This is a genomic window from Citrobacter telavivensis, assembly GCF_041807075.1.
GTDB classification, from domain to species: Bacteria; Pseudomonadota; Gammaproteobacteria; order Enterobacterales; family Enterobacteriaceae; genus Citrobacter_A; species Citrobacter_A telavivensis.
The window spans coordinates 57,672-114,343 of sequence record NZ_JBGUBF010000004.1; the positions used below are offsets into that span (position 1 = coordinate 57,672).

Sequence of the window (56,672 nt, forward strand, 5' to 3'; positions counted from 1 at the left end):
GATCGGCATGATTGCCGGGGGAATGAGCGGAACATGGGTCTTCAATCTGTTAGGTGGCGGCCTGGTGGCGGGTCCCAGTCCTGGATCGATTTTCGCTTACCTGGCATTGACGCCAAAAGGCGCTTTCCTTGCCACGATTGCGGGCGTCACGGCGGGAACGGTGGTGACCTTTGTCATTACTTCCTTCATTCTCAAAATGGAGAAAAATAGCGAAGTTGAAAGCAAAGATGCCTTCAGCGAGTCCGCTAATGCCGTCAAAGCCATGAAGCAGGAAGGCAACTTTTCATATCGCAATGTCAAACGTATCGCCTTTGTGTGTGATGCCGGCATGGGGTCCAGCGCGATGGGGGCAACGACGTTTCGTAAGCGTCTGGAAAAAGCCGGGTTGTCTATCGATGTCAAACATTACGCCATCGAAAATGTCCCTGATGATGCCGATATTATCGTGACGCACGCCAGCCTTGAGGGGCGCGTTAAGCGAGTCAGTAATAAGCCCTTAGTGTTGATAAAAAACTATATTGGCGACCCGCTCCTTGACGATTTATTTAATCACTTAACGTCGAATTAGCATTTCTGGTTCCTGGAGTAAATATGAAAACGAAAGTTGCTGCAATATATGGCAAACAGGATGTCCGTATCCGTGAGTTTGAATTACCTGAAATTACGGAAAATGAACTGTTAGTCAGCGTGATTTCTGACAGCGTATGTTTATCCACCTGGAAGGCCGCGACATTAGGCAGTGAACATAAGCGAGTTCCTGATGACCTGGAAAATCACCCGGTGATTACCGGTCATGAATGTGCCGGAATCATTGTCGATGTCGGAAAAAAACTGACCGGGAAATATAAGAAAGGGCAGCGCTTTGTTTTACAACCCGCAATGGGATTGCCGAGCGGTTATTCTGCGGGATACAGCTACGAATATTTCGGTGGTAATGCCACGTATATGATTATTCCTGAGGTCGCGGTAAATCTGGGTTGCGTATTGCCGTACCACGGTTCTTATTTTGCGGCCGCGTCGCTGGCGGAACCGATGTGCTGCATTATTGGTGCCTATAAGGCGAATTATCATACAACGCCTTATGTTTATGAGCATCGAATGGGAATTAAGCCCGGCGGCAATATTGCTCTTTTAGCCTGCGCCGGGCCAATGGGGATTGGGGCGATTGATTATGCCATTAACGGTGGGCTCAAACCGTCGCGCGTGGTGGTCGTGGATATCGATGAAACGCGTCTGGAGCAGGCTAAAAAACTGCTCCCGGTCGAACGGGCCGCGAGCAAGGGAATTGAACTCATCTATGTGAATTCGTCGGCTATGGCTGACCCTGCGACACAACTGCGTGAATTAACGGGCGGAGTCGGGTTTGATGACGTTTTTGTCTATGCCGCCGTGCCGGCCGTCGTGGAGATGGCTGACGATATTCTGGCAGAAGACGGTTGCCTGAACTTCTTCGCCGGTCCGACGGAGAGTCGCTTTAAAGTGCCCTTTAATTTTTACAACGTGCATTACAACAGTACACATGTGGTCGGAACCTCCGGCGGTTCTACTGATGATATGAAAGAGGTGATTGCACTGAGCGCAACGGGCCAGCTTCAGCCGTCGTTTATGGTGACCCATATTGGCGGTCTCGATGCGGTGCCAGATACCGTGCTGAACTTACCGGATATTCCGGGCGGCAAGAAGCTTATCTATAACGGTGTGACGATGCCGCTGACGGCCATTGCTGATTTCGCCGAGAAAGGCAAAACCGATCTGTTGTTCCGGGAACTGGCGCGGTTAGTGGCACAGACGCACGGTATCTGGAACGAGAAGGCGGAAAGATACCTGCTGGCGCAGTTTGGCGTGGATATCGGGGAGGCGGCATGAAGTCTCTGGCATGGCCGCTATTTCGCATCACGGAGCAGGCAGCGCTGGCTGCCTGGCCGCAAACCGGCTGTGGTGATAAGAACAAAATCGATGGCCTGGCGGTTAGCGCGATGCGCTCGGCCCTGAATGATATTGCCATTCGCGGGCGCATTGTCATTGGCGAGGGCGAGATCGATAACGCCCCCATGTTGTGGATTGGCGAAGAGGTCGGCAGCGGCAGCGGACCGGAGGTTGATATCGCCGTCGATCCCATTGAAGGTACCCGAATGGTCGCGATGGGACAGAGCAATGCGCTGGCGGTCATGGCGTTTGCGCCGCGGGGAAGTTTGTTACATGCCCCTGATATGTACATGAAAAAACTGGTTGTTAACCGACAGGCGAAAGGGGTGATTAATCTGGCATGGCCACTGGCGGACAATCTGCGTCATGTGGCGAAAGCGCTGGGCAAACCCCTGGAGCGACTGCGCATGGCTACGCTTGATAAACCGCGACTTCAGCCAGCGATTGCCGACGCCACGCAGTTGGGGGTGAAAGTCTTTGCCCTGCCTGATGGCGATGTGGCGGCCAGCGTTCTGGCCTGTCTGCAGGATAATCCCTATGACCTGATGTATACCATTGGCGGTGCGCCAGAAGGCGTGATTTCTGCCTGCGCGGTGAAAGCGTTGGGGGGCGATATGCAGGCCGAGCTGATCGATTTTTGTGAAGCGAAAGGCGACAGCGCAGCGCATCGTCTGATTGCCGCCCAGGAGCGCCAGCGATGCGCGGAAATGGGCGTCGAGGTCAATCGGGTCTATACGCTTGATGAGCTGGTGGCGGGAAACAACGTCCTCTTTAGCGCGACCGGAGTGACCGGCGGCGATCTTGTGAATGGGATCCAGCAGGTCGCGAAAGGGGTGCGCACGCAAACTTTACTGATCGGTGGCGCGGATCGAACGTGTAATATAATAGACTCTCTGCATTCATGGTGATTTATCGAGAAACGAATGACGACGCTGACAGAAGACGATGTGCTGGAGCAACTGGATGCTCAACATGACTTACTTTCGTTTATGACGACGGCACATAACATTTTGCTACAGGGCATTAAGCGCTTTCTGCCGTCGCTATTTGTCGATAACGATGAAGAGATTGTGGAATATGCCGTAAAGCCGTTACTTGCCCAGAGTGGGCCGCTTGATGATATTGACGTTGCGCTACGCCTGATTTACGCGCTGGGAAAAATGGACAAATGGCTTTATGCCGACATTACGCATTTTTCTCAGTTTTATCAGTATGTCAGCGAACGGGATGAGAGCCCGCAATTTGCCGATGATATCACCTGGGATTTTATCAGCAACGTCAACAGTATCACCCGAAATACGACCTTATATAGCGCGCTGGAGTCGATGAAATTTGCCGACTTTGCGGCGTGGTCTGAGGTGCGTTTTACCGGAATGGTCAAGACGGCAATGACGCTGGCGGTGACGACAATTTTGAAGGAATTAACACCGTGAAAATCGGACTGATGGTCAACGGGTTGCGGGTTGAAGCCCATTATCATGATGATGAAATAGAGAACGTTCATAAACCGTTATTACGACGACTGGCAAACGTCCATTCCATGAATGCCAGACAACGCACGATTGTTTTTCTGAGTGCGCCGCCTGGTACCGGGAAATCCACACTGACCACGTTCTGGGAATCTCTCTCTCGTCAGGATCCCTCTCTGCCGGAGATCCAGACGCTGCCGATGGATGGTTTTCATCATTACAACGACTGGCTGAATGCCTACAACCTGCGTGCTTACAAAGGGGCGCCAGAGACGTTTGACGTTGATAAACTGGCGCAGAATCTGCGCCAGATTAGAGAAGGCGAAGGGACCTGGCCACAGTATGACCGGCAAAAGCACGATCCGGTCGAAGACGCGATTGTGGTGAGCGCGCCGATTGTCATTGTGGAAGGCAACTGGCTGCTACGGGATGACGAAAGATGGCGGGCGCTGGCGGCGTTCTGCGATTTTTCTCTGTTCATTCGCGCGCCAGCGGAAGCCCTGCATGCACGGCTGGTGGGGCGTAAACTGGCTGGAGGATTATCGCCAGCCGATGCCGAAGCGTTTTATCTGCGTACGGATGGGCCGAATGTTCATCGGGTACTGGAGAACAGTCGGTCAGCCGATCTTACTCTGGAGATGACGGCGTCAGGAGCGTATCGGATTGCGTGAGCGTTTTATGATGAAGTCGAACAACCCGCGAGAAATGACGTTGGATAAAAGCAGCGTCATGGCTTATGGCGACAACGCAGGTTCCTCGTTCGCGGCAGACGGCAAGCCAGTTTTCAAACACGGCTTGCCAGTGGTGGTCGAAATCCCGGCTGGGTTCATCAAGTAGCAAAACGGTCGGAGCCATCGCTTCCAGACTGGCGACGGCAACCATGCGTCGTTGCGCGGTATGGAGATCCAGCGGATGCGCGTCGGCAACGTCCTGTAGATGGCACAGCCGTAACGCGGCCTGAGTGCGGCGGTTAACGTCGTCGGCTGGCAATTGCTGTAGCGTTAAACCAAAAGCCACTTCATCGGCAACGTGACTGTGAAAGATCTGATTTTCCGCTTCCTGAAACAGGACCCCAAAGTGTCGGGCGCGCTGACGGTTTTTGAGCTGCGCAAGGGGCGTTTGCTGAAAGATGACCTCGCCGGAACAGGGGGAAAGCAATCCGGCCATAATTCGCAGGAGTGTGGATTTCCCGGCGCCATTATCGCCCGTTAACGCCAGCCATTCCCCTTCTCTGAGTTCCAGCGAAATGTCACGCAAGCAGTCATCGGTTGCATTCGGCCAGCGATAAGTCATCTGATTTAACGTCAGCATAATGGTATTAGCGCTCCGTCACGCAGTTGCCATGCCCGTTGGCAGCGAGTAAGAAAGGGAAAATGATGACGTTCGAAAAGCACGATAAGAGAATGTTGCGCCAGCGCCCATTGTTGCAACCGCGCCAGTAGCATATCGGTGGCCTGCAATGTCAGGCGGCTGAACGCTTCATCCAGTATGAGTAATGTCGGCATCATCGCGAGCGCGCTGGCAATCACTACGCGCTGAGTTTCTCCACCGGAGAGCGTCCCGGGATGGCGATGGCGCAGCGGCTCACACGCTGTCAGGGCCAGCGCATCATCAATCCGGCGCATAATCTCCGCCTCGTCCAGACAGAGATTTTCCGGGCCAAAAGCAACTTCTTCTTCAACGCTGAAAGTACAACCTGAAAGCTGCAGATAAGGCGATTGTTGCACCAACTGGATGGTGGAAGCCTGCTCCACCAGCGGCAATTTACCGACAGGATTACCCAGTAGCGTTCCTTTGCCCTGAATTTCGCCAGGCAGGAAGTCCGGATACCAGCCGGCCATAAGCTGTGCCAGCGTGCTTTTCCCGCTGCCGTTATCTCCTAATATTGCCACCATTCCGGGCGCTGAATGGTGGAACGTAAAGCATGACGGTGGGCGCGTGGCATGGACAGGAAGATAGCGAAACTGTTCTAGCGTAACCATATCCAGACTCCTGTTTCTGCCAGTATCAATACCAACATGCCGTAACGTGCCAGGCGCTGGAAGGTGCTGTCTTTCGGCGCCCACAGCGTCGTTCGCGTGCGATGCAGGCGAAATCCCCGCATATCCAGCGCCGCGCCGCGTACGGCCAAATCGTTGAGTGCATTATGAGTGAGGGGAACGATCAGGGCAGGCATTGCGCGTAAGCGCTGATGCCACGCTTCATCCAGCGGGACGCCGCGAGCCCGCTGCGCCTCATAAATAATCGCCAGTTGCCGTTTGAGTTGTTCAACGACCAGCAACGGACCGGCGAGCAGATAAGCGATGCCCGGAGGCAGACGTGATGCGAACAGCGCCCGAATAACGCGTTGAACCGGCACGTACTGCATCCAGAGTTGAGACGTCGAAACAATGGCCATAATGCGCAGCCACAGCGTAACGGCGTCTGCCCAGCGCTGCGGATCCCGGGGACGACCGCTGATCCACTCCGTCAGCCAGCCACCATGTACCAGCCACAGTCCCACCCCCAAAGAGCACATTAGCCAGGCCACGTATTTTGCCCGTCGCCGTGTCGACTTCCACACCAACAGACTGAGAAAGGTGGCTGCGCTGTATACCGGCAGAACGGTCTGCGCGGGAAGAAGCAAGGTGGAGCAGGCAGCCAGCGCCCACAATGTCAACGAGGTGAACGGGTGCATTTAACGCACGGCTGACATTGTTGGGAAGTGGCGTGTTGTACGTAACGGCAGCTGGCGCAAAAGGGTCCAGACGATAATAGCGGTCAGAATTTTATCGACTAAATTTGCGCCCAGAACGGTAATCGCTACAGACTCCACCAGATTCTGACCAACAGAGTGCATCCAGGCGACAAATAAATCGGCACCGCTGCCGGTTACGCCACCAAAGAGTGTGGTGCGTATTGGCACCGCGACCAGCGTGACGGCCAGGGTAATGACCACGCCGCTGACGACCACTTTTGGCAACGTGCGAAACCAACCGGCCCGCGCCAGCCACCCGGCGACGAGGCCGATGACCATCGCCACAGGCGCAAAGGCCGCGGCGATCGGGTCGGTTAACAGCCCCCAAAGTAAATTAGTCAGCAGGCCAGTCAACATGCCGATGACCGGGCCAAGCAGAACGGCGCTGATCAACGTGCCAATAGAGTCGAGAAAAATGGGGAGTTTAAGCATGCTAATAAGCTGACCGCCAACCATATTAATCGCGATGGCAATGACAATGAGCACTAAAGACTGGCTGGAAAACGGGCGACGCGCCATAAGTAACCTCTTATTGAGTCGTTAAAACACGGGGTGAGATATGCAGTTCGTCATAACCGGAAAGGGGGCATGGTTGACGGCTAAACGCCAGTCCTGTGAGTTCGCCAATCACCAGTTCAAGCGTTGTACGCACGGTACAACCTGGCATCATGTGCCCTCCAAGCATCGCGCCTTGCGGATCCGAGACGCTCAGATGCAGATGCTCGCCGGTCAACTCCAGCGTGCCATTCAGCGCAATGACCTCCCATGTTCCCGTCAGCCATGTGGTTGCTTCTTGTCCGGCATAGCGCAGAGCGACATTCGTCAGGCTGCCAGTGCACCCGGCGATCCAGCCAGCGCGCAGCGAGTGTTGCTGAATAAATTCATGAAGTTGGGAAAAGATTTCCTGGCCGGGTTGCAGGCGAAGGGCGTAAAAACGCGCTTCTGATGAAGGGGGAATCGGTGTGGTCATCATTTGCGGGTCTCCGAGACTCGGACGTAACGCCGATCATATAGACGCTGACGAATGTGCTCTCTGATATAAATCAGGATTTTCGACACGGCAACGAAAAGATCTTGCTACGCTTATTCGCGATTCTGGAATAAATTCCGCGACAGTGAGTCCTGAAATGTGATGTAGGTCAGATAACTGTCTTCTTCGACTGGACAATCATTCCTTTTATTCCCCGTTTCGCTTATTCTAGCTGAAGCGTTTCAGTCGATTAAATGTTCGACAAATAATCAATCAGTCGCAGTTTGCGACAGGTAAGGTTTCCCTGAACGATGCGCTGGATTACTCTGTCAGCCACATCTGATTCGGGATAGCCTTGCAGGAGATCTATGACCGTACGCGTAGCGATTAATGGCTTCGGTCGCATCGGACGTAATGTGGTTCGTGCTTTATATGAATCCGGACGTCGGGCGGAAATCACCGTGGTGGCAATCAATGAACTGGCGGATGCCTCTGGCATGGCGCATTTGTTGAAATATGACACCAGCCATGGGCGTTTTGCATGGGACGTTCGCCAGGAACGCGAGCAGCTCATGGTGGGCGACGACGCGATTCGCATTCTGCATGAGTCCTCGCTTGAGGCGCTGCCCTGGCGCGAACTGGGCGTTGATATCGTGCTGGACTGTACGGGCGTCTACGGAAACCGTGAACACGGCGAGGCGCATATCGCCGCAGGCGCGAAGAAAGTGCTCTTTTCACATCCTGGCAGTAACGATCTCGACGCCACCGTGGTATTTGGCGTCAATCAGGATCAACTCCGCGCGGAACACCGCATCGTCTCCAATGCTTCCTGCACCACGAATTGTATTATTCCCATTATCAAATTATTGGATGATGCCTATGGCATCGAATCCGGTACGGTGACGACTATTCACTCCGCGATGCACGATCAGCAGGTTATTGATGCATACCATCCTGACCTGCGCCGTACGCGCGCGGCGAGTCAGTCGATCATTCCGGTGGATACCAAACTGGCGGCTGGCATCACGCGTATTTTCCCGCAGTTTAACGATCGTTTCGAAGCGATAGCGGTGCGGGTACCGACGATAAACGTCACGGCAATCGACTTAAGCGTGACGGTGATGAAGCCAGTAAAAGCTAATGAAGTCAACCAGTTGCTGCAAAAAGCGGCACAAGGTGCATTTCATGATATAGTTGACTATACGGAATTACCGTTGGTCTCAGTCGATTTTAATCATGACCCGCATAGCGCCATTGTTGATGGTACGCAAACGCGGGTCAGTGGCGCGCACCTTATTAAGACACTGGTCTGGTGTGACAATGAATGGGGCTTCGCTAACAGAATGCTCGACACCACGTTAGCGATGGCTGCAAAAGGTTTCAGGTAGGGCGCGAAGGCGCCTGCAAAACTTTATCAAGAATCAACGAGAGGATTCACCATGTCTGTAATCAAGATGACCGATTTGGATCTTGCTGGTAAACGTGTTTTTATCCGTGCGGATCTGAACGTACCAGTTAAAGAAGGGAAAGTGACCAGCGATGCGCGTATCCGTGCTTCTCTGCCGACCATTGAACTGGCCCTGAAACAGGGTGCTAAAGTCATGGTAACTTCCCACCTGGGTCGTCCTACCGAAGGCGAGTACAACGAAGAATTCTCTCTGCTGCCGGTTGTTAATTACCTGAAAGACAAACTGTCTAATCCGGTTCGCCTGGTAAAAGATTACCTCGACGGCGTTGAAGTGGCTGCCGGTGAACTGGTGGTTCTGGAAAACGTTCGCTTTAACAAAGGCGAGAAGAAAGACGACGAAGCGCTGTCCAAAAAATACGCCGCGCTGTGCGACGTGTTCGTGATGGACGCCTTTGGTACGGCTCACCGTGCGCAGGCTTCCACTCACGGTATCGGCAAATTTGCTGACGTCGCGTGTGCCGGTCCGCTGCTGGCAGCCGAACTTGACGCGCTGGGTAAAGCGCTGAAAGAGCCGGCTCGTCCGATGGTTGCTATCGTGGGTGGTTCTAAAGTATCTACCAAGCTGACCGTTCTGGACTCCCTGTCTAAAATCGCTGACCAGCTGATCGTTGGCGGCGGCATCGCGAACACCTTCGTTGCCGCTCAGGGCCACAATGTGGGCAAATCCCTGTACGAAGCCGATCTGGTTGATGAAGCCAAACGTCTGCTGACCACTTGCGATATCCCGGTTCCGACTGACGTTCGCGTCGCGACCGAGTTCTCTGAAAGCGCTGCAGCCACGCTGAAATCCGTCAACGACGTAAAAGAAGACGAGCAGATCCTGGATATCGGCGACGCTTCTGCACACCAACTTGCTGAAATTCTGAAGAATGCAAAAACCATTCTGTGGAACGGTCCGGTTGGCGTGTTTGAATTCCCGAACTTCCGTAAAGGGACTGAAATCGTGGCTAACGCGATTGCAGACAGCGACGCATTCTCTATCGCAGGCGGCGGCGACACTCTGGCTGCTATCGACCTGTTCGGTATTGCTGACAAAATCTCCTACATCTCCACTGGCGGCGGCGCATTCCTCGAATTCGTGGAAGGTAAAGTTCTGCCTGCAGTAGCGATGCTCGAAGAGCGCGCTAAGAAGTAAGACATTCATGGGCAGGGAAACCTGCCCAATTTTCAGCGCGCTTTAGTAGCACGCACCCCTTTCCAAGGCCGAAGATACAGGACTCGTAACATGTCTAAAATTTTTGATTTCGTAAAACCTGGCGTTATCACCGGTGATGACGTACAGAAAGTTTTCCAGGTAGCAAAAGAAAACAACTTCGCTCTGCCAGCCGTTAACTGCGTGGGTACCGACTCTATCAACGCCGTTCTGGAAACCGCTGCAAAAGTTAAAGCACCGGTCATCGTACAGTTCTCCAACGGTGGCGCTGCGTTCATCGCGGGTAAAGGCGTGAAAACTGACGTTCCTCAGGGTGCGGCAATCCTGGGCGCTATCTCTGGTGCGCACCACGTACATCAGATGGCTGAGCACTACGGTGTTCCGGTTATCCTGCACACTGACCACTGCGCGAAGAAACTGCTGCCGTGGATCGACGGTCTGCTGGACGCGGGTGAAAAACACTTCGCGGCAACCGGTAAACCACTGTTCTCTTCTCACATGATCGACCTGTCTGAAGAGTCACTGGAAGAGAACATTGAAATCTGCTCCAAATACCTGGCGCGCATGTCCAAAATGGGCATGACCCTGGAAATCGAACTGGGTTGCACCGGTGGTGAAGAAGATGGTGTGGATAACAGCCACATGGACGCTTCTGCTCTGTACACCCAGCCGGAAGACGTTGATTACGCGTACACCGAGCTGAGCAAAATCAGCCCGCGTTTCACCATCGCGGCTTCCTTCGGTAACGTACACGGCGTTTACAAGCCGGGTAACGTGGTTCTGACCCCGACCATCCTGCGCGACTCTCAGGACTATGTTTCTAAGAAACACAACCTGCCGCACAACAGCCTGAACTTCGTCTTCCACGGTGGTTCAGGTTCTACCGCTCAGGAAATCAAAGACTCCGTAAGCTACGGCGTAGTGAAAATGAACATTGATACCGATACCCAATGGGCGACCTGGGAAGGTGTTCTGAACTACTACAAAGCGAACGAAGCGTATCTGCAGGGTCAGTTGGGCAACCCGAAAGGTGAAGATCAGCCGAACAAGAAATACTACGATCCGCGCGTATGGCTGCGTGCTGGTCAGGCAACGATGATCACCCGTCTGGAACAGGCTTTCAAAGAACTGAATGCGATCGACGTTCTGTAATGTAGTCAGCTGATTGTAAAAATGGCTTCCTTCGGGAAGCCTTTTTTTTGCTTTGTTGCCGGAGGATGTTGTAGGCCGGATAAGACGCTTGAGCGTCGCCATCCGGCAATGACAAACGGCAGGGCGTTTACTGTGTCACGCAGGTGCCTTTCTCGCCCATTAATATCTGCGGCGCATCTCTCAGGGCGCCAATAAACGCCGAGCTTCCGGTTTGCTTAACAAACTGGATAACTGCCGCCGCCTTTGGACCCATCGCACCGTCTGGTGCAGCAAACGGCGCCAGCTCTTCTGTCGTGACATGTCGCAATGCGCGCGCCTGCGGCGTTCCCCAGTGTTCATAAACGGCATCGGCATCGGTCAGGATCAGCAGGTGATCGGCGTTGATGGCATTGGCCAGCACTGCCGCTGTCAGATCTTTATCGATCACCGCTTCGGTTCCCTGGTAGCCGTCGCCCTGAGCCACCACCGGAACACCGCCGCCACCACAGCAAATCACCGTATGTCCCGCTTCCATCAACATCTGGATGGCATCGCTGTCGAGGATAGCTTGCGGGATCGGTGAGGGAACGACCCGACGGATGTACTGCCCGTCAGCCTTCATTGTCCAGCCATAACGTTGTTCCAGTTCAGCCTGCTGATCGGGTTGATACACCGGCCCGATGTACTTGCCCGGTGCGCAAAATGCCTCATCCTGTGGATCCACTTCCACACGTGTCATCAGGGTTGTCACCGGCGCGGCCCCTGCGTTTTGTGTCAGCGCCTGGGCGATAGCGACGCCAATCATTCCCTGGCTTTCGGCCACCAGAATATCCAGCGGCCAGGCGGGCGCTTCCGTGTATGCTGCGTTCTGTAACGCCAGCAATCCCACCTGAGGCCCATTGCCATGCACAATCACCAGTTGGTAATCGCGGGCCAGCATTGTCACCATTTGTGCAAAAACCTGAATGCTGCGCTGTTGGTTTTCCGCGCTCAATACTTCTCCGCGCTGTAATAACGCATTACCGCCCAGCGCAATGACCAGTTTCTTTTTCATTATGACCTCAATGTGCAAAATATCTCGTGGTCAAAATAACGTTCCTGGCTTTTTATAATGTGACTTATTCGACAGCTTATTGACTGATAAAAATAACGCGTTAATTCGGATTGTTTTTAATTACTTTGTTTAAAATATTTAAAAAATGATTGTTAGACTTTTTTTAATAATGCTGCGGTCAGTTCCCAGGAATTTATAACAATGGATTTTGTGTGACTTTGCTCAAACGAAATGACCTCACGGCCCGATATGGTGGGTATAGTTAAAACATCAAGCCTCATCAATCGTCAGATAACCTGAGGTGTTCAACGGTAAATATTACCGGGAGATTACTTATGTCTGAATCATGTGAAGTGACTGAGGTCACGAAGAAAAAAGGAATACCGGCCTGGTGGGTTACCATTTTCCTGTTCTGGTTGGGATGGATTTTTATGTATGCCGACCGGACGGTATTGAACCCGGTGATGGGCGAACTGGAGAAAGAGTTTGGCTTAAGTGGAACACAATTAGGCATTCTTAATTCTGTATTTTATTTTTCTTATGCGTTATTACAGGTTCCGGCCGGAATACTGGGTGACAAAATCGGTAAGAAAAAAGTGCTGGTGCCAGGGTTTATTCTCTTTGGCGTTTTCACCGCAGTGACCGGTTGGGCAAAAAGCTGGTACACGTTGCTGTTTGCCCGCGTGGTAACCGGTGCGGGAGAAGGGACCTATTACGGTCCTCAGTACGGCCTTTCTTCTGAGCAAATCCCTAAAAAGTATCGCTCGCTGGGCAGTGCAATTATCAATAGCGGCATGGCTTTTGGTATCGCGCTGGGGCTGATGACCTCAAGCTGGCTGGTGTACGATCAGGGGCATTCATGGCGGATGCCGTTCTACGTGATGGCGATCCCTTCGGTGCTGGTGGGGGTAGCGATCTGGCTGTTTGTGAAAGAAAAGAAACGCACCGTAGATACCGATGGTCAGCCGTTAAAAAAAGGGAAATTCAGCGATCTCCTGAAAAACCGCAACCTCGTTCTGACCTATATTATGGTGTTCTGTAGCCTGTTTGGTTTCTTCGTTATTCTGACCTGGCTTCCCTATTATCTGCAAAATGAGCGCGGTATTGCCGGTAGCGAAACCGGGTTTATCTCTTCGCTGGTGGCCTGGATTTCAATACCCGGCGCGCTGTTATTCTCCAGCCTGTCTGACAAATTAGGTAAGCGTAAACCGTTAATTATGTTCCTCGTGCCGGTGGCGATCCTCAGCATGCTGTCCATTGTCTGGATGCCAAATATGACCGGCGTGATTGTCGCCCTGTGTGTTTACGGCCTTGTCGGCAAACTGGCGTTAGATCCCGTGCTGGTTGCACTGGTTGCCGATAGCGTCGATGAAAATAATTACAGCACCGCGTTTGGCTTATTTAATTTTATCGGCATGAGTTCCTCCATTCTTGCTCCGATTATTGCCGGTGCGGCGCGCGATATAACGGGCAGCCTGGCATCCAGTTTTTATGTGTCAGCCATTCTGTTAGTTGTCGGATTGGTTGCCATGCTGTTTTTGAAAGAAAAACGTACATAAGAGGTAGCGGTAATGATTTACGCCTTTATTAAAAAGGGAAGCTTTCAGGACTCCGTCAGCCTGATGATCATTTCCCGTAAATTAAGTGAGCGACCGGAAGTCGACCAGGTTTCCGTCATGATGGGAACGCCTGCGAATAAAGCGATGCTGGATTCCACAGGCTTCTGGCATGCCGATTTTGCCGAGGCCACGCCGAACGATATTTGTGTGGCGGTACGAACGCATGACGAGCAACCCGAGATTCTCGAATTAATTCGCGAACAGCTGGAAAAAGAGTTGAGTGCGTTTGCCAGCGCCTCGGGCAGTTCACAGCAACTGCTGAAGGCGCGTCGCTGGGAGAGCGCCTGCCAAAAACTACCGCAGGCCAATTTGCTGCTGGTTTCGGTTGCCGGGGAGTATGCAGCCTCCGTGGCTAAAGAGGGGTTGTTGGCGGGTAAGAACGTGATGATGTTCTCCGATAACGTACCGCTGGCGCAGGAAGTGGCGCTGAAAACGCTGGCGCGCGAAAAGGGGCTTATCGTGATGGGGCCGGACTGCGGGACGGCGATGATTGCCGGTAGCCCACTGGCATTCGCTAACGTGTTACCAGAAGGTGGAATTGGCGTGATAGGGGCGTCCGGGACTGGTATTCAGGAGATCACTTCGCAGATTGCACTGCACCAACAGGGGATCAGCCATGCCATCGGTTTGGGTGGGCGCGATCTGAGCGCGGAAGTGGGGGGGATCAGTGCGCTAACGGCGCTGGAGATGCTGGCTGCCGATGATGCGACTCGAGTGATTGCGTTTGTCTCCAAACCGCCGTCGCCGCAGGTCAGAACGCGCATTATCAACGCGATGCAGAACGTCGGTAAACCGGTGGTAGCGCTCTTTCTCGGCAATAAACCGGAACAGCGTCGTGAGGGGAACGTCTGGCTGGCGGATTCGCTCTCGGATGCCGCCCAACTGGCCGTCTTACTGATGCGCGTGGCGCAGCAGCGCCTGATTCAACCCGAGGTGGCTGGAAAAGGTATTTACGGTCTGTACGCCGGCGGCACCCTCGCGGCAGAAGCGGCGATGCTGCTCTCATCCGGGCTTGGCGTTCCGGTTAGCGAAAGCCACGATGCTGGCGTCATGCTCGACGCGCAAGGCCACCGCATTGTCGATCTGGGGGATGACAGCTACACGCTGGGCCGACCGCACCCGATGATTGACCCAACCACCCGCAGCATTGAAATCGAAAAGCTGGCCGCAATGCCGGACGTCGGCGTGCTGTTGCTGGATGTGGTGCTGGGCTATGGCGCCTGCGCCGACCCGGCTGGCGCGGTTGTAGAGGCGGTCGAAAAGGTTCGTGCGGCGCGGAGCGCGCCGCTGGTAACCATTGCCACCATGACCGGAACCGATGCTGACCCGCAGGGGCGCAGCGGACAAATTGACATCCTGCGCGAAGCGGGCATCGCCGTGGTGGAAACCCTGGAGGAGGCCGTGTTGCTCGCCATCAGCCTGACACATCATCAGGACGCCCGCCCATCAGCCGAACCTGGCACTTTGCTGGATGGCGTACAGGTGATCAATGCTGGATTACGCAGCTTCGCGCTGGATCTGCAAAGCAGCGGCACGCCGGTTGTGCATTATCAGTGGGCGCCGATTGCCGGTGGCAATGCGCGTCTCGCCAGTTTACTCAAGCAGTTACATTAATTCAGAGGTACCGATATGTATTCATCAATTGCACAGGCCAACGACGCCATTATTGAACGCATTAAAGCCGCGCGCCCGCACTGGGTTGCCGTCCGTCCTGCGAAAGAGGCGGTGGTGGAATTGTCCTCAGGACGTAAGTTACTGCACGCCGGTCCGCCGATTGCCTGGGAAGAGATGACGGGGCCAATGCGCGGCGCGTGTATCGGCGCATCGCTGTTCGAAGGCTGGGCCGCCAGTGAGGAAGAAGCGGTGGCGCTGTTGAGTCGGGGTGAAGTGGAATTTATTCCCTGTCATCACGTTGGCGCCGTCGGCCCGATGGGCGGAATCACCTCTGCGAACATGCCAGTGCTGGTGGTGCGAGACGTAGTGCACGGCAATCAGTCCTGTTGCAACCTGAACGAAGGGATCGGTAAGGTCATGCGCTTCGGGGCCTACGGTGAAGATGTGCAGACACGTCTGCGCTGGATGCGCGATACGCTGGCGCCGGTGTTGCAGGAGGCGTTATCGCGTATGGAGAACGGCGTTGATTTGACGGCAATGATGGCCCAGGCGATTACGATGGGTGACGAATTCCATCAGCGTAATATCGCGGCCTCGTCGCTGCTGCTGCGTGCACTGTCCCCTGTGATTGCGGGTCTGGACCGGCCGAAAGCTGAAATCATTGAGGTGCTGCAATTCCTGAGCGTGACCGATCAGTTCTTCCTGAATCTGGCGATGGCCTACAGCAAAGCGGTGATGGATGCGGCGGCAGTGATTAAAGCCGGTTCGGTGGTGACAGCAATGACGCGCAACGGCCGTGAGTTCGGGATTCGTGTCAGCGGCACCGGCGACCGATGGTTTACTGCACCCGTGAATACGCCGCAGGGCCTGTTCTTTACCGGCTACAGCCAGGCTGACGCCAACCCGGATATCGGTGACAGCGCCATTACCGAGACGCTGGGCATCGGCGGCGCGGCAATGATTGCCGCCCCCGGCGTGACGCGTTTCGTTGGCGCGGGCGGTATGGGCGCCGCGCTGGAAACCTCCGAAGAGATGGCGGAAATCTACCTCGCTAACAACCCGCTGTTCCAGATCCCGTCCTGGGATTTCAAAGGCGCGTGTCTGGGGCTGGATATCCGCCGCGTTGTGGAAACGGGGATTACGCCGCTTATCAACACCGGTATCGCTCACCGCGAAGCAGGGATTGGGCAGGTTGGCGCGGGTACTGTTCGCGCACCGCTGCTCTGCTTTGAAAAAGCGCTGGAAGCGCTGGCGGAAGAGCATCACATCACGGCGTAACAGCAATGCCCGGTGGCGCTAACGCTTACCGGGCCTACGAATCTGTGTCAATCGTGGGCCGGATACGCTGAAGCCGCGATCCGGCATTTCGGAGCAACCTATGCTCATACTCAATGCTCTGGCCTGCGCCGGGCTTTATCGACTTCCTGATGGTGAATGGACGCTGCACAGTCGCTTCTCGCAGGCGATCAATTTCAGTCATGCAAACGGTGAGTTACTGACGTTATACCGCTACGGTAAAGGCATGGGACCAACCGGTATGCTGTTGAGTCATACGCAGTTTTCCCGCCTGACTGCGGTTTCGCACCTGTACAAAACCGGGAATCTGCTGAGCGGGCAGGGAGTGACCCTTCGCTCTCAGCGCCAGCTCAGACTGCAACTCAATCCTGCTGATAGCGCCCCTGTCGGGCTCTCCCGTTGTGGGCAACAAAGTGGCCTGTGTGGGGCATTGAATCAACCCCTTAATGGCATACCATTTTATTCAGAAATCATGGCTGCTCTTGCATGCTGGCATCACGGAGGGGAACCGGACTGGCGCTGGCTTATCGGGCGAGGCCCAGGACTCACGCCCAGCGGTGATGATATGCTGACAGGAATGCTGGCGGTCTTTATTGCTGCAGGGATACCGGTTCACCTTTTTTTACCCTCGATTGATCAACTGGCATTGCTGACAACGTCGGTAAGCTGTAGCTATCTTAATAGCGCCAGGCTGGGCGAATTTTCGACGCCCGTGTTGGGCGTCATGCGCAGTTTACAAACCGGACGTAATACAGACCGTGCGCTTGGCCGTCTGCTTGCGGTAGGACATACTTCCGGCGCTGACACGGTATTGGGTATCGCGTTGGCGCAACACTGGTTACAGATGGCTGACTCAAGGGGAATGCATGCTCGATCAGGAAACAATACGCACATTTATTCGGGTGGCTGAGACCGAGAGTTTTTCCCGTGCCGCCAGCTCGCTGCATAAAACGCCCGCGGCGATAAGTTATCGGATTAAAACGCTGGAAGAACAGGTGGGGACGCAGCTTTTTTTACGTACTACGCGCTCCGTCAGCCTGACCCTGGCCGGTCAGCATCTGCTCGAACATTGCCGCCAGTGGCTCAACTGGCTGGACGCCATGCCGGATGAGTTACAGCAGATCAATGCGGGCGTTGAGCGTCAGGTCAATATCGTCATCAATAATTTGCTGTATCAGCCGCAGACGACCGCTGATTTACTGACGTGGCTGCATCAACAATTTCCCTTCACCCGCTTTCAAATCTCCCGCCAGGTTTATATGGGCGTGTGGGATTCGCTGTTGTATGACGACTATCAGCTGGCGATTGGCGTGACCGGTTCCGAATCACTGTCAAACAACATTTCGTTGCTGCCGCTGGGGGATATTAGCTGGCAGTTTGTGGTGGCGCAGAATCATCCGCTGGCCAGCCATCCGGCAACGGTGTTATCGGACGACATGCTACGTCGCTACCCCGCGATTAATATTGAAGATACTTCGCGCACGCTCACCCGCCGTGTGGCCTGGCTGCTGAGTGGACAAAAGGAGATTAAGGTTCCGGATCTCAGCACCAAGCTGGCCTGTCACTTAAGCGGCCTGGGCGTGGGTTTTTTACCGGAACGTCTGTGCCGTCCTTACGTTGAGTCGGGCGCACTGGTGGCTCGTTCGGTAGTGAATCCTCGCCAGCCGTCACCGCTCTCTATCGCCTGGAAGAATGCCGGCAGTGGAAAAGTGGTCAGCGAAATTGCCGACATTTTTAAACAAAAAAATGCGCTGGTAGGAGGATTTTTGCGGATGGTGGATCGTCCCGCAGAACAGAAAAAATAGCGTCATCCGGAATTGGAACGTAACGAAAATGGCTTATTCACCCATTATTGTTTACCTTTAACGGGGTGTTTTCGTGAGATTGATCTCATTTGCTCTGATTTGTTATGACCAAGGAACATGTAATGGAAGATTTGAATGTTGTCGACAGCATCAACGGTGCGGGGACCTGGCTGGTCCGCAACCAGGAATTGCTGTTGAGCTATGCCGTCAACATCGTGGCGGCAGTTGCCATTGTTATTGTCGGGATGATTGTGGCGCGTCTGGTGTCGAATACGGTTAACCGTCTGATGGTGGCGCGTCATATTGATGCCACCGTGGCTGACTTTCTCTCCGCGCTGGTGCGTTACGGGATTATTGCCTTCACGCTGATTGCCGCGCTGGGTCGGGTGGGCGTGCAAACGGCATCTGTCATCGCTGTTCTCGGTGCCGCCGGTTTAGCGGTCGGTCTGGCGTTGCAGGGGTCGTTGTCTAACCTGGCTGCCGGGGTTCTGCTGGTCATGTTCCGTCCGTTCCGTGCCGGTGAGTATGTTGATCTGGGCGGTGTCGCCGGGACGGTGCTGAATGTGCAGATTTTCTCCACTACCATGCGTACCGTGGACGGTAAAATTGTCGTGATCCCAAACGGTAAAATCATTGCCGGCAATATCATCAACTTTTCCCGCGAGCCGGTACGCCGTAATGAATTTACTATCAGCGTCGCCTACGACTCTGACATCGATAAGGTGAAACAGATCCTCACCGGGATTATCGAGTCGGAAGACCGCATTCTCAAAGATCGCGAAATGACGGTACGTCTGAATGAACTGGGCGCGTCATCGCTCAACTTCGTGGTGCGTGTCTGGAGCAACAGTGGCGATCTGCAAAACGTGTACTGGGACGTGCTGGAACGGATTAAGCGTGAGTTTGATGCCGCAGGTATTCGCTTCCCGTATCCGCAGATGGACATCAATTTTAAACGCGTGAAAGAAGGCGCGGCAGAGTAATGGTGTGCCGGATGAGCATCGCGCCATCCGGCAAAATTCCTTTAGCATTAATTTCTCTAATCTGCGATTAATATTATCTATTTCCGCTAATAATCATCCCGCGTTATAGTCTGCGCTATAGAGACAACGTTCAGGATGATTACCGTGATATCGTATTATTTTCAAGGTCTTGCACTCGGCGCAGCCATGATACTTCCGCTCGGCCCACAGAATGCTTTTGTGATGAATCAGGGGATACGCCGCCAGTATCACATCATGATTGCGCTGCTGTGCGCCGTCAGCGATCTGCTGCTGATTTGCGCCGGAATTTTTGGTGGCAGCGCATTACTGATGCAATCTCCCTGGCTGCTGGCGCTGGTCACATGGGGCGGTGTGGCATTTTTGCTGTGGTACGGCTTTGGTGCGTTAAAGACGGCGATGAGCAGCAATCTGGAACTGGCCAGCGCGGAAGTGATGAAGCAGGGGCGCTGGAAGATTATCGCCACGATGCTGGCAGTGACATGGCTGAATCCACACGTCTATCTCGATACCTTCGTGGTGCTGGGCAGTCTGGGCGGACAACTGGACGTGGAGCCGAAACGCTGGTTCGCGCTTGGCACCGTCAGCGCCTCTTTCCTGTGGTTCTTCGGTCTGGCGCTGTTGGCGGCGTGGCTCGCGCCGCGACTGCGCACCGCAAAAGCGCAGCGGATCATCAATTCGCTGGTCGGTCTGGTGATGTGGTTTATTGCGTTTCAACTGGCAAAAGAAGGCGTTGCGCATGTTCACGCCTTGTTCAACTAAGCGTTGTCTGATGGACAACACACTATTTCACGCTAAGCTTGCCTGCATGCGCCCTGAAATTTGGGCAACTCACGTAACATGGAGGAGCGACAGTGAAGTTCAAAGTGATGGCCCTGGCGGCATTAGTGGGATTCAGTGCAATGTCGGTACAGGCAGGCGAATTGCCTGATGGACCGCACATCGTGACTTCCGGGACGGCAAGCGTGGATGCTGCACCTGATATTGCCACTCTGGCAATTGAGGTTAATGTGGCGGCGAAAGACGCGGCGACGGCGAAGAAACAGGCAGATGAGCGCGTTGCGCAATATCTTTCCTTCCTTGAGCAAAATCAGGTCGCGAAAAAAGACATCAGCTCGGCGAACCTGCGCACGCAGCCGGATTACGACTACCAGAACGGGAAAAGCATTCTGAAAGGCTATCGGGCGGTGCGCACTGTCGAAGTGACGCTGCGTCAGCTCGATAAACTCAACCCGCTGCTGGACGGCGCGTTGAAGGCGGGGCTGAACGAAATTCGTTCCGTGTCGTTAGGCGTGGCACAACCGGATGCTTACAAAGACAAAGCGCGTAAAGCGGCGATTGATGATGCGATACATCAGGCGCAAGAACTGGCGGCAGGCTTTAACAGCAAGCTGGGGCCGGTTTACAGCGTGCGTTATCATGTCTCGAACTATCAGCCAAGTCCGGTGGTGCGGATGATGAAAGCGGATGCGGCACCGGTATCTGCTCAGGAAACCTACGAGCAGGCAGCGATTCAGTTTGATGATCAGGTCGATGTGGTGTTCCAACTGGAACCTGCGGCGGGCCAGCAACCGGCAACGGCTGCTAAAGCGCAATAATCGAAAATGCCGGATGGCGCTGTGCTTATCCGGCCTACAAATACTGGAACCTGCGGCGGGCCAGCAACCGGCAACGGCTAAAGCGCAATAATCGAAAATGCCGGATGGCGCTGCGCTTATCCGGCCTACAGATACGCGTCCTGTAGGCCGGATAAGGCGTTTTCGCCGCCATCCGGTATGACTAACAATTACTTCGCAATACGTTTGTACTTGATACGCTTTGGCTCGAGCGCGTCTGCGCCCAGCGTGCGTTTCTTATACTCTTCGTATTCGGTGAAGTTACCTTCGAAGAACTCCACTTTGCCTTCATCCTGGTAGTCCAGAATGTGGGTGGCGATACGGTCGAGGAACCAACGGTCGTGCGAGATAACCATCGCGCAACCCGGGAACTCCAGCAGGGCGTTTTCCAGCGCGCGCAGGGTTTCGATATCCAGGTCGTTGGTCGGTTCATCGAGCAGCAGCATGTTGCCGCCAACCTGTAACAGTTTCGCCAGGTGCAGACGACCACGCTCGCCGCCGGACAGTTCGCCCACGCGTTTCCCCTGATCAACACCCTTAAAGTTAAAGCGGCCAACGTAGGCGCGGCTTGGCATCTCGGTGTTGCCGATCTTCATGATATCCAGCCCGCCGGACACTTCTTCCCACACGGTTTTGCTGTTATCCATGGCGTCACGGAACTGGTCAACAGAGGCCAGCTTGACGGTTTCACCCAGCGTGATAGTGCCGCTGTCAGGCTGTTCCTGACCGGACATCATGCGGAACAGCGTCGATTTACCCGCACCGTTCGGACCGATGATACCGACAATCGCGCCTTTCGGTACGGAGAAGCTCAGATCGTCAATCAGCAGGCGGTCACCGTAGGATTTACGCAGATGGCTGACTTCAACGACTTTATCGCCCAGACGCGGTCCAGGTGGAATAAACAGTTCGTTGGTTTCGTTACGCTTCTGGTATTCGGTGCTGTTCAGTTCTTCAAAGCGTGCCAGACGGGCTTTACCCTTAGACTGACGGCCTTTCGCGCCCTGACGTACCCACTCCAGCTCTTTCTCGATAGATTTACGACGCGCCGCTTCCTGAGACGCTTCCTGCGCCAGACGCTGATCTTTCTGCTCCAGCCACGAGGAGTAGTTGCCTTCCCACGGAATCCCTTCGCCGCGGTCAAGTTCGAGGATCCAGCCTGCGACGTTGTCGAGGAAGTAACGGTCGTGGGTAATCGCCACCACGGTCCCTTCGAAGTCGTGCAGGAAGCGTTCCAGCCAGGCCACGGATTCCGCATCCAGGTGGTTGGTGGGTTCGTCGAGCAGCAGCATGTCTGGTTTTTCTAACAGCAGACGGCACAGTGCGACACGGCGACGTTCACCCCCGGAGAGGGTCGCGATTTTGGCGTCCCAGTCCGGCAGACGCAGGGCGTCGGCAGCGCGCTCCAGTTGCACGTTCAGGTTATGACCGTCGTGCGCCTGAATGATCTCTTCAAACTTGCCCTGTTGCGCGGCCAGTTTATCGAAGTCGGCATCCGGCTCGGCGTACTTCGCGTAAACTTCATCCAGACCTTTCAGCGCATTAACCACTTCCGCCACCGCTTCTTCGACAGATTCGCGAACGGTGTGCTCAGGATTGAGCTTGGGTTCCTGTGGCAGGTAACCAATTTTGATGCCTGGCTGCGGGCGGGCTTCGCCTTCGATATCGGTATCAATGCCCGCCATGATGCGCAGCAGGGTGGACTTACCGGCACCGTTAAGGCCCAGTACGCCGATTTTTGCGCCTGGGAAGAAGCTCAGAGAGATGTTTTTAAGAATATGACGTTTCGGCGGAACGACTTTGCCGACACGATGCATGGTATAAACGAATTGGGCCACGTTGGACTCGCCTCTGTATTTATCGTGATGAATATACCCGTCATACTTCAAGTTGCATGCGCGTTGGCTGCACACGTTCACCCCAGTCACTTACTTATGTAAGCTCCTGGGGGATTAATGAGAGACATCCTGTCTCTCACCGAAGGCCAGCCTGCGGCTGGTCAAATTCGTTCCCGACGAATTTGTCACTCCCTTGCCGCGTGACTCAGCCTTCGGCTTCGCCCCTCCGGGGCCAGCGCTTGCGCTGTTCAAAGCCCTTTGGGCTTTGTCCTGCAACTCGAATTATTTAGGGTATAGATGTTTTCAAAGGCGAAGTGTAGCCTTTTTCCCCTCTCAATCCCAGCCAGCAGATCTCACTCGCCGTAAAAGTAAAAAAGTGTCCTCGACGTGGCGTAAATGCCAATGACTGGTTAGCATGAAATCATTAGGCGGCATGAGGCTGCAACGACGTATCATTTTTAGAGGAAGAGCTTGTGGACAAAGCCCAACGATTTACCTGGCGTCTTATTGCCGCCGGTGTGTGCCTGCTGACGCTAAGTCAGGCTGCGCGAGCCGATTCACTGGATGAACAGCGTAACCGTTACGCACAAATTAAGCAGGCCTGGGATAACCGACAGATGGATGTCGTGGAACAGATGATGCCGGGCCTGAAGAATTACCCTCTGTATCCCTACCTGGAATATCGGCAGATCACCGATGATCTGATGAATCAACCGACTGTCACGGTGACCAACTTTGTCCGAGCCAACCCGACCCTGCCGCCAGCACGCACGCTGGAATCGCGTTTTGTGAATGAACTGGCGCGGCGTGAAGACTGGCGCGGGTTATTAGCGTTTAGTCCACAGAAACCGAGAACCACCGAGGCGCAGTGCAATTACTACTACGCGAAGTGGAATACCGGACAAGCGGAAGAGGCCTGGCAGGGGGCGAAAGAGCTGTGGTTGACCGGTAAGAGTCAGCCCAATGCCTGTGACAAACTGTTCAGCGTCTGGCGCGCTTCCGGTACTCAGGACCCGCTCTCTTACCTGGAGCGCATCCGCCTGGCGATGAAAGCGGGAAATACCGGACTGGTGACGGTACTGGCCGGGCAGATGCCAGCGGAGTACCAGACTATCGCGTCAGCGATTATCTCACTGGCGAACGATCCGAACAGCGTCATGAACTTTGCGCGCACCACCGGCGCTACCGATTTTACCCGTCAGATGGCCGCCGTGGCCTTTGCCAGCGTCGCGCGTCAGGATGCGGAAAACGCGCGTCTGATGATCCCGTCACTGGTGCAGGCGCAGCAACTGAATGAGGATCAAACCCAGGAGTTACGCGATATCGTCGCCTGGCGATTAATGGGTAACGACGTCACCGACGAGCAGGCGAAATGGCGCGATGATGCGATTATGCGCTCGCAATCCACGACGCTTGTGGAGCGTCGGGTGCGTATGGCGCTCGGGACCGGCGATCGTCGTGGTCTGAACACCTGGCTGGCGCGTCTGCCGATGGAAGCGAAAGAGAAGGACGAATGGCGCTACTGGCAGGCCGATTTGCTGCTGGAGCGGGGACGGGAAAACGAAGCAAAAGAGATCCTGCATGCGCTGATGCAGCAGCGCGGTTTCTACCCGATGGTGGCGGCGCAGCGTCTGGGGGAAGAGTACGTCCTGAAAATTGATAAAGCGCCGGGCAATGTGGATAACGCACTGACTCAGGGGCCGGAAATGGCTCGTGTTCGCGAACTGATGTACTGGAATCTGGATAACACCGCCCGCAGCGAATGGGCGAACCTGGTCACCAGTCGCACGAAGACGGAACAGGCGCAACTGGCGCGTTATGCCTTCAACAATCAGTGGTGGGATCTGAGCGTGCAGGCGACGATCGCCGGTAAACTCTGGGATCATCTGGAGGAGCGTTTCCCGCTGGCGTATCAGGATATCTTTACTCGCTATACCCGCGGCAAAGACATCCCGCAAAGCTACGCGATGGCGATAGCGCGTCAGGAGAGTGCCTGGAACCCGAAGGTGAAATCTCCGGTCGGTGCCAGTGGGCTGATGCAGATTATGCCCGGCACGGCGACGCACACGGTGAAGATGTTCTCTATTCCGGGTTACAGCAGCCAGAACCAGTTACTGGATCCAGAAATGAATATCAACATCGGTACCAGTTACCTGCAGTACGTCTACCAGCAGTTCGGCAATAACCGGATCTTCTCCTCTGCAGCCTACAACGCCGGACCGGGGCGTGTGCGTACCTGGCTTGGCAACAGTGCGGGACGGATTGATGCCGTGGCGTTTGTCGAGAGTATTCCCTTCTCGGAAACGCGCGGCTACGTGAAGAACGTGCTGGCCTACGATGCTTACTATCGCTATTTCATGGGACAGAAAGACACCCTGATGAGCGATTCTGAGTGGCAGAGACGTTATTAATCCGATGGGTTATGTTATGATTTGTACTCGTGTATGAGTACAACAGGGCGACATAACATGACCCAGCATTCCCCTTATTCATCGGCGATAGCCGAACAACGCAATCAGGAGTGGCTTCGTTTTGTGGAGTTGCTCCGCCAGTCTTACGCAGAGGATCTGCACTTACCGCTGTTGCAGTTGATGCTGACCCCGGACGAGCGCGAAGCGTTAGGGACGCGTGTACGCATTATCGAAGAGTTATTACGCGGCGAAATGAGCCAGCGTGAGCTGAAAAACGAACTGGGCGCGGGGATTGCTACCATCACCCGCGGCTCTAACAGCCTGAAATCTGCCCCTGTCGAACTGCGTCAGTGGCTTGAAGTCGTATTGTTGAAAAACGCCTGAAAAGCGTTTTCGTAGGCCTGATAAGCGTAGCGCCATCAGGCTCGCAATTGCACCATCGCCGGATGACGACTTCGTCTTATCCGGCCTACAATCTCACTGATAAATCGCGTTATGAAACGGGCTAAGTGCCAGAATCACCGCCTGGTGGTAGACGCTGGCACGCGTCAGTTTCCCGGCGGTAAACACGCCAATCGCGCCTTCTTTTCGACCAATCTTATCAATGCCCGTGTAGTGAGACATCACCGGGCCAAGCGCTTCACCCTCGCGCACTTTTTCAAGGATCACTGCAGGTAGCGGCAGCGTCGCGGAACGGGCTTCACCGCGTTGGGTTGCATTCTCGACAACCACCCAACTGAAGGTCGCGTCTTCATCAATACCCGCTTCGATAGCCACCCAGAAGTCGGCATCTGGTCGCGCACGACGGGCATTTTCGACCCGATTCCGTGCGCCAGCACGCGTTTCAGAACTTCCGAAGGGTTGCTCCGGTACGCCACTATCGACGTCAACAGACTCTATATGGCAGGATCCTTCACCGAAGATCTCGTTAAATGCCTGCAGAATTGCCTGAATTTTGGCGGGATTGGTGGTTGCTGAGACAACATGGTGCATAATTAAGCTCGATTTTAAAAAACTCATCGCAGTATACGGAAAAATAGCATGTTACAGGTATACCTTGTTCGCCACGGTGAAACGCAGTGGAACGCCGAGCGACGTATTCAAGGCCAGTCCGACAGTCCGCTGACCGCTAAAGGTGAGCAACAAGCAGTGCAGGTAGGTGAACGCGCGAAAAGCCTCGGCATCACCCACGTCATCAGTAGTGATCTGGGACGTACCCGCCGCACTGCTGACATCATCGCCCAGGCCTGTGGTTGTGATATCACCTTAGACGCCCGCCTGCGCGAGCTGCACATGGGAGTGCTGGAAAAACGTCATATTGATACCCTGACCGCCGAAGAAGAAAACTGGCGTCGCCAGTTAGTCAACGGCACCGTCGACGGGCGTATTCCCGAAGGGGAGTCGATGCAGGAACTGAACGATCGTGTTCATGGTGCGCTCGCCGCGTGCCTGAATTTGCCGCAGGGGAGTCGTCCACTGTTGGTCAGCCACGGCATCGCGCTGGGCTGTCTGGTCAGTACGATTCTGGGACTTCCTGCGTATGCGGAACGCCGCTTACGTCTGCGTAACTGCTCGATTTCGCGGGTGGATTATCAGGAAAGTTTGTGGCTGGCGCCGGGATGGGTCGTGGAAACGGCAGGGGACATCTCGCATCTGGACGCCCCTGCGCTGGATGAGCTACAGCGTTAACGGCGAATCGGTATCAGGAATTCGCAGCGCAGGTTAATCGGGCGGTCACCGGCTTTGGCATCTTCAGCCGGGTAGTACCGTTCGATATCCTGCCCTTTGCGGCGCGTCAGGTTCAGCATTGGCATGCAGGTTCCGTAGACGGTCAGGATGAACTCCTGGACACCCGTTCCCAGCCCCTCGTAGGTAAACATGACATATTCGCCGCCCTGCAACAGCACCGGTTGAGCTGACTGTACGTAGCCGTTGGCTTGCTCCTGAGGTAGTGCGGTAGTGTAGAACACTTCCTGCTCGTCATCTTTCTCAAGACTCGGACGCGTTTCGTTCAGGCCATACAGTACGGGCGGGATTGCGGGCGCATGCGCGAGGAAATTATGCCAGAACTGCACGCGCATTTCGTGGCGGAAATCGGAGATTTGCTCCAGCGAACATGAGTAGCTCTGGGTGATGCCAAGCAGTGGCGTATCTTCCAGAGTGACAAACTTATGCTCAGGTATGGCAAATTCGCCCAGACGCAGAGGCGGGCGGATACCGAACGCGCTCCATTCCGGTGAACGACGATACAGCGCAGGCGTTTGGGAAAACTGTTTCTTAAAGGCGCGGGTGAATGTTTGTTGAGAGTCAAAGCGGTACTGTAGGGCAATATCCAGAATCGGGCGAGCCGTCAGGCGAAGCGCAACAGCGGATTTCGATAAGCGGCGTGCGCGAATATACGCGCCAATCGCGTGGCCCGTCACGTCCTTAAACATTCTCTGCAGATGCCACTTGGAATAACCCGCTTTTGCCGCCACATTGTCAAGCGACAGGGGCTGATCCAGATGACCTTCCAGCCAGATTAATAGGTCGCGAATAATGCCGGCCTGATCCATAAAATATCCTCATCCTTTCAACTACAAACACCTGACATCAGATTATTGGATAATAGCATTTTTTGTTGTTTTAGCATTCAGTGTTTTTTTTGCGCATTAATGCTTTTTTTGGATCAAATAAAACGTGATTATTGTAATCCTGTGATCTGTAAACAGTTTCTTTTACAATGTCGAATAATTGCCCAGCGTAATTTTAAAGAATGGTAACAATATGAAATACAAGAGTTTAGTTCTTTCCACTCTGTTGTTTATGCTGGCGCCGCTGGCGTCCGCCGAACAGATCGGCTCTGTCGATACGGTGTTCAAAATCTTTGGACCGGATCATAAAATCGTCGTGGAGGCGTTTGACGATCCCGATGTCAAAAACGTGACCTGCTACGTCAGCCGTGCCAAGACCGGGGGCATTAAAGGCGGGCTGGGGCTGGCTGAGGACACCTCCGATGCCGCCATCTCCTGTCAGCAGGTGGGACCGGTAGAACTGAGCGACAGAATCAAGAACGGCAAAGCTCAGGGGGAAGTGGTCTTTAAGAAACGCACTTCGCTGGTCTTCAAATCTTTACAGGTCGTGCGTTTTTATGATGCTAAACGCAACGCGCTGGCCTATCTGGCCTATTCCGACAAGGTTGTCGACGGGTCGCCGAAAAATGCCATTAGCGCGGTACCCATCATGCCGTGGCGCGAATAACAGGGAAGCATAATGCAGCAGGTATCGGTCTGGCTGGTGGAAGATGAGCAGGGTATCGCGGATACCCTGATTTATATGCTCCAGCAGGAAGGGTTTAGTGTGGAAGCCTTTGAGCGCGGTCTGCCTGCGCTGGATAAATCGCGTCATCAGTGCCCGGATGTGGCGATTCTCGATGTCGGGTTGCCGGATATCAGCGGCTTTGAACTGTGCCGACGATTGCTGGAGCAGCATCCGGCGTTACCGATCCTCTTTCTTACGGCGCGTAGTGACGAGGTGGATCGCCTGCTGGGGCTGGAAATTGGCGCTGACGATTACGTCGCTAAACCGTTTTCACCCCGGGAAGTGTGCGCCAGGGTACGCACGCTGTTACGCCGGGTGAAGAAGTTTTCTACGCCGTCGCCCATTGTCAAAACCGGTCATTTTGAGCTGAATGAGCCCGCTGCCGAAGTGGCCTGGTTCGGCACGCCCCTGCCACTCACGCGCTATGAGTTTTTGCTGCTGAAAACGCTGCTGTTATCTCCTGGTCGCGTCTATTCTCGCCAGCAACTGATGGATATCGTCTGGGCTGATGCGCAGGATACTTTCGACCGGACGGTCGATACGCACATCAAAACGCTGCGTGCCAAACTGCGTGCCGTCAATCCGACGCTCTCGCCTATCAACACGCATCGTGGAATGGGTTACAGCCTGAGGAGCCTCTGATGCGCATTGGCATGCGTTTGCTGTTGGGCTATTTCCTGATTGTCGCCGTTGCCGCGTGGTTTGTTCTCTCTATCTTTGTGCAGGAGATTAAACCTGGCGTACGGCGTGCAACGGAAGGGACGCTGATCGATACCGCCACGCTGCTGGCGGCGCTGGCCCGTGACGATCTGCTGTCCGGCAATCCGGAGCATGGCCAACTGGCGCAGGCGTTTACGCAACTGCACAATCGTCCCTTTCGCGCCAATATCAGCGGAATCAATAAAGTCCGCAACGAGTACCATGTCTACATGACGGACGCGCAGGGCAAAGTGGTGTTTGATTCCGTCAGCAAAGCGGTCGGGCAGGATTACTCCCGCTGGAACGATGTCTGGCTAACGCTGCGTGGACAGTATGGCGCACGCAGTACGCCACAGAACCCCGCAGACCCGGAAAGCTCGGTCATGTATGTTGCCGCGCCGATTGTCGACAATGGAAAGATCGTCGGCGTGCTCAGCGTGGGGAAGCCTAATGCCGCTATGGCGCCGGTGATTAAACGCAGCGAGCGACGGATCCTCTGGGCCAGCGCGGTTCTGCTTGGCATCGCGCTGGTGATTGGTGCCGGGATGGTCTGGTGGATTAACCGCTCGATCGCCCGTCTGACGCGCTATGCGGATTCAGTGACTGAAAACCAGCCGATGCCGCTGCCAGAACTGGGCAGCAGCGAGTTGCGCAAGCTGGCGCAGGCGCTGGAGAGCATGCGTCTGAAGCTGGAAGGTAAGAATTACATTGAACAGTACGTGTACGCGCTTACCCACGAGCTGAAGAGTCCGCTGGCGGCCATTCGCGGCGCGGCGGAAATCCTGCGGGAAAATCCGCCTCCGGACATTGTTAAGCGCTTTACCGACAATATTCTCAGCCAAAACGCACGAATGCAGGCGCTGGTTGAAACCCTGCTGCGTCAGGCGCGGCTGGAGAATCGTCAGGATATTGCGCTCTCTGCGGTTGCAGTCGATAAACTGTTTGCGCAAATTAGCGATGCACGCGCCATTCAACTGGCGTCGAAGGCAATATCGCTGGAGAGGGTTCCTTCAACGTTAAGTGTCTGTGCAGAGCCCGCGCTGCTGGAGCAGGCGTTGGGCAACCTGCTGGACAACGCCATTGATTTCACCCCGGCTGGTGGGACGATCACCCTCAGCGCGCAGGCGTATGCAGAGAAGGTGACGCTGACGGTGGCCGATACCGGCACTGGTATTCCCGATTTTGCCTTACCGCGGATATTTGACCGTTTTTACTCACTGCCGCGTGAAAATGGCCTCAAAAGCAGCGGTCTGGGCCTGGCGTTCGTGCGCGAAGTCGCGCGACTGCTGAAGGGGAGTGTGGAATTGCGTAACCGACCGGAAGGTGGCGTCGAGGCCATGCTCATACTTCACCGTCACTTCACATAGCTTCAAATTCCCCCCACACAGCGTGCGTACTCTGCCGGTATTGCATAAGGAGAACGCTATGTTGAAATCCCCCCTGTTCTGGAAAATCGTCACTTTAGGTGGCGCGATTGTGTTGCTGCTGATCCCACTGATGATGGTCCGGCAGATCATTGTGGAACGCGCTGATTATCGCGATGCGGTAGAGGATGCCATTCGGCAGAGTACCAGCGGACCGCAAAAAGTGGTCGGCCCATTGATTGCCGTGCCCGTGACCGAGTTATACACGGTGCTGGAAAACGAGAAAGAGGTGCAGCACAAGCGCAGTTTTATCCACTTCTGGCTGCCGGAGTCGCTCATGGTTGAGGGTAACCAGAATGTCGAGCCACGAAAAGTGGGCATCTACGAGGGGCAGGTCTGGCATACCGATGTCACGTTGAAGGCGGAGTTTGATGTCGCGCGGCTGAGTGAACTCAACAGGCCCAACGTGACCCTCGGAAAACCGTTTATTGTGGTTGGCGTGGGCGATGCGCGGGGCATTGGCGTAGTGAAAGCGCCGAAGGCGAATGGCGTGGCGCTTGCCGTCGAGCCAGGGACAGGATTAACGGGACGCGGAGAGGGGCTCCACATCCCGCTTCCCGACGAACAATGGGCGATGCGCGATGTGAACCTGGCGATGTCACTCAACTTAAGCGGAACCGGATCTTTCTCCGTGGTTCCGGTGGGGCGCAGCAGTCAAATGACGCTCACCAGTAACTGGCCGCACCCCAACTTCCTTGGTGATTTTCTGCCCGATAAGCGCGAAATCAGTGAGTCAGGGTTTCAGGCGCAGTGGCAAAGCAGTTGGTTTGCCAATAACCTCGGCGATCGGTTTGTGGATGCGCAAAAAGACGGGTGGTATAACCTGCCGTCATTTAGCGTCGCAGTTGCCACTCCTGCCGATCAGTACCAACTGACGGATCGGGCAACTAAGTATGCCATTCTGCTAATTACACTGACCTTTATGGCTTTCTTTGTGTTCGAAACCTTAACCGGCAAAAGGTTACACCCGATGCAGTATCTGCTGGTGGGGCTGTCGCTGGTGATGTTTTATCTGCTGCTGCTGGCGCTCTCAGAACACATTGGCTTCACCCTGGCGTGGGTTGTCGCCAGTCTGGTGGGCGCGCTGATGAACGGGGTTTATCTCCAGGCGGTATTGCAGGGCTGGCGTAGCAGCGTGGTCTTCACCCTGGCATTGCTGGCGCTGGATGGCGTGATGTGGGTTCTGCTGCGCTCGGAAGACAGCGCGCTTCTGCTGGGAACGAGCGTACTGCTGCTGGCGCTGGGGAGCGTGATGTTCCTGACACGGCATCTGGACTGGTATGCGTTCTCGCGTACGAAACCGACAACAACGCCGACAGCGCCGAAACCGACAGCGCCAGTGGACGATGCGCTACGCGTGTGGAAGTAAATTCAGTTAACGGCAGATAAGAAAAACGGCGCATTGAGCGCCGTTTTTTTGACGGTAATAACTTGATTAATCCTGCAGATCGCCACAGAAACGGTAACCTTCACCGTGAATTGTCGCGATAATTTCCGGCGTATCCGGCGTCGATTCGAAATGCTTACGAATACGACGGATGGTCACGTCAACGGTGCGGTCATGCGGCTTCAGCTCACGACCGGTCATTTTCTTCAGCAGTTCAGCACGAGACTGGATCTTACCCGGGTTCTCGCAGAAGTGAAGCATGGCACGGAACTCGCTGCGCGGCAGTTTGTACTGTTCGCCATCAGGCCCGATCAGAGAACGGCTGTTGATGTCCAGTTCCCAACCGTTGAACTTGTAGCTTTCAACGCTACGACGTTCTTCACTGACGGTACCCAGGTTCATGGTACGCGACAGAAGGTTGCGAGCACGGATAGTCAGTTCGCGCGGGTTAAACGGTTTGGTGATGTAATCATCTGCACCGATTTCGAGGCCGAGGATTTTATCGACTTCGTTATCGCGACCCGTCAGGAACATCAGCGCAACGTTAGCCTGCTCGCGCAGTTCACGCGCCAGCAAAAGACCGTTTTTGCCTGGCAGGTTGATATCCATGATCACCAGGTTGATGTCATATTCAGAGAGGATTTGATGCATTTCCGCGCCATCTGTCGCTTCGAATACATCATAGCCTTCCGCTTCGAAAATACTTTTTAACGTGTTGCGTGTTACCAACTCGTCTTCAACGATAAGAATGTGCGGGGTCTGCATGTTTGCTACCTAAATTGCCAACTAAATCGAAACAGGAAGTACAAAAGTCCCTGACCTGCCTGATGCATGTCGCAAATTAACATGATCGGCGTAACATGACTAAAGTACGTAATTGCGTTCTTGATGCACTTTCCATCAACGTCAACAACATCATTAGCTTGGTCGTGGGTAGTTTCCCTCTGGACCCGACAGTGTCAAAAACGGCTGTCATCCTAACCATTTTAACAGCAACATAACAGGCTAAGACGTACCGGACACCCAATAAAACTACGCTTCGTTGACATATATCAAGTTCAATTGTAGCACGTTAACAGTTTGATGAAATCATCGTATCCAAATGCTAGCTTTCATCACAAAATTGCAATAATCCAACTAGTTGCACAAGATAACTAATTAACACGGCGAATCCTATGAATGAGATTCATTTTAAATCAAATTATCTCTGATAAACAGAAGGATATACTGTTTCTGTTAACATAAAAAACATTAGTAAAGTAAGGAAATAGTTTAGCGTCTTTTATCAACGATGAAACGCTTTTTCAGTGATTTTCGTTAAAATTTTGTAAATTCGCTCCGCGTAATATCTTGACACAGGTCACACAAGTGTCTGCGGACAGGCATATAGAGAAGAAAAATGCGCATAACAATTATCCTCGTCGCTCCTGCCAGAGCGGAAAATATCGGCGCGGCGGCGCGCGCCATGAAGACCATGGGGTTTACGCAGTTGCGTATTGTCGACAGTCAGGTTCATCTGGAACCCGCTACGCGCTGGGTGGCGCATGGCTCCGGCGATATTATTGATAATATTGCCGTTTTTCCAACTCTCGCGGATGCGCTTACCGATGTTGATTTTACCGTCGCCACCACGGCGCGCAGCCGGGCCAAATTTCATTACTACGCGACGCCAGCGGAGCTGGTACCGCTCCTGGAAGAAAAATCGGCCTGGATGAATCATACCGCGCTGGTTTTTGGTCGTGAAGATTCCGGACTGACCAACGATGAACTGGCGCTGGCAGATATTCTGACTGGCGTACCGATGGTTGCAGATTATCCTTCATTAAATCTGGGCCAGGCGGTAATGGTCTACTGCTATCAATTAGCAAATTTAATGCAACAACCTGCTAAAGAAGTCGATTCATCTGATGAATTTCAGTTACAGGCATTACGATCTCGCATAATGACATTACTGACCTCTCTGGAGGTTGCGGATGACATCAAACTGGTCGACTGGCTGCAACAGCGTCTGGGTCAATTAGGGCAGCGAGACACGGCAATGTTGCACCGGTTAGTCCATGATATCGAAAAAAACATCACAAAATAATAGTTCGCCCTTAGTCTTATTTTTGGTGATAAGCGCTAATTTCAAGAGGGGTGTTCCTGCTGTATTGGTTGAAAATAAACCCTTCGCCAGCAGCACATGAACAAGTTTCGTCAGGTGAGTAAATCAAATATTTATTGACTTAGGTCACCAGATACTTTAACCAATATAGACATACAGCACAGACAGATAAAAATTACAGAGTACACAACATCCATGAAACGCATCAGCATCACCATTACCACAACCATCACCATTACCACAGGTAACGGTGCGGGCTGACGCGTACAGGAAACACAGAAAAAAGCCCGCACCGAACAGTGCGGGCTTTTTTTTCGACCAAAGGTAACGAGGTAACAACCATGCGAGTGTTGAAGTTCGGCGGTACATCAGTGGCAAATGCAGAACGTTTTCTGCGGGTTGCCGATATTCTGGAAAGCAATGCCAGGCAGGGGCAGGTAGCGACCGTTCTTTCTGCCCCCGCCAAAATTACCAACCATCTGGTGGCGATGATTGAAAAAACCATCGGAGGTCAGGACGCATTGCCCAATATCAGCGATGCCGAACGTATTTTCGCCGAACTTCTGACAGGCCTCGCCGACGCCCAGCCTGGCTTTCCGCTGGCGCAGTTGAAAGTGTTTGTTGAACAAGAATTTGCCCAAATTAAGCATGTGCTGCATGGGATTAGCCTGCTCGGACAGTGCCCGGACAGCATTAACGCCGCGCTCATCTGCCGTGGCGAAAAGATGTCGATCGCCATCATGGCGGGGTTACTGGAAGCGCGTGGTCACCATGTTACCGTTATTGATCCGGTCGAAAAACTGCTGGCGGTGGGGCACTACCTTGAATCCACTGTCGATATTGCTGAATCAACGCGTCGCATCGCCGCCGGGCGAATTCCCGCTGACCACATGGTGCTGATGGCCGGTTTCACCGCCGGTAATGAGAAGGGCGAACTGGTGGTACTGGGACGTAACGGCTCAGATTACTCTGCTGCGGTTCTGGCTGCCTGCTTACGTGCCGACTGCTGCGAGATCTGGACGGACGTCGACGGTGTGTATACCTGCGATCCGCGCCAGGTGCCCGACGCCAGGTTGCTGAAGTCGATGTCTTATCAGGAAGCGATGGAGCTCTCCTATTTCGGCGCGAAAGTGCTTCACCCTCGTACCATTACCCCCATCGCGCAGTTCCAGATCCCTTGCCTTATCAAAAATACCGGTAATCCGCAGGCGGCAGGCACGCTGATCGGTGCCAGTCGCGATGAAGACGAACTGCCGGTGAAGGGGATTTCAAACCTCAATAATATGGCGATGTTCAACGTCTCTGGTCCCGGTATGAAAGGGATGGTGGGGATGGCGGCGCGCGTGTTTGCGGTGATGTCCCGCGCAGGAATTTCCGTCGTATTGATTACCCAGTCTTCTTCTGAGTACAGCATCAGCTTTTGCGTGCCGCAGGCGGACTGCGCACGTGCTCAGCGCGCTTTACAGGATGAGTTCTATCTCGAGCTGAAAGAGGGCGTACTGGAACCTCTGGCGGTCACTGAACGGCTGGCGATTATCTCCGTCGTCGGGGATGGTATGCGGACGCTGCGCGGTATTTCAGCAAAATTCTTTGCCGCACTGGCGCGCGCCAATATCAATATCGTGGCCATCGCTCAGGGCTCCTCCGAGCGTTCCATTTCGGTGGTGGTCAACAATGATGACGCCACGACAGGCGTACGCGTCACCCATCAGATGCTGTTCAACACCGACCAGGTGATTGAAGTGTTTGTCATTGGCGTCGGTGGGGTAGGCGGCGCGTTACTGGAGCAGCTTAAGCGTCAGCAGACCTGGCTGAAGAAAAAACATATCGACCTGCGCGTGTGCGGCGTGGCGAACTCCAGAGCGCTGCTGACCCATGTGCATGGCCTGAACCTGGAGAACTGGCAGGCCGAGCTGGCTGAAGCGAAAGAGCCGTTCAATCTCGGTCGCTTAATTCGCCTGGTGAAGGAATATCATCTGCTGAACCCGGTGATTGTTGACTGCACCTCCAGTCAGGCGGTGGCCGATCAATACGCTGACTTCCTGCGCGAAGGTTTCCACGTGGTCACGCCGAACAAAAAGGCGAATACCTCGTCGATGGATTACTACCATCAGTTGCGTTTCGCTGCCGCGAAATCACGGCGTAAATTCCTCTATGACACCAACGTGGGTGCCGGTCTGCCGGTGATCGAAAACCTGCAAAACCTGTTGAACGCGGGCGATGAGTTACTGAAATTCTCCGGCATTCTGTCTGGTTCGCTGTCGTTTATTTTCGGTAAGCTCGACGAAGGCATGAGCCTCTCTGAAGCGACCCGCATTGCGCGTGAAATGGGCTATACCGAGCCAGACCCGCGTGACGATCTTTCCGGAATGGATGTGGCGCGTAAGCTGCTGATCCTTGCCCGTGAAACCGGACGCGAACTGGAACTGTCTGACATCGTCATTGAACCGGTGTTGCCGAAAGCATTTGATGACTCCGGTGACGTTGACGCGTTCATGGCGAATCTGCCGCAGCTTGATGACGCGTTCGCCGCTCGCGTGGCAAAAGCCCGTGATGAGGGCAAAGTATTGCGCTATGTTGGCAACATCGAAGAAGACGGCGTGTGTCGGGTGAAAATTTCTGAAGTGGACGGTAACGATCCGTTGTACAAAGTGAAAAACGGTGAAAACGCGCTGGCTTTCTACAGTCACTACTATCAGCCGCTGCCATTGGTTCTGCGCGGTTATGGCGCGGGCAATGACGTCACGGCGGCAGGGGTGTTTGCTGACCTGTTGCGCACCCTCTCATGGAAGCTAGGAGTTTAACATGGTTAAAGTTTATGCCCCGGCTTCCAGTGCCAATATGAGCGTTGGATTTGATGTGCTTGGGGCGGCGGTGACCCCCGTTGATGGCTCACTGCTGGGCGACGTGGTAACGGTCGAGGCGGCAGACAGTTTCAGTCTGAACAATCTGGGCCGCTTTGCGGACAAACTGCCGTCAAAACCGCGTGAAAATATTGTCTACCAGTGCTGGGAGCGTTTTTGTCAGGAGCTGGGTAAGCAAATTCCGGTGACGATGACGCTGGAAAAAAATATGCCAATCGGCTCCGGATTAGGCTCCAGCGCCTGCTCGGTGGTGGCGGCACTGGTGGCGATGAATGAGCACTGCGGCAAGCCGCTGAATGACACGCGTCTGCTGGCGATCATGGGGGAGCTGGAAGGGCGTATCTCCGGCAGCATTCATTACGATAACGTCGCGCCGTGCTTCCTCGGCGGTATGCAGTTGATGATCGAAGAAAACGGCATTATCAGTCAGCAGGTGCCAGGCTTTGATGAGTGGCTGTGGGTGCTGGCCTATCCAGGCATTAAGGTCTCCACCGCGGAAGCGCGGGCCATTTTACCTGCGCAATATCGTCGCCAGGATTGCATTGCCCACGGGCGACACCTGGCCGGGTTTATTCACGCCTGCTATTCCCGCCAGCCAGGGCTTGCGGCGAAACTGATGAAGGATGTAATTGCCGAACCGTATCGCGAACGTCTGTTGCCAGGTTTTGCCCAGGCGCGTCAGGCCGTCGCAGAAATTGGCGCGCTGGCGAGCGGTATTTCCGGTTCAGGGCCGACGCTGTTTGCGCTCTGCGATAAACCGGATACGGCGCAGCGCGTGGCGGACTGGCTGGGTAGTCACTACCTGCAAAATCAGGAAGGCTTTGTTCATATTTGCCGGCTGGACACGGCGGGCGCACGAGTACTGGGATAATTGATGAAACTCTACAATCTTAAAGATCACAACGAACAGGTTAGTTTTGCGCAGGCCGTCACGCAGGGGCTGGGCAAAAATCAGGGGCTGTTTTTCCCGCACGATCTGCCGGAATTCAACCTGACAGAAGTGGATGAGATGCTGAACCAGGACTTCGTCAGCCGCAGCGCGAAGATCCTGTCCGCGTTTATCGGCGATGAAATCCCGCAAGAGCTCCTCGAAGCGCGCGTACGCGCCGCCTTTGCTTTTCCGGCACCGGTTGTCCAGGTGGAGGGCGATGTCGGTTGTCTGGAACTGTTCCACGGCCCGACGCTGGCGTTTAAAGATTTTGGCGGCCGTTTTATGGCGCAGATGCTGACCCACATCAGCGGCGACAAGCCGGTGACCATTCTGACGGCAACCTCCGGTGATACCGGCGCGGCCGTGGCACATGCGTTTTATGGCCTGCCGAACGTGCGCGTGGTGATCCTCTACCCGAACGGCAAAATCAGTCCGTTGCAGGAAAAACTGTTCTGCACACTGGGCGGCAACATTGAAACTGTCGCCATCGACGGTGATTTTGATGCCTGCCAGGCGCTGGTCAAACAGGCGTTTGATGATGAAGAGCTGAAAGTGGCGCTGGGGCTGAACTCGGCTAACTCTATTAATATCAGCCGCCTGCTGGCGCAGATTTGTTACTACTTTGAAGCCGTTGCACAATTGCCGCAGGAAGCGCGGAATCAACTGGTTGTTTCTGTTCCAAGCGGCAACTTTGGCGACCTGACAGCAGGCCTGCTGGCGAAATCCCTCGGCCTGCCGGTGAAGCGTTTTATCGCCGCCACCAACGTTAACGACACGGTGCCCCGCTTCCTGCAGGACGGGCAGTGGGCGCCAAAAGCGACCCAGGCGACGTTGTCTAACGCGATGGACGTGAGTCAGCCGAACAACTGGCCGCGCGTAGAGGAGCTGTTCCGCCGTAAAATCTGGCGTCTGAATGAGCTTGGTTATGCTGCCGTGGATGATGAGACAACGCAGGAAACGATGCGTGAGCTAAAAGCGAAGGGCTACACCTCTGAGCCGCACGCGGCAGTGGCGTACCGCGCTCTGCGTGACCAGCTTAATCCGGGCGAATACGGCCTGTTCCTCGGTACCGCACACCCGGCGAAGTTTAAAGAGAGCGTAGAAGCTGTCCTGAATGAAACGCTGGAGCTGCCGAAAGAACTGGCGGATCGTGCGGATCTGCCGCTGCTTTCGCAACATTTGCCGGCAGATTTCGCTGCTCTGCGTAAGCTGATGATGACGCGCGGTTAAGTTTGTCGCCGTGTTGAAAACGCCGGGGATACCCGGCTTTTTTATGGAGAAAATAAGGAGAAATTACGCAGAGAAAAAGCAGAAATTCTCAATAAATGCGGACACTTAGAGATTAGGATTGCGGAGAATAACAACTCACGTTCCCATCACGTAATCTCCTTTCATCGACCTGAAACGGGCAATGACAGAAAGGAGTACCTCATGAACAAACTGAAACCTGTGCTTCTGGCACTCTCCATGATGCTGGTGACTCCACTCGCAGTACAGGCGGCTGAAATCACTCTGGTTCCTGCCGTTAAATTACAGATTGGCGATCGCGATAATCACGGTAACTACTGGGATGGCGGAAACTGGCGCGACCATGGCTGGTGGAATAAACACTATGAGTGGCGCGGAAATCGCTGGCAGTCGCACGGACCGCGTCCGCAACCGCACTATGATAAACACGATGACCGTCGTCATGGCGATCATCGTCAAGGTCCTGGCGGGAAACACCATTAATGCTTATGCCGGGCAGACGCGCGTCCCCCGGCAGCGCATTACGGTTCGTGACGCTTAAACACCAGTTCGCCATTCCCGGAGGCGGCTTCATCAAAGAAGTAACCTTCGCTGTTGAAGTCGGTGAGTTGTTCAGGCTTCGTCAGACGGTTTTCAATGATGTAGCGGCTCATCAGGCCGCGCGCCTTTTTGGCGTAGAAACTGATGACTTTGAACTTACCGTTTTTCTCGTCGAGGAAGACGGGTTTAATCAGCTCAGCGTTCAGTTTCTTCGGCTTCACGGAACGGAAGTATTCATCTGATGCAAGGTTAATCACCACCTGGTCACCCTGCGCGGCGAGCGCTTCGTTGAGCTTATCCGTGATGATATCGCCCCAGAATTGATACAGATCTTTTCCTTTGGCGTTCTCCAGACGAATGCCCATTTCCAGACGATAAGGCTGCATCAGATCCAGCGGGCGCAGCACACCGTACAGGCCTGAGAGCATACGCAAATGCTGCTGAGCAAAATCGAAATCGGCTTCGTTGAAGGTTTCGGCCTGCAATCCGGTATAGACATCACCTTTGAAGGCCAGAATAGCCTGGCGCGCGTTTTCCGGCGTGAAGTCCGGCTGCCAGTCATGAAAGCGGGTGGCATTCAGGTCAGCGAGCTTATCGCTGATGTGCATCAGTTTACCGATCTGCGGGGCCGAGAGCTTGCGTGCCACATGAATCAGTTGCTGGGAGTGGTCCAGCAGCTCAGGCAACGTATGGCGCGTTGTCGCCAGCGGGCTCTGGTAGTCGAGCGTTTTTGCAGGTGAAATCAGAATCAGCATATCCAGTCCTTGCAGGAAATTTACTGCGACTGTAGCAAAAAACACGACTGAGTTGATCGATAGTTGCGATTAGTCTCGCGGTATGTCGTCCCAGGCATCTGGCGCCAGTTGCTGTTCAATATCCGGGTAGCGCAGCGGATCAAAGACCGGACGAACCCCCAGTTTTCGCTGGCGTAAGTAGTCGCTGGCCAGAGTATGCACCACCGGAGAGAGCAGCAATATTGCCGTCAGGTTAGTGATCGCCATGCAGGCCATGATGACATCTGCCAACTGCCATAGCAGCGGGAAGCTGAGCAACGTTCCGGCCACCACCGTCAGGCAGGTGACAATACGTAAAATCCAGATGGTGCGTTTGTTGTCCAGGTTCAGAAAGTACAGGTTGTTTTCCGCATAGATGTAGTTGACCACAATGGAGCTGAAGGCAAAAAGAATCACGATAACCGCGACGAACGCCGCCCCCCAATCACCGACCAGCGCGTTCATTGCTTTCTGCACCAGTTGGATCCCTTCCATCGACGCATAGGTCGTGCCGTTGCCAGCCAGTAAAACCAGCATTGCCGTTGCACTACAGACGACCAGCGTATCGATAAAAATACCGATCATCTGCACAATCCCCTGCGCTGCAGGGTGCGGCGGCCAGGATGATGCGGCGGCAGCGGCGTTAGGCGTTGAGCCCATCCCGGCTTCATTGGAAAACATACTGCGTTGAAAACCGCTGGTGATCGCCTGGCTCAGCGTATATCCCGCCACGCCGCCCGCGGCTTCTTGCCAGCCAAACGCGCTTTTGATGATAGAAATGATGATGTCAGGCAACTGGCCGATATTGATCAGACAAACCACCAGGCTGGTGACCACCCACATCAGCGCCATCACAGGGACGAACCACTGCATCATCCGTGCCACGCCCCTGATCCCCCGAACGATGACCAACAGGGCGGCAATCGCCATGACAATACCGGTGGCGATCGGCGGGAAATCAAACGCGAATTTGAGGGCGCGGGATACGGAATTGGCCTGTACGCTGTTGAACACCAGTCCGTAGGCGATCAGCAAAAATATGGCGAATAACACGCCCATCCAGCGCATGCCTAACCCACGCGCCATATACCAGGCGGGGCCACCGCGAAACTGACCGTGGCGATCGCGCTCTTTGTAGAGCTGTGCGAGGGCGCATTCGGCAAATGAGGTTGCCATACCAATGATGGCGGCGACCCACATCCAGAACACTGCGCCAGGCCCGCCTGCGGTAATGGCCAGCGCCACGCCCGCCATGTTGCCGCTACCGATACGGGCGGCAAGGCTGGTACAGAGTGACTGAAACGAGGTTAACCCTCCCGGCTGTGGGTTAATGCTGTTTCTCAGACTTTTGCCAACCTGGCGGATATAGCGAAATTGTACGAAGCCTGTGCGCCAGGTAAACCAACACCCTGCCCCAAAGAGCAGGTAGATCATCACTGACCCCCAGAGCACATCATTAATAAACGCGAAAAAATCAGGCATTAACATCCCTCTTGTTGCTGCCGGTACGCTGTAACAACCCTGTGTAAGCGTTACCAATTGTTGAATAGTATATATACACTTCATCCTTCAGGCTGCCTCTTTGTTGGCTGCACGCTAAAACCTCAGTCACATCGTTTTCTCTGTTCCTGGGATTTTATCGTTTGCCGTCTCGAGGCAACCTGAACGCTTTTGTGTAGACACCGCCAGGCAATTGATAGCGACCGCGTAGTGTACATGAGGTTGAGTGCCTGAATGGCGCGCTACATCAATGCCGGATCAGAAATTGTCCGCAGGTGCCCTCAAGGGGATAAGCGCATTGTCTGCGGTTGCGCTGTCACAACGTCGTGTTATCATCAGGGCAGACCGGTTACATCCCCCTAACAAGCTGTTTAAAGAGAAACACTATCATGACGGACAAATTGACCTCCCTTCGTCAGTTCACCACCGTGGTGGCCGACACCGGAGACATCGCGGCAATGAAGCTGTATCAGCCGCAGGATGCCACAACCAACCCTTCTCTCATTCTTAACGCAGCGCAGATCCCGGAATACCGTAAGCTGATCGATGACGCTGTTGCCTGGGCTAAGCAGCAGAGTAGCGACCGCGCGCAGCAGATTGTTGACGCAACCGACAAACTGGCAGTGAACATCGGTCTGGAGATCCTGAAACTGGTCCCGGGCCGTATCTCCACTGAAGTGGATGCTCGCCTGTCCTATGACACTGACGCGTCTATTGCCAAAGCGAAACGCATCATCAAACTGTACAACGATGCAGGCATCAGCAACGATCGCATTCTGATTAAACTGGCTTCAACCTGGCAGGGCATCCGCGCTGCAGAGCAGCTGGAAAAAGAAGGCATCAACTGTAACCTGACGCTGCTGTTCTCCTTCGCGCAGGCGCGCGCCTGCGCCGAAGCTGGCGTGTTCCTGATCTCCCCGTTCGTGGGTCGTATTCTTGACTGGTATAAATCCAATACTGACAAGAAAGAGTATGCCCCGGCTGAAGATCCGGGCGTGGTTTCCGTTACGGAGATCTACGAATACTACAAACAGCACGGCTACGAGACGGTTGTGATGGGCGCAAGCTTCCGTAACATCGGCGAAATCCTTGAGCTGGCTGGCTGCGACCGCCTGACCATCGCACCGGCACTGCTGAAAGAGCTGGCGGAAAGCGAAGGGGCTATCGAGCGTAAACTGTCCTTCTCTGGCGAAGTAAAAGCGCGTCCGGAACGTATCACCGAGTCTGAGTTCCTGTGGCAGCACAACCAGGATCCGATGGCGGTAGATAAACTGGCGGACGGTATCCGTAAGTTTGCTGTCGACCAGGAAAAACTGGAGAAAATGATCGGCGATCTGCTGTAATCATCTTTGCCTTATGTAGCGTGGTCGGTACACCGGTCACGCTACCTCTTCTGAACCCTGTCTGTCCTTCCCTTCGCAGTGTATCATTCTGTTTAACGAGACTGTTTAAACGGAATAATCATGAACACCTTACGTATTGGCTTAGTTTCCATTTCTGACCGCGCCTCCAGCGGTGTCTATCAGGATAAAGGCATTCCGGCACTGGAAGAGTGGCTATCGACGGCGCTGACCACGCCTTTCGAGGTGCTGACGCGCTTGATTCCTGACGAACAGGTTATCATCGAACAAACGCTGTGTGAGCTGGTAGACGAGATGAGTTGTCATCTGGTGCTGACCACCGGGGGCACCGGTCCTGCACGTCGTGATGTCACGCCGGATGCTACCCTCGCGGTTGCCGATCGCCAGATGCCTGGCTTTGGCGAACAGATGCGCCAGATTAGCCTGCACTTTGTACCGACGGCGATTTTGTCACGTCAGGTCGGGGTGATTCGCAAGCAGGCGTTAATCCTCAACTTACCGGGTCAGCCGAAATCCATCAAAGAGACCCTGGAAGGGGTGAAGGATGCAGAAGGTAAGGTCGTCGTGGCGGGTATCTTTGCAAGTGTACCGTATTGTATACAGCTCCTTGACGGGCCGTATGTGGAGACTGCGCTGGAAATCGTAGCATCTTTTCGCCCGAAAAGTGCCAGGCGCGATACAAATGCCTGAAGTTAGTCTTTTCGTAAGATAAGTGATGGTGAAAGTGGAGTGTTGATTTGTTTACGGTATAGTAAGTTTTACTTTACATGTGTCGTTCATAACATCCAACGCTCCACAGACTTATGGTTCACTATGTCACAACATACACGCCCCCTGAATCGCCAGGATTACAAAACGCTGACGCTGGCCGCTCTTGGCGGTGCGCTTGAATTTTACGACTTCATTATCTTCGTCTTTTTCGCAGCCGTGGTGGGGGAGTTGTTTTTCCCCGCTGATATTCCCGAATGGCTTCGTCAGGTACAAACCTTTGGCATCTTCGCTGCCGGGTATCTGGCGCGTCCGTTAGGCGGCATTATCATGGCGCATTTTGGCGATTTGGTCGGGCGCAAAAAGATGTTCACCTTGAGCATTCTGCTGATGGCCGTGCCGACGCTGGCGATGGGGTTGTTGCCGACCTATGCCGCTGTTGGGATTGCCGCGCCCTTGTTGCTGCTGTTGATGCGCATTCTGCAGGGCGCTGCGATTGGCGGCGAAGTGCCGGGTGCATGGGTGTTCGTCGCCGAGCACGTCCCTGAACGTCGAATTGGGATGGCTTGCGGCACGCTGACGGCAGGTTTGACGGTGGGGATCCTGTTAGGCTCAGTGGTGGCGACGCAGATTAACACGCACCTGACGCAGCAGGCCGTACATGACTATGGCTGGCGAATTCCGTTCCTGCTGGGGGGCATTTTTGGGCTGGTGGCGATGTATTTACGCCGCTGGTTACAGGAAACGCCTATCTTTCTGGAGATGCAACAGCGCAAGACGTTGGCTCAGGAACTGCCGGTGAAGTCGGTGGTGGTGAATCACCAGAAGGCGGTGGTGATCTCCATGCTTCTGACCTGGCTGCTTTCTGCAGGGATTGTGGTGGTGATTTTAATGTCGCCGGTCTGGCTGCAAAAGCAGTACGGCCTGTCACCGGCCCTGACGTTGCAGGCAAACAGCGTGGCGACCATTATGCTTTGCCTGGGTTGTCTGTTAGCGGGCTTTATCGTCGACCGTGTTGGTGCCAGCAAAACCTTTATTGTTGGCAGCATATTGTTAGCCTGTTCGAGCGGGTTGTTCTATCACCTGTCGGGCACACACTCGCAGCACTTATTCCTGCTCTATGGACTGGTGGGATTGTGCGTGGGTGTGGTGGGCGCGGTGCCATACGTGATGGTGCGCGCGTTTCCTGCGGAAGTCCGCTTTACCGGCATTTCATTTTCCTACAATGTTTCTTACGCCATTTTCGGTGGACTGACGCCGATTGTCGTGACACTGCTAATGAGCGTCTCGCCGATGGCACCGGCCTGGTATGTGCTGGCGTTGTCGCTGGTGGGATTGGGACTGGGTGTTTGGCTGCGACAGGATATGTATTATCGCGATACGCAAATGCAGGCTGAGCTACAACAGCCGTAATAATAATCCCCCCTTAACGGGGGGATACTGATGATTAGTGCGCATCACCAATCGGCAGAATGGTACGGCCGAACTGTTCGTTCAGCACTTCACCCATCGCCAGATAAATCGCGCTGGCACCACACACTAAGCCAACCCAGCCGGCAAAGTGGATCACCGCTTCGTTACCCGCAATGTTACCCACGGCCAGCAGGGCGAACAGAACGGTCAGGCTCAGGAATACGAACTGAAGCGCACGTGCGCCAGTCAGCGTGCCGAAGAACATAAACAGAGTGAATACGCCCCACAGGCCCAGGTAGGCACCGAGGAACTGCGCATTAGGCGCTTCTGTCAGACCCATTTTCGGCATCAGCAGGATCGCAACCAGCGTCAGCCAGAACGAGCCGTAAGAGGTGAATGCGGTCAAACCGAAGGTATTCCCTTTTTTGTATTCCAGCAGGCCGGCAAAAATTTGCGCAATACCGCCGTAGAAAATTCCCATCGCGAGAATAATACCGTCAAGGGCGAAGAAACCCGCGTTATGCAGGTTAAGCAGAATGGTGGTCATGCCGAAGCCCATCAGGCCCAGCGGTGCCGGGTTAGCCAACTTAGTGTTGCCCATAAATCCTCAAAATCATCATTAATTGAATGGTGAAATAGTTATCCCCGTTAAAACATGACACCGTTCGGGGCGCGGCATAATAATCAGGGGAGAAGGGGCTGTCTATGATCTGAGGAGGGGAAAATGAATTATTTTCCCCTGTGACCGACATCACGCTCTTGTCGCGTTGATCATCCGGCGCAAACAGGCGATTTGCAGTACTGCCGGGATCGTGACGCGATAGGCGCTGCCGCTTACCGCTTTCACGCCGTTTAGCGCTGCACCCACCGGGCCGCCGAGACCTGCGCCGCGAAGCAAACCGTGACCCAGTACGCTCATCGCGGCATGGGTGCGCAGAATACGGGTGAGCTGACCAGAAAGGAGGTGTGAAACCCCTTTTGCTAATTGATGATCTTTCAGGAGGAGCGGCAGTAACTCCTCCAGCTCAGAGACTTTTGCATTGACGGCTTGCAGGAACGTTTGCCGCTGCTCCACGTCCATTTTTTTCCAGGTGTTGCGTAGAAAATGCTCTAGTAGCTGTTGCTCGATGTCGAAAGTGGACATCTCTTTATCCGCCTTGAGCGACAACCGACCGGAGACATCAAGCAAAATGGTACGATACCGTTTTCCGTGCCCCCGTAGCTTATTGACGATGCTGTCGCCGCCGAAATGCTGAAATTCGCCGGCGATCAGTTGCCAGTTCTGGCGGTGCTGCTCCGGGTGTCCTTCCATCGCTTTAAATCGTTCGCTGTGGTTTAACACGCTCGACAGACGGGTTTTCCCCTTTTCATTATGCGTCAGCAGGCGGGTAAATTCGGCCAGTTGCTCTTCGCTACAATGTTGAAGAAAATCTAAATCCTCGTCATTTAAATAAGTGACATTCATCTTAGGCCCAACTTTTATCATTATTCCTGAAAAGCAGCGGCTTAGTCGTCGCCGATAATTTTCAACGTTGCCATATCAGAAGAGTTCACCGTGTGGCCAGAGAAGGTGATTTTTGATACGCAGCGTTTGTTGTCGTTATCGCTATTGATGTTTATCCACGCAGTGGTCTGCCCTTCTTTAATCAAGTGCGGAACATTCAGGCTCTGGTTGGCGCTGCGTGATGCTTTGAAATAGACGGAGGCGCCGCTGAGCTGAACGTCGCCGTGATCGGTAGTTAACTGAATTCGTTTGACCGGGCGGCAGACGGGAATTTTCAGCGCCAGATCGTTGGTTTCATTACGGGGCATTGCAATGACCCCCAATACTTTGTGATCGTTAGCCTGAGCGCTTGTGGTGAACAAAACGCCCACAAGCAAGCTGGCGGAGATCGTCAGAACAGATTTCATGGTCTTTCTCTTTTAGAAGGTCAGCAAAATGTTCTTTATCTTACCCCTCTCCTTGTGCTGATTCATGGACGTAATCTTTTCTTTTTATTACAATTTTTCCGTGAATTGTTGCTTTGTTTTTATGGTTTCAGTGAATGTTTTAGCCCATGGAAATGCTGTCGTCGGCCACCTGTCCCGGTTTTAATGACTCTTTATGACTGCGGGAATAAATATTTTTTTTTCATTCCCCCCTTGATGAAGTGGGTTGCGACCCCACTTAGTAGTCAACCGCAGTGGTGAGTCTGAAAAAAAACGAATCAAGGTAGTTGAAACCGCACGTTTCGCCCTTATTACAGACTCACAACCACATGTTGACCGAATTTTTAGTGGAGACGTTTAGATGGGTAAAATTATTGGTATCGACCTGGGTACTACCAACTCTTGTGTAGCGATTATGGATGGCACCACTGCACGCGTGCTGGAGAACGCCGAGGGCGATCGCACCACGCCTTCTATCATTGCTTATACCCAGGATGGTGAAACTCTGGTTGGTCAGCCGGCTAAACGTCAGGCAGTGACAAACCCGCAAAACACCCTGTTTGCGATTAAACGCCTGATTGGCCGCCGCTTCCAGGACGAAGAAGTTCAACGTGATGTTTCCATCATGCCGTACAAAATCATCGGCGCCGACAACGGCGACGCATGGCTGGATGTGAAAGGTCAGAAAATGGCACCGCCGCAAATTTCGGCTGAAGTGCTGAAGAAAATGAAGAAAACGGCTGAAGATTACCTGGGTGAACCGGTAACTGAAGCGGTTATCACCGTACCTGCTTACTTTAACGATGCTCAGCGTCAGGCAACCAAAGACGCCGGCCGTATCGCAGGTCTGGAAGTGAAACGTATCATCAACGAACCGACTGCCGCTGCACTGGCGTATGGTCTGGATAAAGAAGTTGGTAACCGTACTATCGCGGTTTATGACCTCGGTGGTGGTACGTTCGATATCTCTATTATCGAAATCGACGAAGTTGATGGCGAAAAAACCTTCGAAGTTCTGGCAACTAACGGTGATACCCACCTGGGTGGTGAAGACTTCGACAGCCGTATGATCAACTATCTGGTTGAAGAGTTTAAGAAAGATCAGGGCATTGACCTGCGTAACGACCCGCTGGCAATGCAGCGCCTGAAAGAAGCGGCAGAAAAAGCGAAAATTGAGCTTTCTTCTGCACAGCAGACCGACGTGAACCTGCCGTACATCACTGCAGATGCCACCGGTCCGAAACACATGAACATCAAAGTGACTCGCGCGAAACTGGAAAGCCTGGTCGAAGATCTGGTGAACCGTTCCATCGAGCCGCTGAAAGTCGCTCTGCAGGACGCTGGCCTGTCCGTATCTGATATCAACGACGTTATCCTCGTTGGTGGTCAGACGCGTATGCCAATGGTGCAGAAGAAAGTGGCTGAGTTCTTTGGTAAAGAACCGCGTAAAGACGTGAACCCGGACGAAGCCGTGGCAATTGGTGCTGCTGTCCAGGGTGGTGTATTGACCGGTGATGTGAAAGACGTACTGCTGCTGGACGTTACCCCGTTGTCTCTGGGTATCGAAACCATGGGCGGTGTGATGACTGCGCTGATCAACAAAAACACCACTATCCCGACCAAGCACAGCCAGGTGTTCTCTACCGCGGAAGACAACCAGTCTGCGGTTACCATCCATGTGCTGCAGGGTGAACGTAAACGTGCGTCTGATAACAAATCTCTGGGTCAGTTCAACCTGGATGGGATCAACCCGGCACCGCGCGGCATGCCGCAGATCGAAGTGACCTTCGATATCGATGCTGACGGTATCCTGCACGTTTCCGCGAAAGATAAAAACAGCGGTAAAGAGCAGAAGATCACCATCAAGGCGTCTTCTGGCCTGAATGAAGAAGAAATTCAGAAAATGGTTCGCGAAGCCGAAGCGAATGCTGAGTCTGACCGTAAGTTTGAAGAGCTGGTTCAGACCCGCAACCAGGGCGACCATCTGCTGCACAGCACGCGTAAGCAGGTTGAAGAAGCAGGCGAGCAGTTACCGGCTGACGACAAAACGGCCATTGAGGCTGCGCTGACCGCACTGGAAACGGCGCTGAAAGGCGAAGACAAAGCGGCCATCGAAGCGAAGATGCAGGAGCTGGCGCAGGTTTCCCAGAAACTGATGGAAATCGCTCAGCAGCAGCATGCGCAACAGCAGGCGGGCTCCGCTGACGCTTCCGCAAACAACGCGAAAGATGATGATGTTGTCGACGCTGAGTTTGAAGAAGTGAAAGACAAAAAATAATCGCCCTTTGAACGGGTAATTACTGGCACGGGCGAAGAGGTTTCCTCTCCGCCCGTGCACGCATGTTAAGGGCAGAAAAAAGAGATGGCTAAGCAAGACTATTACGAGATTTTAGGCGTTTCCAAATCAGCGGAAGAGCGTGAAATCAAAAAGGCCTACAAGCGCCTGGCCATGAAATTTCACCCGGACCGTAACCAGGGTGATAAAGAGGCCGAAGCCAAGTTTAAAGAGATCAAAGAAGCGTATGAAGTCCTCACCGACTCGCAGAAACGCGCTGCCTATGACCAGTACGGTCATGCCGCGTTTGAGCAAGGCGGGATGGGCGGCGGCGGCGGTTTTGGCGGCGGCGCTGACTTCAGCGATATCTTTGGTGACGTTTTTGGCGATATCTTTGGCGGTGGTCGGGGTCGTCAACGTGCTGCGCGTGGGGCCGATTTACGTTACAACATGGATCTCACCCTGGAAGAAGCCGTACGTGGCGTGACCAAAGAGATCCGCATTCCGACGCTGGAAGAGTGTGATGTTTGCCACGGCAGTGGCGCGAAAGCGGGGACTCAGCCGCAGACCTGTCCGACCTGTCATGGTTCCGGTCAGGTGCAGATGCGTCAGGGGTTCTTCGCGGTTCAGCAAACCTGTCCGCACTGTCAGGGGCGCGGTACGCTGATCAAAGATCCGTGCAACAAGTGTCACGGTCATGGTCGCGTCGAGAAGAGCAAAACGCTGTCGGTTAAAATCCCGGCAGGCGTGGATACCGGTGATCGCATTCGTCTCTCTGGCGAAGGTGAAGCTGGTGAGCACGGCGCACCGGCAGGGGATCTGTACGTTCAGGTTCAGGTGAAACAGCACCCAATCTTCGAACGTGAAGGCAACAACCTGTACTGTGAAGTACCTATTAACTTTGCGATGGCAGCACTCGGCGGCGAAATTGAAGTTCCGACGCTGGATGGCCGCGTGAAGCTGAAAGTACCCAGCGAAACGCAGACCGGAAAACTGTTCCGCATGCGTGGCAAAGGCGTGAAGTCGGTTCGCGGCGGTGCGCAGGGCGATTTGCTGTGCCGCGTCGTGGTCGAAACGCCGGTTGGTCTGAACGAGAAACAGAAGCAACTGCTGAAAGATCTGCAGGAAAGCTTTGGTGGCCCAACCGGTGAAAAGAACAGCCCGCGCTCCAAGAGCTTCTTTGACGGCGTGAAAAAGTTCTTTGATGATTTGACCCGCTAATCACGTCTGCCGTATCGGCCAAAAGCCTGGGATTGCGAGATCTCAGGCTTTTTTTATGTCTCTATAACTCGGTAAAATCGAATGTTTTGCCATGAATAATCTAATTTTAACGATTATTCATGCGGAGTATGATAGTAATTACGAAGTATTCACCCTATAGAGAGAATAAAAAGTGAAACATCTGCATCGTTTCTTTAGCAGTGATGCCTCTGGGGGCATCATTCTTATCATCGCCGCTGTGCTGGCCATGCTGATGGCCAATATGGGTGTGACCAGTGGATGGTATCGCGCCTTTCTCGAGACGCCTGTCCAACTGCGCGTTGGCGCGCTTGAAATCAATAAAAACATGCTGCTGTGGATCAACGACGCCCTGATGGCGGTGTTTTTCCTGCTGATTGGCCTTGAGGTCAAGCGCGAGCTGATGCAGGGCTCTCTGGCGAGTCTGCGTCAGGCGGCTTTCCCGGTGATTGCCGCTATTGGCGGAATGATTGTCCCGGCGCTGCTGTATCTGGCATTCAACTATGCCGATCCGATCACCCGCGAAGGCTGGGCGATCCCGGCCGCCACGGATATCGCTTTTGCCCTGGGCGTGCTGGCCCTGCTCGGCAGTCGGGTGCCGCTGGCGTTGAAAATTTTCCTGATGGCGCTGGCGATTATCGATGACCTGGGCGCGATCATTATTATCGCCGTCTTCTACACCCACGATCTGTCGATGGTGTCATTGGGTGTGGCGGCATTTGCGATTGCGATTCTGACGCTCCTTAATTTGTGCGGCGTCCGGCGTACGGGGGTGTACATCCTCGTTGGGGTGGTGTTGTGGACCGCCGTACTGAAATCCGGCGTTCATGCAACGCTGGCGGGTGTGATCGTCGGCTTCTTCATTCCGCTGAAAGAGAAGTACGGGCGTTCTCCGGCGAAGCGTCTGGAGCATGTTCTGCATCCGTGGGTGGCCTATCTGATCCTGCCGCTGTTTGCCTTCGCCAATGCGGGCGTTTCTTTGCAGGGCGTGACGATGGACGGGCTGACCTCCATCCTGCCGCTGGGCATCATTGCGGGCCTGCTGGTGGGTAAGCCGCTGGGTATCAGCCTGTTCTGTTGGTTGGCGCTGCGTCTGAAGCTGGCGCAACTGCCGGAGGGAACCTCGTTCCCGCAAATCATGGCGGTCGGCATCCTGTGCGGCATTGGCTTTACGATGTCGATCTTTATCGCCAGCCTGGCCTTTGGCAGCGTGGATCCGGAGCTGATTAACTGGGCGAAGCTGGGGATCCTGATTGGCTCCTTGCTGTCGGCGGTGATTGGCTACAGCTTGCTGCGCGCACGTTTACGCCCGTCAGTCTGATCGGGGCGAGTTTAGCAGGGAAGCTTTTTCCGGCTTCCCTTATTGTGATATTTATCAGAGAGAGTGTATGTCCCACATTAATTACAACCATCTCTATTACTTCTGGCACGTCTATAAAGAGGGCTCCGTGGTCGGTGCGGCGGAGGCGCTTTATTTAACGCCGCAAACCATCACCGGGCAGATTAAAGCGCTTGAGGAGCGCCTGCAGGGTAAACTCTTCAAGCGTAAGGGGCGCGGTCTGGAGCCCAGTGAACTCGGCGAACTGGTTTTTCGCTATGCGGATAAAATGTTTACCCTAAGCCAGGAGATGCTGGATATCGTGAACTACCGCAAAGAGTCCAATCTGCTGTTTGACGTGGGCGTGGCGGATGCGCTGTCGAAACGACTGGTCAGCAACGTACTGGATGCGGCTGTCGTTGAAGGTGAACAGATCCACCTGCGCTGTTTTGAATCGACCCATGAGATGCTGCTGGAGCAACTCAGTCAGCATAAGCTGGATATGATTATCTCGGACTGCCCGATTGATTCTACGCAGCAGGAAGGGCTGTTTTCGGTGAAGATTGGCGAATGTAGCGTCAGCTTCTGGTGTACTCATCCGTTACCGGAAAAAACCTTCCCGGCTTGTCTGGAAGAGCGACGTTTGCTGATCCCCGGGCGGCGTTCGATGCTAGGACGCAAGTTGCTGAACTGGATTAATTCCCAGGGGCTGAAGATTGAGATTCTGGGGGAGTTTGACGACGCCGCATTGATGAAAGCCTTTGGCGCGACGCATAATGCGATTTTCGTGGCTCCAACGCTCTATGCGCATGATTTTTACGCGGACGATTCGGTGGTAGAAATTGGTCGCGTGGAAAATGTGATGGAGGAATATCATGCCATCTTTGCCGAGAGGATGATTCAGCATCCGGCGGTACAGCGCATCTGCAATACGAACTATTCGGCGTTATTCACGCCCCAGAACAAATAGTCCAGACATAAAAAAACCCGCTTGCGCGGGTTTCTTCACAAAGCAACAATCAACAGGCGATTAAGCCAGTTTGTTGATCTGTGCAGTCAGGTTAGCTTTATGACGTGCAGCTTTGTTTTTGTGGATCAGACCTTTAGCAGCCTGACGGTCCACGATTGGTTGCATTTCGTTAAATGCTTTCAGTGCAGTAGCTTTGTCGCCAGCTTCGATAGCTGCGTATACTTTCTTGATGAAAGTACGCATCATAGAGCGACGGCTTGCGTTGTGCTTACGAGCCTTTTCAGACTGAACGGCGCGCTTCTTAGCTGATTTGATATTAGCCAAGGTCCAACTCCCAAATGTGTTCTATATGGACAATTCAAAGGCCGAGGAATATGCCCTTTTAGCCTTCTTTTGTCAATGGATTTGTGCAAATAAGCGCCGTTAATCTAGCGACGCTACGTTACGTATTGATGGCGCAGGATTCTACCAGCTTGCTGGCTGTGAATACAGCTTTTCAGCGATAAAAATTGAATTGCTTTGTCAGTTTGTGGTCGGTATTTGCCTCAGGGTAATGAAATCCATCTGCTTTCTGTTTCGCCACATCAATCGCCGGTTAACCTTGACCGCCGTACAAGGTATACTTTGGCGATTTTCACTGTTTTGAGCCAGACATGAAGCTGATACGCGGCATACATAATCTCAGTCAGGCCCCGCACGGGTGTGTGCTGACTATTGGTAATTTCGACGGCGTGCATCGTGGTCATCGTGCGCTGCTGCATGGTTTGCAGGAAGAAGGGCGCAGGCGTGGCTTACCGGTGATGGTGATGATTTTTGAACCGCAGCCGCTCGAACTGTTTGCGACAGACAAAGCCCCTGCACGGCTGACCCGCCTGCGTGAAAAATTGCGTTATCTCGCGCAATGCGGCGTCGACTACGTGCTGTGCGTGCGATTCGATCGCCGTTTCGCTGCCCTCACGGCGCAGTCCTTTATCAGCGAATTGTTGGTGAATCGTCTTGGCGTGCAATTTCTCGCGGTGGGGGATGATTTCCGCTTTGGCGCTGGTCGTGAAGGCGATTTCTTGTTATTACAGAAGGCCGGCGTGGAATATGGTTTTGATATCACCAGCACCCAAACTTTCTGCGAAGGTGGTGTTCGTATCAGCAGCACCGCCGTGCGTCAGGCGCTGGCAGAAGACAACCTGGCCCTCGCCGAAAGCCTGCTGGGCCATCCGTTTACCATCTCTGGTCGCGTAGTGCACGGTGATGAACTCGGACGCACCATTGGTTTCCCGACGGCAAATTTACCGCTGCGTCGTCAGGTTTCCCCGGTAAAAGGGGTTTATGCGGTAGAAGTGATGGGGCTTGGCGAAAAGCCATTGCCCGGCGTGGCGAACATCGGGACCCGTCCGACGGTTTCGGGCGTGCGCCAGCAACTGGAAGTGCATCTGCTGGATGTTGCAATGGACCTCTATGGTCGCCATATAGATGTTGTGCTGCGTAAAAAAATACGCAATGAACAGCGATTTGCCTCGCTGGATGAACTCAAAGCGCAGATTGCGCGAGATGAATTAACTGCCCGTGATTTTTTTGGGCTAACAAAACCGGCTTAAATGCCTGGGTAATCAATACGGAACCGAGAATCTGATGAGTGACTTTAAATCAACCCTGAATTTGCCGGAAACAGGGTTCCCGATGCGCGGCGATCTCGCCAAGCGCGAACCGGGAATGCTGGCGCGTTGGACTGATGATGACCTGTACGGCATCATTCGTGCGGCCAAAAAAGGCAAAAAAACCTTCATTCTGCATGATGGCCCTCCTTATGCGAATGGCAGCATTCATATTGGTCACTCGGTTAACAAGATTCTGAAAGACATTATCGTGAAGTCCAAAGGACTCGCGGGATATGACTCGCCTTACGTTCCGGGTTGGGACTGCCACGGTCTACCGATCGAGCTGAAAGTGGAGCAGGAATTCGGTAAGCCGGGCGAAAAATTTACCGCAGCGGAGTTCCGCGCGAAGTGCCGTGAATATGCCGCAACCCAGGTTGACGGTCAGCGTAAAGACTTTATCCGTCTGGGCGTGCTTGGCGACTGGTCCCATCCGTATCTGACGATGGACTTCAAAACGGAAGCCAACATCATCCGCGCGCTGGGCAAAATCATTGGCAATGGTCACCTGCATAAAGGCGCGAAGCCTGTGCACTGGTGCGTAGACTGCCGTTCTGCGCTGGCAGAAGCGGAAGTGGAATATTACGACAAAACCTCTCCGTCCATCGACGTGGCTTTTGTTGCTGCGGATCAGGATGCGGTGAAGGCGAAATTTGGCGTGACGAACGTCAATGGCCCAATCTCGCTGGTAATCTGGACCACCACGCCGTGGACGCTGCCGGCAAACCGCGCGATCTCCATTGCGCCTGACTTTGACTATGCGCTGGTACAGATCGACGGTCAGGCGGTGATCCTGGCGAAAGATCTGGTTGAAAGCGTGATGCAACGCATTGGCGCGACGGACTACACCATTCTCGCAGCCGTAAAAGGGGCGGAGCTTGAGCTGCTGCGCTTTACGCATCCGTTTATGGGCTTCGACGTGCCGGCGATCCTCGGCGATCACGTGACGCTGGATGCCGGTACCGGTGCCGTACATACCGCGCCGGGTCATGGTCCGGATGACTATGTCATCGGCCAGAAATACGGTCTGGAAGTCGCTAACCCTGTGGGGCCGGACGGCGCGTATCTGCCGGGCACCTGGCCGACGCTGGACGGTGTGAACGTCTTTAAAGCCAACGATCTTATCGTTGAGCTGTTGCGTGAAAAAGGCGCGCTGCTGCACGTTGAGAAAATGCAGCACAGCTATCCGTGCTGCTGGCGTCACAAATCGCCGATTATCTTCCGTGCGACCCCACAGTGGTTCGTCAGCATGGATCAGAAAGGTCTGCGTGAGCAGTCTCTGAAAGAGATCAAAGGCGTGCAGTGGATCCCGGACTGGGGTCAGGCACGTATCGAATCGATGGTTGCGAACCGCCCTGACTGGTGTATCTCTCGTCAGCGTACCTGGGGTGTACCGATGTCTCTGTTCGTTCACAAAGACACTGAAGAGCTGCATCCGCGCGCCATCGAACTGATGGAAGAAGTGGCGAAACGCGTTGAAGTTGACGGTATTCAGGCCTGGTGGGATCTCGATCCGAAAGAGATTCTGGGTGATGAAGCCGATCGGTACGTGAAAGTGCCGGATACGCTGGACGTCTGGTTTGACTCCGGATCAACTCACGCCTCCGTCGTGGACGTGCGTCCGGAATTCGCCGGTCATGCCGCGGATATGTATCTGGAAGGCTCCGACCAGCACCGTGGCTGGTTCATGTCTTCTCTGATGATCTCCACCGCGATGAAAGGCAAAGCGCCGTATCGCCAGGTACTGACGCACGGCTTTACCGTTGATGGTCAGGGCCGCAAAATGTCCAAATCCATCGGTAACACCGTTTCGCCGCAGGATGTGATGAACAAACTGGGCGCCGACATTCTGCGTCTGTGGGTGGCATCAACCGACTACACCGGTGAAATGGCCGTTTCAGATGAGATCCTCAAACGTGCTGCCGACAGCTA

The 56,672-nt window shown here is 54.1% G+C and carries 56 protein-coding genes and 1 other annotated feature (2 of these 57 cut by a window edge); of the genes, 40 read left to right on the top strand and 16 right to left on the bottom strand.

The genetic code is table 11. The features are described from left to right. The 5 genes in view from ACERJC_RS17450 to ACERJC_RS17470 are tightly spaced (at most 23 nt apart) and all read left to right on the top strand, a layout consistent with a single transcriptional unit that may run on beyond the window. Positions 1 to 568 carry the final stretch of a PTS mannitol transporter subunit IIBC gene (locus ACERJC_RS17450; RefSeq protein ID WP_152405980.1) on the top strand. 812 nt of this gene lie to the left of the window's left edge, so the window shows 568 of its 1,380 coding nt (coding positions 813-1,380); its start codon lies beyond the left edge, outside the window; it ends in the stop codon at positions 566 to 568. Between the two features lie 23 nt (positions 569 to 591). Beyond that, the gene (locus tag ACERJC_RS17455; RefSeq protein ID WP_373672154.1) at positions 592 to 1,866 is read left to right on the top strand and encodes a zinc-binding dehydrogenase; all 1,275 of its coding nucleotides are present in this window, start codon (positions 592 to 594) and stop codon (positions 1,864 to 1,866) included. After that, positions 1,863 to 2,834, top strand: coding sequence for a class II fructose-bisphosphatase (glpX, locus tag ACERJC_RS17460; RefSeq protein ID WP_373672155.1), 972 nt, complete (start codon positions 1,863 to 1,865; stop codon positions 2,832 to 2,834). Before ACERJC_RS17455 ends, glpX begins: the two co-directional genes overlap by 4 nt. A 15-nt stretch (positions 2,835 to 2,849) precedes the next feature. After that, positions 2,850 to 3,359, top strand: a complete 510-nt coding sequence (locus tag ACERJC_RS17465; RefSeq protein WP_152405977.1) for an MltR family transcriptional regulator — start codon at positions 2,850 to 2,852, stop codon at positions 3,357 to 3,359. Beyond that, positions 3,356 to 4,066 carry a nucleoside/nucleotide kinase family protein gene (locus tag ACERJC_RS17470; protein WP_373672156.1) on the top strand — a complete coding sequence of 237 codons (711 nt, stop codon included), beginning with the start codon at positions 3,356 to 3,358 and terminating at the stop codon, positions 4,064 to 4,066. The genes ACERJC_RS17465 and ACERJC_RS17470 overlap by 4 nt, the downstream gene beginning before the upstream one ends. Here the strand turns inward: ACERJC_RS17470 and ACERJC_RS17475 are convergent. Genes ACERJC_RS17475 through ACERJC_RS17495 form a run of 5 tightly spaced genes read right to left on the bottom strand, consistent with a single transcriptional unit; the run spans position 4,023 to position 7,105 of the window. Further along, complete coding sequence (locus ACERJC_RS17475) at positions 4,023 to 4,706, bottom strand: ABC transporter ATP-binding protein (RefSeq protein WP_373672157.1); 684 nt, start codon at positions 4,704 to 4,706, stop codon at positions 4,023 to 4,025. The two genes, ACERJC_RS17470 and ACERJC_RS17475, sit on opposite strands and share 44 nt — an antisense overlap. Beyond that, complete coding sequence (locus ACERJC_RS17480; RefSeq protein ID WP_373672158.1) at positions 4,700 to 5,377, bottom strand: energy-coupling factor ABC transporter ATP-binding protein; 678 nt, start codon at positions 5,375 to 5,377, stop codon at positions 4,700 to 4,702. Before ACERJC_RS17480 ends, ACERJC_RS17475 begins: the two co-directional genes overlap by 7 nt. Further along, complete coding sequence (locus ACERJC_RS17485; protein ID WP_286631554.1) at positions 5,365 to 6,072, bottom strand: energy-coupling factor transporter transmembrane component T family protein; 708 nt, start codon at positions 6,070 to 6,072, stop codon at positions 5,365 to 5,367. The genes ACERJC_RS17480 and ACERJC_RS17485 overlap by 13 nt, the downstream gene beginning before the upstream one ends. Next, positions 6,073 to 6,651 carry an ECF transporter S component gene (locus ACERJC_RS17490; RefSeq protein ID WP_152405972.1) on the bottom strand — a complete coding sequence of 193 codons (579 nt, stop codon included), beginning with the start codon at positions 6,649 to 6,651 and terminating at the stop codon, positions 6,073 to 6,075. 10 nt (positions 6,652 to 6,661) lie between these two features. Beyond that, positions 6,662 to 7,105 carry a PPC domain-containing DNA-binding protein gene (locus ACERJC_RS17495; protein WP_286631553.1) on the bottom strand — a complete coding sequence of 148 codons (444 nt, stop codon included), beginning with the start codon at positions 7,103 to 7,105 and terminating at the stop codon, positions 6,662 to 6,664. A gap of 365 nt (positions 7,106 to 7,470) precedes the next feature. Here ACERJC_RS17495 and epd point away from each other — a divergent pair, with 365 nt between their 5' ends. The 3 genes from epd to fbaA all read left to right on the top strand — a co-directional run bounded on the left by epd (position 7,471) and on the right by fbaA (position 10,875). Next, positions 7,471 to 8,490, top strand: a complete 1,020-nt coding sequence (epd, locus tag ACERJC_RS17500) for an erythrose-4-phosphate dehydrogenase (protein ID WP_286631552.1) — start codon at positions 7,471 to 7,473, stop codon at positions 8,488 to 8,490. A 51-nt stretch (positions 8,491 to 8,541) separates the two neighbouring features. Further along, the gene (gene pgk, locus ACERJC_RS17505; RefSeq protein ID WP_152405969.1) at positions 8,542 to 9,705 is read left to right on the top strand and encodes a phosphoglycerate kinase; all 1,164 of its coding nucleotides are present in this window, start codon (positions 8,542 to 8,544) and stop codon (positions 9,703 to 9,705) included. Positions 9,706 to 9,795: 90 nt separating this feature from the next. Further along, positions 9,796 to 10,875, top strand: coding sequence for a class II fructose-bisphosphate aldolase (fbaA, locus tag ACERJC_RS17510; protein WP_152405968.1), 1,080 nt, complete (start codon positions 9,796 to 9,798; stop codon positions 10,873 to 10,875). A gap of 127 nt (positions 10,876 to 11,002) precedes the next feature. Here the strand turns inward: fbaA and ACERJC_RS17515 are convergent, their stop codons facing one another. After that, on the bottom strand, positions 11,003 to 11,908 hold the full coding sequence (locus ACERJC_RS17515; protein WP_152405967.1) for a carbamate kinase: 906 nt from the start codon (positions 11,906 to 11,908) through the stop codon (positions 11,003 to 11,005). A gap of 335 nt (positions 11,909 to 12,243) precedes the next feature. Here ACERJC_RS17515 and ACERJC_RS17520 point away from each other — a divergent pair, with 335 nt between their 5' ends. From ACERJC_RS17520 to ACERJC_RS17555, 8 genes are all read left to right on the top strand, one after another. Further along, entirely contained in the window at positions 12,244 to 13,467 is a 1,224-nt protein-coding gene (locus ACERJC_RS17520) for an MFS transporter (RefSeq protein ID WP_152405966.1), read from the top strand. A gap of 12 nt (positions 13,468 to 13,479) precedes the next feature. Next, entirely contained in the window at positions 13,480 to 15,141 is a 1,662-nt protein-coding gene (locus tag ACERJC_RS17525; protein ID WP_373672159.1) for an acyl-CoA synthetase FdrA, read from the top strand. A 15-nt stretch (positions 15,142 to 15,156) separates the two neighbouring features. Then, the gene (locus tag ACERJC_RS17530) at positions 15,157 to 16,419 is read left to right on the top strand and encodes a YlbE family protein (RefSeq protein ID WP_178823602.1); all 1,263 of its coding nucleotides are present in this window, start codon (positions 15,157 to 15,159) and stop codon (positions 16,417 to 16,419) included. 100 nt (positions 16,420 to 16,519) lie between these two features. Continuing rightward, a complete protein-coding gene (locus tag ACERJC_RS17535) occupies positions 16,520 to 17,347 on the top strand; it encodes an oxamate carbamoyltransferase subunit AllH family protein (protein WP_373672160.1) in 828 nt (275 codons plus the stop codon). Then, positions 17,304 to 18,242, top strand: a complete 939-nt coding sequence (gene allS, locus ACERJC_RS17540) for an HTH-type transcriptional activator AllS (protein ID WP_152405962.1) — start codon at positions 17,304 to 17,306, stop codon at positions 18,240 to 18,242. The genes ACERJC_RS17535 and allS overlap by 44 nt, the downstream gene beginning before the upstream one ends. Before the next feature lie 122 nt (positions 18,243 to 18,364). Continuing rightward, the gene (locus tag ACERJC_RS17545) at positions 18,365 to 19,225 is read left to right on the top strand and encodes a small-conductance mechanosensitive channel MscS (RefSeq protein WP_286631547.1); all 861 of its coding nucleotides are present in this window, start codon (positions 18,365 to 18,367) and stop codon (positions 19,223 to 19,225) included. A 144-nt stretch (positions 19,226 to 19,369) separates the two neighbouring features. Next, positions 19,370 to 20,005 (top strand): arginine exporter ArgO, encoded by a 636-nt coding sequence (gene argO, locus ACERJC_RS17550; protein ID WP_152405960.1) that lies wholly within the window; start codon positions 19,370 to 19,372, stop codon positions 20,003 to 20,005. A 92-nt stretch (positions 20,006 to 20,097) separates the two neighbouring features. Beyond that, on the top strand, positions 20,098 to 20,841 hold the full coding sequence (locus tag ACERJC_RS17555) for an oxidative stress defense protein (RefSeq protein WP_286631546.1): 744 nt from the start codon (positions 20,098 to 20,100) through the stop codon (positions 20,839 to 20,841). Between the two features lie 188 nt (positions 20,842 to 21,029). Here the strand turns inward: ACERJC_RS17555 and ettA are convergent, their stop codons facing one another. After that, a complete protein-coding gene (gene ettA, locus ACERJC_RS17560; RefSeq protein WP_152405958.1) occupies positions 21,030 to 22,697 on the bottom strand; it encodes an energy-dependent translational throttle protein EttA in 1,668 nt (555 codons plus the stop codon). Between the two features lie 473 nt (positions 22,698 to 23,170). Between ettA and sltY the strand changes: the two genes are divergently transcribed. Both sltY and trpR read left to right on the top strand, forming a co-directional pair. Beyond that, entirely contained in the window at positions 23,171 to 25,108 is a 1,938-nt protein-coding gene (gene sltY / locus ACERJC_RS17565; protein ID WP_373672161.1) for a murein transglycosylase, read from the top strand. Positions 25,109 to 25,165: 57 nt separating this feature from the next. Next, complete coding sequence (gene trpR, locus ACERJC_RS17570) at positions 25,166 to 25,492, top strand: trp operon repressor (protein ID WP_152405956.1); 327 nt, start codon at positions 25,166 to 25,168, stop codon at positions 25,490 to 25,492. A 93-nt stretch (positions 25,493 to 25,585) separates the two neighbouring features. Here trpR and yjjX read toward each other — a convergent pair whose 3' ends face one another. Then, positions 25,586 to 26,101: an inosine/xanthosine triphosphatase gene (yjjX, locus tag ACERJC_RS17575; RefSeq protein ID WP_152405955.1), complete on the bottom strand. Its 516-nt coding sequence runs from the start codon at positions 26,099 to 26,101 to the stop codon at positions 25,586 to 25,588. 48 nt (positions 26,102 to 26,149) lie between these two features. Between yjjX and gpmB the strand changes: the two genes are divergently transcribed. Further along, positions 26,150 to 26,797 (top strand): 2,3-diphosphoglycerate-dependent phosphoglycerate mutase GpmB, encoded by a 648-nt coding sequence (gene gpmB, locus ACERJC_RS17580; protein WP_152405954.1) that lies wholly within the window; start codon positions 26,150 to 26,152, stop codon positions 26,795 to 26,797. Here gpmB and robA read toward each other — a convergent pair. Then, positions 26,794 to 27,663, bottom strand: a complete 870-nt coding sequence (robA, locus tag ACERJC_RS17585; RefSeq protein WP_284554132.1) for an MDR efflux pump AcrAB transcriptional activator RobA — start codon at positions 27,661 to 27,663, stop codon at positions 26,794 to 26,796. The two genes, gpmB and robA, sit on opposite strands and share 4 nt — an antisense overlap. A gap of 211 nt (positions 27,664 to 27,874) precedes the next feature. Here robA and creA point away from each other — a divergent pair, with 211 nt between their 5' ends. The 4 genes from creA to creD are packed head-to-tail and all read left to right on the top strand — an operon-like array spanning position 27,875 to position 31,900. Beyond that, positions 27,875 to 28,348 carry a protein CreA gene (gene creA, locus ACERJC_RS17590; protein ID WP_152405952.1) on the top strand — a complete coding sequence of 158 codons (474 nt, stop codon included), beginning with the start codon at positions 27,875 to 27,877 and terminating at the stop codon, positions 28,346 to 28,348. Positions 28,349 to 28,360: 12 nt separating this feature from the next. Further along, positions 28,361 to 29,050 carry a two-component system response regulator CreB gene (creB, locus tag ACERJC_RS17595; protein ID WP_371896484.1) on the top strand — a complete coding sequence of 230 codons (690 nt, stop codon included), beginning with the start codon at positions 28,361 to 28,363 and terminating at the stop codon, positions 29,048 to 29,050. Continuing rightward, positions 29,050 to 30,474, top strand: a complete 1,425-nt coding sequence (gene creC, locus ACERJC_RS17600) for a two-component system sensor histidine kinase CreC (protein ID WP_373672162.1) — start codon at positions 29,050 to 29,052, stop codon at positions 30,472 to 30,474. Before creB ends, creC begins: the two co-directional genes overlap by 1 nt. Positions 30,475 to 30,532: 58 nt before the next feature. Next, complete coding sequence (creD, locus tag ACERJC_RS17605; RefSeq protein WP_373672163.1) at positions 30,533 to 31,900, top strand: cell envelope integrity protein CreD; 1,368 nt, start codon at positions 30,533 to 30,535, stop codon at positions 31,898 to 31,900. A gap of 66 nt (positions 31,901 to 31,966) precedes the next feature. On the opposite strand, the gene arcA is transcribed toward creD, so the two are convergent. Continuing rightward, positions 31,967 to 32,683 carry a two-component system response regulator ArcA gene (arcA, locus tag ACERJC_RS17610; protein ID WP_001194359.1) on the bottom strand — a complete coding sequence of 239 codons (717 nt, stop codon included), beginning with the start codon at positions 32,681 to 32,683 and terminating at the stop codon, positions 31,967 to 31,969. A gap of 95 nt (positions 32,684 to 32,778) precedes the next feature. On the opposite strand from arcA, the gene yjjY reads away from it, so the two are divergent. From yjjY to ACERJC_RS17645, 7 genes are all read left to right on the top strand, one after another. Further along, positions 32,779 to 32,919 (top strand): YjjY family protein, encoded by a 141-nt coding sequence (gene yjjY, locus ACERJC_RS17615; RefSeq protein WP_042998021.1) that lies wholly within the window; start codon positions 32,779 to 32,781, stop codon positions 32,917 to 32,919. A gap of 398 nt (positions 32,920 to 33,317) precedes the next feature. Beyond that, positions 33,318 to 34,004: a tRNA/rRNA methyltransferase gene (locus ACERJC_RS17620; protein WP_178823358.1), complete on the top strand. Its 687-nt coding sequence runs from the start codon at positions 33,318 to 33,320 to the stop codon at positions 34,002 to 34,004. Between the two features lie 213 nt (positions 34,005 to 34,217). Further along, the gene (thrL, locus tag ACERJC_RS17625; RefSeq protein ID WP_032337689.1) at positions 34,218 to 34,283 is read left to right on the top strand and encodes a thr operon leader peptide; all 66 of its coding nucleotides are present in this window, start codon (positions 34,218 to 34,220) and stop codon (positions 34,281 to 34,283) included. After that, positions 34,219 to 34,338, top strand: a sequence feature (Thr leader region). Its footprint overlaps the gene before it by 65 nt. 25 nt (positions 34,339 to 34,363) lie before the next feature. Then, entirely contained in the window at positions 34,364 to 36,826 is a 2,463-nt protein-coding gene (gene thrA, locus ACERJC_RS17630; protein WP_178823356.1) for a bifunctional aspartate kinase/homoserine dehydrogenase I, read from the top strand. 1 nt (position 36,827) lies between these two features. After that, complete coding sequence (gene thrB, locus ACERJC_RS17635) at positions 36,828 to 37,757, top strand: homoserine kinase (RefSeq protein ID WP_152405946.1); 930 nt, start codon at positions 36,828 to 36,830, stop codon at positions 37,755 to 37,757. A 3-nt stretch (positions 37,758 to 37,760) separates the two neighbouring features. Next, entirely contained in the window at positions 37,761 to 39,047 is a 1,287-nt protein-coding gene (gene thrC, locus ACERJC_RS17640; protein WP_373672164.1) for a threonine synthase, read from the top strand. Between the two features lie 201 nt (positions 39,048 to 39,248). Continuing rightward, the gene (locus tag ACERJC_RS17645; protein ID WP_371896488.1) at positions 39,249 to 39,548 is read left to right on the top strand and encodes a DUF2502 domain-containing protein; all 300 of its coding nucleotides are present in this window, start codon (positions 39,249 to 39,251) and stop codon (positions 39,546 to 39,548) included. A 38-nt stretch (positions 39,549 to 39,586) separates the two neighbouring features. Here the strand turns inward: ACERJC_RS17645 and yaaA are convergent, their stop codons facing one another. Together yaaA and ACERJC_RS17655 are read right to left on the bottom strand one after the other, a co-directional pair. Continuing rightward, positions 39,587 to 40,360, bottom strand: coding sequence for a peroxide stress protein YaaA (yaaA, locus tag ACERJC_RS17650; protein WP_152405943.1), 774 nt, complete (start codon positions 40,358 to 40,360; stop codon positions 39,587 to 39,589). A 69-nt stretch (positions 40,361 to 40,429) separates the two neighbouring features. Further along, the gene (locus tag ACERJC_RS17655) at positions 40,430 to 41,860 is read right to left on the bottom strand and encodes an alanine/glycine:cation symporter family protein (RefSeq protein ID WP_373672165.1); all 1,431 of its coding nucleotides are present in this window, start codon (positions 41,858 to 41,860) and stop codon (positions 40,430 to 40,432) included. A 407-nt stretch (positions 41,861 to 42,267) separates the two neighbouring features. Between ACERJC_RS17655 and tal the strand changes: the two genes are divergently transcribed. The 3 genes from tal (at position 42,268) to ACERJC_RS17670 (ending at position 45,360) form a co-directional block, all read left to right on the top strand. Continuing rightward, a complete protein-coding gene (tal, locus tag ACERJC_RS17660) occupies positions 42,268 to 43,221 on the top strand; it encodes a transaldolase (RefSeq protein WP_152405941.1) in 954 nt (317 codons plus the stop codon). Positions 43,222 to 43,341: 120 nt separating this feature from the next. Beyond that, the gene (mog, locus tag ACERJC_RS17665) at positions 43,342 to 43,929 is read left to right on the top strand and encodes a molybdopterin adenylyltransferase (protein WP_178826709.1); all 588 of its coding nucleotides are present in this window, start codon (positions 43,342 to 43,344) and stop codon (positions 43,927 to 43,929) included. Between the two features lie 123 nt (positions 43,930 to 44,052). Further along, a complete protein-coding gene (locus ACERJC_RS17670) occupies positions 44,053 to 45,360 on the top strand; it encodes an MFS transporter (protein WP_373672166.1) in 1,308 nt (435 codons plus the stop codon). Between the two features lie 34 nt (positions 45,361 to 45,394). Here ACERJC_RS17670 and satP read toward each other — a convergent pair whose 3' ends face one another. The 3 genes from satP to ACERJC_RS17685 all read right to left on the bottom strand — a co-directional run bounded on the left by satP (position 45,395) and on the right by ACERJC_RS17685 (position 47,271). Next, the gene (satP, locus tag ACERJC_RS17675; RefSeq protein ID WP_152405938.1) at positions 45,395 to 45,961 is read right to left on the bottom strand and encodes an acetate uptake transporter; all 567 of its coding nucleotides are present in this window, start codon (positions 45,959 to 45,961) and stop codon (positions 45,395 to 45,397) included. Between the two features lie 150 nt (positions 45,962 to 46,111). Then, positions 46,112 to 46,825 (bottom strand): acidic protein MsyB, encoded by a 714-nt coding sequence (msyB, locus tag ACERJC_RS17680; protein ID WP_152405937.1) that lies wholly within the window; start codon positions 46,823 to 46,825, stop codon positions 46,112 to 46,114. A gap of 41 nt (positions 46,826 to 46,866) precedes the next feature. Next, the gene (locus tag ACERJC_RS17685; RefSeq protein ID WP_178826715.1) at positions 46,867 to 47,271 is read right to left on the bottom strand and encodes a DUF2541 family protein; all 405 of its coding nucleotides are present in this window, start codon (positions 47,269 to 47,271) and stop codon (positions 46,867 to 46,869) included. A 379-nt stretch (positions 47,272 to 47,650) separates the two neighbouring features. On the opposite strand from ACERJC_RS17685, the gene dnaK reads away from it, so the two are divergent. From dnaK to nhaR, 4 genes are all read left to right on the top strand, one after another. Continuing rightward, complete coding sequence (gene dnaK, locus ACERJC_RS17690) at positions 47,651 to 49,567, top strand: molecular chaperone DnaK (protein ID WP_373672167.1); 1,917 nt, start codon at positions 47,651 to 47,653, stop codon at positions 49,565 to 49,567. Positions 49,568 to 49,651: 84 nt separating this feature from the next. Next, the gene (dnaJ, locus tag ACERJC_RS17695) at positions 49,652 to 50,785 is read left to right on the top strand and encodes a molecular chaperone DnaJ (RefSeq protein WP_061076371.1); all 1,134 of its coding nucleotides are present in this window, start codon (positions 49,652 to 49,654) and stop codon (positions 50,783 to 50,785) included. 172 nt (positions 50,786 to 50,957) lie between these two features. Beyond that, complete coding sequence (nhaA, locus tag ACERJC_RS17700) at positions 50,958 to 52,124, top strand: Na+/H+ antiporter NhaA (protein ID WP_373672168.1); 1,167 nt, start codon at positions 50,958 to 50,960, stop codon at positions 52,122 to 52,124. A gap of 67 nt (positions 52,125 to 52,191) precedes the next feature. Then, positions 52,192 to 53,091: a transcriptional activator NhaR gene (nhaR, locus tag ACERJC_RS17705; RefSeq protein ID WP_373672169.1), complete on the top strand. Its 900-nt coding sequence runs from the start codon at positions 52,192 to 52,194 to the stop codon at positions 53,089 to 53,091. Between the two features lie 60 nt (positions 53,092 to 53,151). Here nhaR and rpsT read toward each other — a convergent pair whose 3' ends face one another. Continuing rightward, complete coding sequence (gene rpsT, locus ACERJC_RS17710) at positions 53,152 to 53,415, bottom strand: 30S ribosomal protein S20 (RefSeq protein WP_003018940.1); 264 nt, start codon at positions 53,413 to 53,415, stop codon at positions 53,152 to 53,154. Positions 53,416 to 53,539: 124 nt separating this feature from the next. On the opposite strand from rpsT, the gene ACERJC_RS17715 reads away from it, so the two are divergent. The 3 genes in view from ACERJC_RS17715 to ileS are tightly spaced (at most 34 nt apart) and all read left to right on the top strand, a layout consistent with a single transcriptional unit that may run on beyond the window. Further along, positions 53,540 to 53,737 carry a DUF2575 family protein gene (locus ACERJC_RS17715; RefSeq protein ID WP_052746862.1) on the top strand — a complete coding sequence of 66 codons (198 nt, stop codon included), beginning with the start codon at positions 53,540 to 53,542 and terminating at the stop codon, positions 53,735 to 53,737. 7 nt (positions 53,738 to 53,744) lie between these two features. Next, entirely contained in the window at positions 53,745 to 54,683 is a 939-nt protein-coding gene (gene ribF, locus ACERJC_RS17720; protein WP_152405933.1) for a bifunctional riboflavin kinase/FAD synthetase, read from the top strand. A 34-nt stretch (positions 54,684 to 54,717) separates the two neighbouring features. Continuing rightward, positions 54,718 to 56,672, top strand: partial view of an isoleucine--tRNA ligase gene (gene ileS, locus ACERJC_RS17725; protein WP_373672170.1) — the 5' portion only. It continues 862 nt past the right edge of the window; the window shows 1,955 of its 2,817 coding nt (coding positions 1-1,955); it begins with the start codon at positions 54,718 to 54,720; its stop codon lies off the right edge, out of view.

What these genes read in the sequence shown, in the direction of transcription:
- ACERJC_RS17455 (WP_373672154.1), top strand. Translation starts at nt 592, where the DNA reads ATGAAAACGAAAGTTGCTGCAATATATGGCAAACAGGATGTCCGTATC.
- glpX (WP_373672155.1), top strand. Translation starts at nt 1,863, where the DNA reads ATGAAGTCTCTGGCATGGCCGCTATTTCGCATCACGGAGCAGGCAGCG.
- ACERJC_RS17465 (WP_152405977.1), top strand. Translation starts at nt 2,850, where the DNA reads ATGACGACGCTGACAGAAGACGATGTGCTGGAGCAACTGGATGCTCAA.
- ACERJC_RS17475 (WP_373672157.1), bottom strand. Translation starts at nt 4,706, where the DNA reads ATGCTGACGTTAAATCAGATGACTTATCGCTGGCCGAATGCAACCGAT.
- ACERJC_RS17480 (WP_373672158.1), bottom strand. Translation starts at nt 5,377, where the DNA reads ATGGTTACGCTAGAACAGTTTCGCTATCTTCCTGTCCATGCCACGCGC.
- ACERJC_RS17485 (WP_286631554.1), bottom strand. Translation starts at nt 6,072, where the DNA reads ATGCACCCGTTCACCTCGTTGACATTGTGGGCGCTGGCTGCCTGCTCC.
- ACERJC_RS17490 (WP_152405972.1), bottom strand. Translation starts at nt 6,651, where the DNA reads ATGGCGCGTCGCCCGTTTTCCAGCCAGTCTTTAGTGCTCATTGTCATT.
- ACERJC_RS17495 (WP_286631553.1), bottom strand. Translation starts at nt 7,105, where the DNA reads ATGATGACCACACCGATTCCCCCTTCATCAGAAGCGCGTTTTTACGCC.
- epd (WP_286631552.1), top strand. Translation starts at nt 7,471, where the DNA reads ATGACCGTACGCGTAGCGATTAATGGCTTCGGTCGCATCGGACGTAAT.
- pgk (WP_152405969.1), top strand. Translation starts at nt 8,542, where the DNA reads ATGTCTGTAATCAAGATGACCGATTTGGATCTTGCTGGTAAACGTGTT.
- fbaA (WP_152405968.1), top strand. Translation starts at nt 9,796, where the DNA reads ATGTCTAAAATTTTTGATTTCGTAAAACCTGGCGTTATCACCGGTGAT.
- ACERJC_RS17515 (WP_152405967.1), bottom strand. Translation starts at nt 11,908, where the DNA reads ATGAAAAAGAAACTGGTCATTGCGCTGGGCGGTAATGCGTTATTACAG.
- ACERJC_RS17520 (WP_152405966.1), top strand. Translation starts at nt 12,244, where the DNA reads ATGTCTGAATCATGTGAAGTGACTGAGGTCACGAAGAAAAAAGGAATA.
- ACERJC_RS17525 (WP_373672159.1), top strand. Translation starts at nt 13,480, where the DNA reads ATGATTTACGCCTTTATTAAAAAGGGAAGCTTTCAGGACTCCGTCAGC.
- ACERJC_RS17530 (WP_178823602.1), top strand. Translation starts at nt 15,157, where the DNA reads ATGTATTCATCAATTGCACAGGCCAACGACGCCATTATTGAACGCATT.
- ACERJC_RS17535 (WP_373672160.1), top strand. Translation starts at nt 16,520, where the DNA reads ATGCTCATACTCAATGCTCTGGCCTGCGCCGGGCTTTATCGACTTCCT.
- allS (WP_152405962.1), top strand. Translation starts at nt 17,304, where the DNA reads ATGCTCGATCAGGAAACAATACGCACATTTATTCGGGTGGCTGAGACC.
- ACERJC_RS17545 (WP_286631547.1), top strand. Translation starts at nt 18,365, where the DNA reads ATGGAAGATTTGAATGTTGTCGACAGCATCAACGGTGCGGGGACCTGG.
- trpR (WP_152405956.1), top strand. Translation starts at nt 25,166, where the DNA reads ATGACCCAGCATTCCCCTTATTCATCGGCGATAGCCGAACAACGCAAT.
- yjjX (WP_152405955.1), bottom strand. Translation starts at nt 26,101, where the DNA reads ATGCACCATGTTGTCTCAGCAACCACCAATCCCGCCAAAATTCAGGCA.
- gpmB (WP_152405954.1), top strand. Translation starts at nt 26,150, where the DNA reads ATGTTACAGGTATACCTTGTTCGCCACGGTGAAACGCAGTGGAACGCC.
- robA (WP_284554132.1), bottom strand. Translation starts at nt 27,663, where the DNA reads ATGGATCAGGCCGGCATTATTCGCGACCTATTAATCTGGCTGGAAGGT.
- creA (WP_152405952.1), top strand. Translation starts at nt 27,875, where the DNA reads ATGAAATACAAGAGTTTAGTTCTTTCCACTCTGTTGTTTATGCTGGCG.
- creB (WP_371896484.1), top strand. Translation starts at nt 28,361, where the DNA reads ATGCAGCAGGTATCGGTCTGGCTGGTGGAAGATGAGCAGGGTATCGCG.
- creC (WP_373672162.1), top strand. Translation starts at nt 29,050, where the DNA reads ATGCGCATTGGCATGCGTTTGCTGTTGGGCTATTTCCTGATTGTCGCC.
- creD (WP_373672163.1), top strand. Translation starts at nt 30,533, where the DNA reads ATGTTGAAATCCCCCCTGTTCTGGAAAATCGTCACTTTAGGTGGCGCG.
- arcA (WP_001194359.1), bottom strand. Translation starts at nt 32,683, where the DNA reads ATGCAGACCCCGCACATTCTTATCGTTGAAGACGAGTTGGTAACACGC.
- yjjY (WP_042998021.1), top strand. Translation starts at nt 32,779, where the DNA reads ATGACTAAAGTACGTAATTGCGTTCTTGATGCACTTTCCATCAACGTC.
- ACERJC_RS17620 (WP_178823358.1), top strand. Translation starts at nt 33,318, where the DNA reads ATGCGCATAACAATTATCCTCGTCGCTCCTGCCAGAGCGGAAAATATC.
- thrA (WP_178823356.1), top strand. Translation starts at nt 34,364, where the DNA reads ATGCGAGTGTTGAAGTTCGGCGGTACATCAGTGGCAAATGCAGAACGT.
- thrB (WP_152405946.1), top strand. Translation starts at nt 36,828, where the DNA reads ATGGTTAAAGTTTATGCCCCGGCTTCCAGTGCCAATATGAGCGTTGGA.
- thrC (WP_373672164.1), top strand. Translation starts at nt 37,761, where the DNA reads ATGAAACTCTACAATCTTAAAGATCACAACGAACAGGTTAGTTTTGCG.
- ACERJC_RS17645 (WP_371896488.1), top strand. Translation starts at nt 39,249, where the DNA reads ATGAACAAACTGAAACCTGTGCTTCTGGCACTCTCCATGATGCTGGTG.
- yaaA (WP_152405943.1), bottom strand. Translation starts at nt 40,360, where the DNA reads ATGCTGATTCTGATTTCACCTGCAAAAACGCTCGACTACCAGAGCCCG.
- ACERJC_RS17655 (WP_373672165.1), bottom strand. Translation starts at nt 41,860, where the DNA reads ATGCCTGATTTTTTCGCGTTTATTAATGATGTGCTCTGGGGGTCAGTG.
- tal (WP_152405941.1), top strand. Translation starts at nt 42,268, where the DNA reads ATGACGGACAAATTGACCTCCCTTCGTCAGTTCACCACCGTGGTGGCC.
- mog (WP_178826709.1), top strand. Translation starts at nt 43,342, where the DNA reads ATGAACACCTTACGTATTGGCTTAGTTTCCATTTCTGACCGCGCCTCC.
- ACERJC_RS17670 (WP_373672166.1), top strand. Translation starts at nt 44,053, where the DNA reads ATGTCACAACATACACGCCCCCTGAATCGCCAGGATTACAAAACGCTG.
- satP (WP_152405938.1), bottom strand. Translation starts at nt 45,961, where the DNA reads ATGGGCAACACTAAGTTGGCTAACCCGGCACCGCTGGGCCTGATGGGC.
- msyB (WP_152405937.1), bottom strand. Translation starts at nt 46,825, where the DNA reads ATGAATGTCACTTATTTAAATGACGAGGATTTAGATTTTCTTCAACAT.
- ACERJC_RS17685 (WP_178826715.1), bottom strand. Translation starts at nt 47,271, where the DNA reads ATGAAATCTGTTCTGACGATCTCCGCCAGCTTGCTTGTGGGCGTTTTG.
- dnaK (WP_373672167.1), top strand. Translation starts at nt 47,651, where the DNA reads ATGGGTAAAATTATTGGTATCGACCTGGGTACTACCAACTCTTGTGTA.
- dnaJ (WP_061076371.1), top strand. Translation starts at nt 49,652, where the DNA reads ATGGCTAAGCAAGACTATTACGAGATTTTAGGCGTTTCCAAATCAGCG.
- nhaR (WP_373672169.1), top strand. Translation starts at nt 52,192, where the DNA reads ATGTCCCACATTAATTACAACCATCTCTATTACTTCTGGCACGTCTAT.
- ribF (WP_152405933.1), top strand. Translation starts at nt 53,745, where the DNA reads ATGAAGCTGATACGCGGCATACATAATCTCAGTCAGGCCCCGCACGGG.